Origin of the sequence: Streptomyces sp. NPDC001828, from assembly GCF_042892175.1 — a bacterium.
GTDB lineage: Bacteria > Actinomycetota > Actinomycetes > Streptomycetales > Streptomycetaceae > Streptomyces.
In genome coordinates this window covers 1-57,671 of sequence record NZ_JBIATV010000004.1, presented here as the reverse complement: position 1 = coordinate 57,671, position 57,671 = coordinate 1, and the positions used below count along the sequence as shown (strand labels likewise).

Sequence of the window (57,671 nt, the reverse complement as noted above, 5' to 3'; positions counted from 1 at the left end):
GGTGACCTGGCAAAGCGGGCAGCGGTCGGTTCGCGAGCCGGGCCGCGGGCGGGAAACCGGACCGTGGACCGCGAACGGCCCCTGGTGAGGCGTGCGGCAGAGAGGGCCATCCGGGTCCTGGAGAAGCTCGGGTTCGAGCGGGATCGCGTCTCCACGGAGGAGAACGGTGAAGTAGTCGGGCTCACCCGCTCGTTGCCGTGACGCGAGGGCAGGCCCTCAGGGCCGCGCGCCCCGCGATCGAGCGCTCTCCGGCGGCGGACGGGGTACGCCGAGACCGCACTAGGTGAGGGTGATCCTCAGCTCGTACCGTCGCCCCGTGCTGATCGCCTCCGCCTGCTCGTACAGATCCGCCGATGTGAACCCGAGCAGCGCGCGATCGGCGGCAGCCCGCAGGAGCGGCACGATCCGGCTCGGCGGCTCGCCCCGGTGGGTGGCGGCCAGGTCGGCGAAGGCCTGCTGATACGAGGTCCCATGGCCGGCCGAGCCGTCCGTGAGGAGCCGCGGCAGTGCCTTCGTGTCGATGCTGATGGTGCCCATGCCCACTCCCTCGCTCGATGGTCCCGGCCGGTCCGGTCCCAGGTATTCGACGCTAGACGGAGCCACTGACAATGCGGTCGCCCCCTGGTCGAGAACCGCTCGGTCCCCACTGAGCGGCGTCCCGCCTCACGGGCACGGATATTCAAATGTCCTCACCCCGAACTCCTGCGCACCTCCCCCACAGGCAATTCACAGAAGCGGACAGGAAAAACGGCGCGGCGCCTCCTGTCGCGATTTCGACAGAAGGCGCCGCGCCGTTTTTTATGACCTCTTTAGAGATGGCTCGGGAAATCTTTGCGCGAGCCCTGCGGCATTTCTAGCGGTGGCAGACCTTGCGTGCCTTGTGCCAGGTCTTGGTCCAGTACCCCGGGTGGACCTTGCCGTGCCGGTCGCGTGTGGGCTTGTGCCAGGTCTTCGTCCAGTAGCCCTTGACCACGTGGCACTTCTCCTTGCCGCCGTGAGCCGCTGCCGCGACCGTGTGCCGGGGGGCCGCCTCGGCGGCACCGACCGAGGAGAAAGCCACTCCCGCGGTGAGTGCGGCCGTAGCCGCACCGAGAGCGATCACACGCTTGACGCCTTGAATCATGACGCCGCCTTTCTGTTTTGTAACACCGTCCGACGAGCTGGACAACGACAGTTTTATCACCGATGCCCGGACGGAATACGAGTGTCACTCGGGCGCGCGGGAGCATTAAGCAGTTGCGAGTTAAACCATGCGCGCCCCCGCGCCCTCCGGAAAAGCGACTCACTCTTTCACGTTTACTTTGATGCCCTGTCCAATTCCGGAGCGACTACAGGGGCGGCGGCGTGAACCGCAGGCGCGACGCCGCCGCTCCCCCGCCCGGCAGCGCTCAGTGTCGGCGGCGCCCCGCCCACCCGCTGCCGATGCCGGCGACGTGCAGGGCCAGCAGGGCCAGCCCGATCAGCATGACGTTCGTGGACGTGAACACGTGGTTGGTCGATATGTCCGCTGCGTTGATCAGAAACGCGATGACGAACAGAACCGCGGCGCCTATGGCCAGCATGGCATCTCCCCTATCCGGTTGGTGCCCGCCGGGTACCCCTCCTCACCAGCGGGAACCCCTCCCCGTTCCAGGGGACTTGAGCTCGCCGCCGGTGAGCCGGAGCGCCGCCGCGGTCAGTCCGTGCAGACGGTGCCCGCGGCGGGCAGCGCCCGGGTGGTGAGGTAGCGGTTGGTGGCGTCCTCGACGCACCGGGACGAGAGGAACATGCTGTAGTCGTCGCCTTCGTGGGCGAGTACGACGCTGCCGGGCAGCTGGGCGGCCATGGCCGCACCCGCCTCGAACGGGGCCAGGGCCTGGTGCGTGGACTGCAGGACCAGCGCGGCCGGAGCCCCGGGCACTGCGGGCCCCGCCTTGACGGGCCGGGCCGGGACGGGCCAGCCGAGGCAGCCGGTGATGGCCTTGTAGGAGCGTACGGCGCCGCCGAGGTGTGGGGACACCTTGGCCAACTGCTGCTGGAGGGACGCGAGTTGGGTGAGGGATGTGATCGGACGCGGGTTGTCCAGGCAGGCCGGCACCTGCACCTGGACCGGGTCGAGCGTGTCGTCGGGCTCGTGGAGGAAGCCGGACGCGTCGCCGCCCTGGGCCTTCACCATGGCCTGCGCCAGCTCACGCCAGTTGAGGGTCAGGGTGAGGAAGTCCTGGGTGGCCTCGCGGATGTCCTCACCGGTCAGCGGCTGGTGTCCCACGCCCTTCGTCGGGAGCGGAGCCCGGTCCGCCCCGGCGACGAGGGCGTCGTACGCGGCCCCCGCGTCCTGGCCGTGCAGGGCGCAGTCCGAGGTGGTGGCACACCAGGCGGTGAAGCGGTTGAAGGCCGTCTCGGCGGCGGCAGCCTCCTGGGTGACCCGGGCGAGGGGTGAACCGGTGTCGTCCAGGGCGGTGTCGAGGACCATGGTGCGCAGGCGGCCCGGGTACAGCTGGGCGTAGGTGCGTCCGAGCAGCGTGCTGTAGTGGATGCCGTACCAGTTCAGCTGCTGGTCGCCGAGTCCCTTGCGGACCGCCTCGAAGTCCCGGGCGGCGCTGGTCAGATCGAGGTGGCCGGTAAGCGCGCCGTTGCGGCGCGCACAGTCCTCGGCGAAGACCCGGTTGTGGGCGGCGAGCGCGTCGAACGCGGCCCGGTCCTTCGGGAAGTGGGTGATTCCGGCGGGCTTGGCCGGCTCGCCGCACACGATCGGGGTGCTGTGACCGACACCGCGCGGGTCCACCGCGAGGAGGTCGAACTTCTGGGTCATGTCACCGGCGAACTTCGGCATGCTGATGTGCATCGCCAGGCGCAGCTGCTCGATCGAGGAGCCGCCCGCGCCGTCGTTGAGCATCACGGTGCCCTGGCGGTGCGCCTGGTCGTCGGCGGGGCGCCGGACCATGGCGAGGCTCAGGCTGCCGGAGCCCGGGTGGGACCAGTCCACCGGTACGTCGATGGATCCGCACTGCATGCCCTTGAAGTCCGCGTCGGCGCAGGCGTGCCAGTCGATGCCGCGGGCGGCCGCCGGTCGGCCCCCGTCCTGGGTCTGCGCGAGCGCCGGTACGGCGAGAGCGGCCACGAAGGTGGCGAGGGAGGCGGCGACGAGGCCGGCGTACTTGCGGTTTCTTGTCATGTCGACGTTCCTTGGTCGGGCGCCCCGGCCGGCGTGCGGACCGGAGGCGTGGTTCGAGGGGGTGAGCTTCAAGTGGGTTTCAAGCAGGTGGACTTGACGGCACGTCAGATGCGACTGCTGTCCAGTGCGCTGTCGGGGATCCAGGACCCGTGGATCCCGGCGGGCACCCGCCGGGGCAGGTGGACGGTGGCGACCCGGTCGAGCCCCGAGGCGTCGAGGACGAGCAGCTGCGAGGCGTCCTGCTTGAGGTCGGAGACGACCGTCAGGAGATAGCCCTCGTCCTCCCCGGTGGCCCCGGCGGCGGGGACGAAGACCGCTTCGCCGGGCAGCCGGGCGTCGCCGACCTGGTGGATGCGGCGGGCTCCGGTGGTGCGGTCGTACTTGACGATCCCGTAGCCGCCGAAGCCCTTCTCGTCGGGGAAGGAGATGGCGTACTGGTAGCGGTTCTCGGCGCCCAGGTACTCCTCGTTGAGCGTCGGGAACTCCACCGGCAGGTCGTCGATGATCTGCTCGTCGACACTGCCGTCCACCAGGTCGATCACCCAACGGCGGGTGTAGGAGCGGGCGTTGGGCTCGCTGCCGCGTCCGGGGGCGCCGACCCACCAGTTCCAGGAGAGCTCGAATCCCTCGCGGTCCACGGTGGGGCCCTCCAGGACGATGCGGCCCTGCCCGTCCTCGTAGGCGTTGGAGACGTGCAGCATGTTGCCCGGCTCGATGGAGAACCAGCGCACGCACCGGGCGCCTTCGGTGCCGCGCGGCATGACCCCGATGCGGGCGGGCTGCCGGTCGCTCCAGGAGTAGGGGATCCCGGAGTGCTCGGCCGGGTCGAAGGTGACGTTGCCCTCGATGAAGACCACGTGGCGACGGGTGAGGGCGAAGTCGTGCTTGAGCGAGGCGGTGGCCCCGGGCACCTCGGTGCTGTGCGCGATCGCTCCCTTGGCGTCGGCGACGTAGTACATGAGGTACGGCGGGAACGGCGAGGAGCCGAAGAAGTGGAGCTCACCCGTCAGCGGGTCCTCCTTGGGGTGGGCGGTCATAGCGCCGCGCAGCTTGCCGTCGAAGTCGTGGGCGCCGACGGTGTCGAGCTCCGGGGTCAGTTCGAAGGGAAGGTTCGCCTCGCACAGGGCCAGCAGGCGTCCGGCGTGCTCGATGACGTGCGTACCGGCGGTGCTGGCGGTCAGGTCGGGGCCCCGGTCGGTCATGAAGGGGGCGCCTTCGAGGGCGGGGGTGTGCACCCAGCGGTTGCGGTACCACTCGGCACGGCCCTCGCGCAGCCGGATGCCGTGCACCATGCCGCTGCCCTTGAACCAGTGGGTGGGGGTGACGCCGGGCTTGGGGTTGTGTCCGTTGCGCAGCAGCCGGCCGGTCAGCTCGGAGGGCAGGGTGCCCTCGACGGTGAGACCGGTGGCGGTGACCTCGTCGGCGACGGGGGTGTAGTGGCCGGTCAGGTAGGGCTTGCTGGTCATGTCGGGTCCTTTGTGTCGTGTCGGACGTCCATGTCGTGTCGGACGTCTATGTCGTGTCGGACGTCTATGTCGTGTCGGGTCGTGTCGTGCGGCGTGGGAGTCGTGGGGCGTACGGGGAAGGCGCGTGGTGTCGTACGTCGTGCGCCACGTCGCGGTAGGCCGTCGTGCGAGGTGTGCGCGACGCGTGTACGGGGTGGGGGTGCGCGATGTGCCCGGCGCGGGGCTGCCGGGCCGGCTCGTCAGGTGGCGGGCGCGTGGTCGGTTGTGCGGTCCTGCCGGGGCGCGGCTGCGCCCGGCTCGGCACGTCGGGTCCGGCGGGTGAGGGGGAGGGCGAGGAGCGCGGTGGCGGCGAGGATCGCGGCCGAGACCGTGAAGGCCGTGCGGTAGCCGGAGGTGAGGGCCTCCAGGGGAGGCTGGTGTGTGTGGGTCGTGACCGACCCGGCCAGGGTCGCCAGGGCGGCGAGCCCGATCGCGCCGCCGACCTGGCGGGTGGTGTTGACCAGGCCCCCGGCAAGACCCGCGTCCCGCTGCGGTACGCCGTCCACGGCGAGCGCGGTCAGCTGGACGAAGGCGACGCTGAGCCCCAGGCCGACCAGGATGCTCGGGCCGAGGATGTCGGCGACGTAACTTCCGTCGACGCTGATCCTTGCCAGCCACAGCAGCCCGGCGGCTTCCACGAGCAGGGCCCCGGTCACGGTCGCCGGGACGCCGAGGCGCCGGGAGATGCGCGGGGCCAGTGACGCGCCGAGCATATTGGCTGCGGCCAGCGGGAGTTGGCCGGCGCCCGTGGCCAACGGGCCGGATCCGAGCACCTGTTGCTGATAGAGCGGCAGGAAGAAGAACAGCGCGATCCAGACGGAACCGAGGAGAGCCATCAGCAGATCGCCCGCGGCCACCCTGCCGGTTGTCAGCAGCCCCGGCGGGATCAGTGCGTAGGGCCGTCGGCGCTCGATTGCGGCGAAGGCCACGAGCAGCAGGGCGGCGGCGCCGAGGGCGCCCAGGACCCGCGCGTCGGCCCAGCCGGCACCGCGTGCGCCGGTCAGCCCCCACACCAGACAGGTCAGGGCGAGGGTGACCGTCGCGGTGCCCAGCAGGTCGAAGCGTCCGGGCTCGGGGCGGCCCGCGTCGGGCACGAGGGCGGCCACGGCTGCCAGGACGAGGACCGCCCCGAGTGCGACCGAGTAGAAGATCCACGGCCAGCCGCCGGCCTGTGTGAGCAGTCCGCCCAGCAGGACACCGCCCGCTCCCCCGGCCCCCGACACCGCACCCCACACCCCAAGTGCCCTGCCGCGCCCGGCCCTTGTGGGGAACTGGGCCAGCGCGAGGGCGAGCGCCGCCGGGGCGATGGCCGCGGCGGCGAGGCCCTGGCCGACGCGGGCCGCGATGAGCAGGACCGGGCCGGAGGCCAGCCCCGCCGACAGCGAGGCAGCCGCGAACAGGCCGAGCCCGGCGACGAGTACGGGGCGGCGGCCGAGGAGGTCGGCCGCCCGGCCGCCGGCCAGGAGCAGCGCCCCGAACGCCAGGCCGTAGGCGTTGACCACCCAGGTGGTCCCGGTGTCCGACAGGCCCACCCCGGCGCGGATCTGCGGCAGAGCCACATTCACGATCGAGGTGGCGAGCATGACGGTGAACTGCGCGGCGGCCAGTGCCGCGAGCGCCGCTCCGGGCCGCGGCACTCGGGGCGCTTCCGGCTCCGGCTGTGTGCGTGCTTCCTTCATGACGCACACACTCGCGCCGGGCGCTGTCCACTTTCCAGGGCGGACAGGTACGGACACTGTCCACTCCTGTCCGCACCTGTCCACCCGACCGCTCGGAGCCGGGACTCCCCCGGCCCACACGGGCTACGTCAATACACCCATGCAGTACGTCAGTTACTGCCAGGGTCTCCGCAACTACTGCCGGGGGCCCCGCAACTCGCGTTCCCACAGCGCTTCGCTGAGCAGGTCGAGGCCCTGGCGCAAGTGGCGGCGGTAGGTGCCGTACGGGAGGTTCAGGCGGCGGGCGGCGGCCTCCTGGGTGGGCGCGCCGGAGAAGTAGCCGGCGGTCAGGGCGTCGCGGGCGCGCACCCCCCGGGGATCGCGGGCCAGGTCGTCGACGGCGGCGCGCAGCAGGGTGCGCAACTCCTCGACGGGTTCGGTGAAGTCCGCGGCCAGGCGGGTGCGCAGCAGGGCGCAGGCGGCGAACGCCCCGGCGTCGCGCCAGTGCGGCAGGGCTTCCCGTACGGCCTGGTCGAACGCGGTGCGCGAGAAGCCCGAGGGCCCGGACGGGCCCGGCACCTTGGTCGAGGTGATGAGGTGGCGCATCCAGGCCTCGACCGGCACCTGCCGCCAGTCGTTGCAGAACAGCCCGTAGGTGTGCTCGCCGACCCTGGGCCGGGCACCGGTGTCGTGCATGATGCCCTTGAGGCGGTCCGCCCAGGCGTCGGCGTCCTGGTAGATGACCATTCCGTGGGCCCGGCCCCGCGCGCGTGCGGCCTCCCCCTGGGCGCGGGAGTTGCTCAGGTCGATGACGCGCGACGGTATCTGGTAGCGCTCGGGGTAGATCGAGAACCGGGTCATGGCGATGTGCTGGCCGGGGTGCACCGGTGCGGTGGCGGCGGTGTACTCCCAGGCGGCCGCGACGACGGGGTCGGTGGCGAGATCCTGGGGGTCGGGCGGGGCCGGCAGGACGAGGCGGCCCGTGAAGGCGACGGTCTCGCCCGTGCTGACCGAACGGAAGACGCCGAATCCCTGGGGCTGGCGCTCCAGCCAGTAGCGCACCAGGTCCACGGAGGCGCGGCCCTCGGTCTCCTCGGCCATGCGCAGCACGACCTCGATGTCGTCCGGCTGCAGAGGGCGTTCGTGCACCTCCTCCTCCGGGGTCCAGATGCCGCGCCGTGCGGGGGTCCCCACCTCGCGGAAGAGGTAGAAGAGTTCGTCGGGGATGACGCTGATCCGCTCCTCGGTCCCCTCGCGCAGGATGCGCAGGTACTCTTCCGCCAGTCGTCGGCGCACCTCGGTGAAGGCGTTGGGGGCGCGCCAGCGCAGATCGCCGGCCAGGGTCTCGCGGGCGGCGTCGTGCGGATAGAGGCCCCGGGGGGTGGACTCCATGAAGGGCAGCTCCCGCAGCCAGCCGAACAGGAGCGGGGTGTCCTCGTCGGGCAGGATCGCGCCGAGGAGTTCCTCCGATGTGGAGTGTGCCTGGGCCACCACTTCGAGGGCGCGCCGATGAGCCGCCGTCGGAACGTCTCCGATCAGCCCCGCGAGCAGGGTGCGCAGGATGTCGGCGGAGGGGGCCCATGCCTCCTCCCCGCTCCGGCCGGACGAGCCCACGGCCGCCGCGAGGGACAGAGCCAGCGGGTTGCCTCCGGCGAACTGGAGCATGCGCTCGCGCAGTTCGGGCCGGATCCGCGCGGCTTCCAACAGGCTGCGGGCCTGCTCCTCGGAGAACGGCCCGATCTCACGGGCGCGCAGGAGGCCGGCCCAGGCGGGGTCGGCGGTCCACTGGGCTTGCGGTGCCTGCCGGCCGGCGAGCACCACCAGGGTGTCCTCCGCGGCACGGGGCAGGAACCGCTGCCACAGCCAGCTCTCCAGCCACTGGCAGTGCTCGAAGGAGTCCACGAACAGCACCGTGCCCGGAACGTCGAGGAACGGACCCGCCGCACGCTCGAAGTCGGCCGGATCCCGACTGACGAAGCGCCCGTCCAGTTCGAGCAGCAGCCGGCCCGCAGCGCGCGCCTGATCCGCCAGGCAGCGTACGAGCGTCGACTTGCCTATGCCGCCCGGCCCGTGCGCGTAGAACGCGAACGGCGCCTCCGGGTCTCCCTCCAACGCCCTCGCGAAGCAGGCGAGTTCCTCCTCCCGCCCGATGAAGGCCCGCTCACGCGCCCTGCTCAGTCTCTCTCCTACGGACGCCACACGGCCTCCCCTCCCCCGGGGCACGGCGCCGGACGCCACCGCGTCCCGGGAATCCTTCGAGCGGTACGGCGCCCAAGGCGTGCGGGACACGGATGGCGGGGGATCCGACGCGATACGCCCCAAGTCACAGCAAATGGCGGCCATTTCTGGCCACAGGTCAGGGTGATCTTAAGCACGGCACGGCCGGGGTTCCACGACGGCGGGTCATTGGGCGCTTGCCGCCGGACGGACGACGATCTCGTTGACATCGACCTGGGGCGGCTGGGCCAGGGCGTAGGCGATGGCGTCCGCGATGGCGGAGGCCGGCAGGGCCACGGCGCGGTAGGTCTTCATGGCCGCACGGGCGGCCGGATCGGTGATGTGGTCGGCGAGTTCGGATTCGGTGACGCCCGGGGAGACGAGGGTGACCCGGATGTTCCCGGTGGACTCCTGGCGCAGGCCCTCGGAGATCGCGCGGACGGCGAACTTGGTGGCGCAGTAGACGGCGGCGGTGGGAGAGACCTCGTACGCGCCGACGGAGGCGACGTTCACGAAGTGCCCGCCGCCCCGGGTCCGCATCAGGGGCAGGGCGGCGGCGATGCCGTGCAGGACCCCGCGCACGTTGACGTCGATCATGCGGTCCCACTCCTCGGTCCTGAGCTCGTGCAGGGGCGAGAGCGGCATCACTCCGGCGTTGTTGACCAGCGCGTCCAGCGTGCCGAAGCGCTCTTCGGCGGCGTGGACGAAGGCGTGCACGTCGGCGGCGTCCGTGACGTCGAGCCGCTGGAACTCCGCGGTGCCGCCCGCCGCGGTCAGCTCCTCGGCCAGCGAGGCGAGACGGTCGGTACGGCGTGCGCCGAGGAGCAGACGGTGGCCGTCGGCCGCGAGCCGGCGGGCGGTCGCCTCGCCGATCCCGCTGCTGGCTCCGGTGATGGCCACGGCCTTGGTGGGCTCGGTCATGCGGAATCTCCCTCTCGGTGCAGGACGAGGTGCTCGTGTTACAGCACGCCGTCGCGGATGTCGCCCGTCGCCGTGAACCCGGAGTCGTCGACGTAGTCGATGTGACTGCCCGTCAGCGTGTAGCTGCCCGTGTAGGCGCCGCGCCGGTTGCCACGGGCCTCGTCGTACCGGCCGTCGGCCCGCAGTTCCTGGCGGATGTGACCGTCCGCGGTCACCCACATACCGACCACGTCCACGTGGTCTTCCTGCGCTTTCCCTGTCATGGGGCTCCCCTGGATCCTGAAGACGGGTACGGGTTTGCTTGCCCGACCGAGTCTCGTCAGGTGCGGGGCGGCCCACCAGGACGAGTCCCGCCTGGGTGCGCCACACCCGGGGAGCACCCTCCCCGGGGACCACCTCCTACGCTGAGCCGATGCGCCACGCCCCGGAGCCGTACTGGAACACGAACGTCGCCCGGCACCCCGGCATCCTCCGGGCGGTCCCCGAAGGGTGCGCCAGCGCGTTGGACGTGGGCTGCGGGGACGGGCTGCTCGCCCGCAAGCTCGCCGAGCGGGCGGCCGCCGTCACCGGAATCGACAAGTCGCCCGAGATGATCGCCCGCGCCCGCCGACTGGCCACCGGCCACCGCGATCTCACGTTCGTCGAGGCGGACTTCCTCAGCGCCGAACTCCCCTCTACGGGCTACGACTTCATCTGCTCGGTCACCACGATCCACCACATGGACTTCGAGCCCGCACTCCTGCGCATGCGTGAACTGCTGCGCCCCGGCGGCACGTTGATGGTGGTCGGCCTGGCCCGCGAGGCGAGCGCGACGGAATGGGCGACCATGATCGCTACGGCCCCGCTGGTACGCGTCACGAAGCTGGTGCGGCACGCGCGGAGCCCGGAGGGCATGCCGGTCGCGGCCCCGGAGATGAGCTACGGCCAGCGAGAGGCGGCACAGCGGCTGCTGCCGGGCTTGCGGTACCGCCGGCACGTGCTTCGGCGATACTCGCTGACCTGGTGGAAACCCGGTAACTCTGATCGGAGCGCATGGTGAAGGCAGTACGTTTCAGTCGGTTCGGCGGCCCCGAGGTGCTCGAACTCGTGGATCTTCCCGACCCGCAGCCGGGCCCCGGCGAGGTGAGGATCCGGGTGCGCGCCGCCGGGGTCAACGCGAGCGACTGGAAGAAGCGCCAGGGGCTGCTGGACGAGGGGCTTCCGCAGACCCTGGGGTACGAGGCGGCCGGTGTCGTCGACGCACTGGGCGAAGGCGTCGCGGACGTGGCCGTGGGTGACCGCGTGTTCGGGTTCTCCGGCGAGGGGGCGGCCCAGGCCGAGCTGGCGGTGCTGTCCTGCTACGCGCCGATCCCCCGGTCGCTCGACTTCGCCGGCGCCGCCGCGCTGCCCGCCGCGATCGAGACGGCCACCCGTGCGCTCGACCAGCTCGGCGTCGCGAGTGGCGCCACCCTGCTCGTCAACGGCGCTTCCGGCGCCATCGGCAGCGCCGCGGTTCAGTTCGCCGTCGCGCGGGGCGCACGCGTGATCGGCATTGCCAGTGCGGCGAACCACGAGTACCTGCGCTCGCTGGGCGCCGAGCCGGTGGCCTACGGCGAGGGCCTCGTCGAACGGGTTCGGGCGCTGTCGCCGGACGGCGTGGACCTCGCCCTCGACGTGGCCGGGAGCGGCGTCCTGCCCGAGCTCATCGAGCTCTCGGGGCGGCCGGACCACGTCGTGACCATCTCCGACTTCGCCGGGGCGCAGAAGTACGGCGTCACCTTCAGCAGGGGCGACTCCGGCCGCGCTCTCCATGTGCTCGGCGAGATCGGCGAGCTGATCGAGGCCGGGCGCTTCTCCCTGCCCGTGGCGCGGACCTTCCCGCTCGCCGAGGTCGCCGAGGCTCAGCGCGCCGGCGAGGGCGGGCACGTACGCGGCAAGATAGTGCTGGTGGCCGACGCCGGCGTGTGACCCCCGTGCGGGCCCGGCGAAGGCGCCGGGTCCAGCCGCACGACGGCCGTGCCGCATCCCCACAAGGAAGGGGACGCGGCACGGCCGAGGTGGGGCGGGAAGCGCGATCACACAGCGGATCCGCACTCAGACAAGCTCCGGCTGCGGTCCGGGCTGCCGTTCCAACTGCCGTACGGGGGCGGCCTGCGGCTCCCACAGCTTCGTGGTCCGCATGAAGTAGTGGATCACCGAGAGCGTGGCCAGCATGAGAAGGGGACCGAAGATCCACGGGTGTTCGGCCATCGTCATCGACAGATAGCGATAGGAGAGCAACAGGGCGGTGAAGACAACCGCGCCGTACGCGACCAGCCGCGTTCCCGATCGGTCCCAGCCACGGGCGAGCGAGCGAAGGGCCGCCTCGATCGTGAGCGCGAAGACGACTCCGGCGATGATGTCCGTGCCGTAGTGGTAGCCGAATCCCAGCGTGGCACCGAGCGTCGCGATCAGCCAGAAGGCGCCCGCGATCCGCAGGGCCTTCGGACCCTTGCGGGAATGGATGAAGATCGTGGTTGCCCACGCCGTGTGCAGGCTCGGCATGCAATTGCGGGGGGTTGTCTCATTGAACGGCATATGGTGCGGCACGCTGATGGAAGCCGAATTGGGCCATACATTGGCCACCGCCCAGTGCCCGCCGTCCGCCCCGTAGGCGAAGATGGGCCCGACCACCGGGTAGATCATGTAGAAGGCCGGTCCGAGCAGGCCGATGACCAGGAAGGTTCGCACCAGATGATGCGCCGGGAAGCGGCGCTCGGTCGATACGTTGCGCAGCTGATAAAGGGCGACGACAACCGCGGCCACCGCGAGCTGGATGTATACGTAATCGAGGATGTGGGCGCCGATCGGCCCGGTCGATCTGACGAACCTGCCTATCAGCCAGGAAGGGTTGCCCAGGGCGTGATCGGCGGTCGCCACATACTGGTCGAGCACCGTCGGGCGGGTCTTCGACGTGATGAGCAGCCAGGTGTCGCCCGTCTTACGGCCGGCCACGAGGAGCAGTCCGAGTCCGACGCCCTTCAGGAGCAGGACACGTTCCTGACCGGTGCGGCGCGTGAGCGCGATGACCACACAGGCCAGAATCACCCACAATGCGCCGTTGCCGAACATCATCTTGGCGTCGAAGGCCCAGCGCACCAGGAAAAAGGCGATGTCGATGCCGACAGCGGCCGCCACGGCGACGGCCCGTTCCCGCCAGGTGAGCACCACCATCATCAAGGCCATGCTGGCGTACAGCAGCGGCCCGGATTTGGGGGCGAATATGACCTCTTTCGCCTGGTTTGTTATCGGCCCCGGCTGGCCGTAATGACGCGCCGCGATCTCCAGCACGATGAGGAACCCGAGGGCCACCACGACCACCGCAGCCCAGATCATCGCCCTCGGTTGACGCCAATTGGACGGAATTCTGTAATTTATTCGGGAAAACACCCGCGATGATATCGTTGTCAATTGTTTGGCCGATTTGTTAGATGTTGGTTAACAGGTCACTCTTCGTACTGGCTACGTTCTTCATCGTGATGTAGAGGCGCTGAGGACGGTGTCATCAGCGCCGATCATGTTATCCGAGTGATGTGGGTGGTTTTCGCTGGTCTTGGGGGACCTGGGCGCCCGTCAACGCGGGGTGGGGCCGCCCGTACTTACGACGCGTCCTCGATACGCCGCCGCAGGTGGTCATATGCCCAGGCCGCGAGGGTGGTCGGGGTCGTGCTGTGGATCGTGCGGGGCTGTTCGGGGACGAAGTCTCCGCGCAGTCCGGTGGACATGCCGAGGACGGCCTCGACCATTTTGTCGGGCATCCCGGCCCGGCCGAGCTGGGTGCGCATGGCGTCGTCGGAGACGCGCTCGACGCCGATCCGCCGCCCGGTGGCCGAGGTGAGGATCTCCGCGACCTCGCTCCAGGTGAGGTCGGCGGGTCCGTGTACCGCCTGCACACAGCGCCCGGACCACTCGGCCGACAGGAGGCGCGTGACGGCCACCTCCGCGATGTCGCGGGGTGCCACCCAGGCCATGGGCTGGTCGAGGGGCAGGACCACCTGGAGGTGTCCGGCCCGTACGGCGTCGAGTTGCAGCTCCAGGTTGGTGAAGAAGTAGCCGCAGCGAAGGTGGGTGACATCGACGCCGGTGTCGTCGAGGGCGGTTTCGGTGAGGGCCAGCCCGTCGATCTCCCCCGCGCCGCCGCGCTTCTCGGCTCCCACACTGCTCTGGAAGACGACCCGGCCGATCCCGTTCTCGGTGACGGCCCGGACCACGGCGGAGGTCGCGCGGGCGTAGTCGGCGAGGGGGTCCGGGCTCGCGGTGCTCGGGTCGACCCAGAACAGGGCGTCCACATCGCGGGTGGCGGCGGCCACCGTGTCCGCGTCGTACTGGTCGACCCGCACCGCGTCCACCTCGTCCCGGACCGCCGGGTCCAGTCGGGCGGGGTCACGGAGCAGGACACGCGGCCGGACGCCGGTCCGGACCATCGTGGCGACGACATGGCGACCGACGTTGCCGGTCGGCGTGGTGACTGCGATCTGCATGGCTTCCTCCCATTCGACGGCTCTCGATGCCTCGGCCCCAGGCTAGGAGCCGAGGCGGCCAGTACCCGTCCTACTTCGGTCGGCGGCCGTCACCGCGTCGCGGGCAGCAGCCGCATCTCGGCCTCGGGAAGCCTGGCCCACCAGTGGTGATGGCGGCTGTACGGCGTCGCCTCGCGACCGGCGAGAAGTGCGCCCAGCGACTCGGCCTCCTCGGCGAGCCCGTCCCAGACGGCCCGCGTCAGGGGGTGGAAGGCCGTCGCCTCGACGCCCCGCGCCGTCGGCCGCCACACCCCGGCGACGTACCCGTCCACCAGCAGGGTGGGAAGGACATCGCCGTTGTTCCGGATCACCAGGGGCCGGTACGCGGCCGGGATCACCCGGTCCCGGTCGGCGTAGGCCAGCAGGACGCTGTCCCACATCGCCATGAGCCGGGGCGGGGCCGGGGTGTCCGCGGGCGGACGGGGAGCGTCGGGCAGGTCGAACAGGACGAGGCCGTCCGGGCCCTGGACTTGCTCCACGGCACCCTCCAGACCGCGCAGGGCCTCGCGGACGGTTGCGCGCCGCATCATCACGAACTGGGCGGCATCCGCCACCGAAGCGGGCCCGAAACCGGCCAAGTAGCGCAGGATCAGGGCCCGTAGCGCCTGCAGGTCCGGCTCTCGGCCGGTGAACGCGGGCCGGGGCGCGGCCGCCACGAAGGAGGGCCGGTAACCGAACGACCAGGGGTCCTTCGCCGGGGCGTGGTGCAGGGGCGCGTACGCCCTCAGCCCCCACCAGCCGCCGTCACCGCGCTCGGCTCCGAGCCGCTCCTCGACCCACGCCCGCATCTCGGCCATGGTCCGCGGCCGCTCGGCGAAGGCCAGCAGCTCCGGCACCAGCTCCTCCGCGTCCGCCGGCGTCAGCCCCGCCGCGGCGAAGCGGTAACCGAGGCGGGACGCGTACAGCGTCGGCTGCATCGCCGCGCGGAAGACCGGATAGTCCTCGGCGAGTACGGCGTGCAGCGTGATCCGCATCAGGGTCGCCTTGACCACCGTCCGCCGCGCGAAGGCCTCGTCCAGCTCGGCCGGGTCGAAACCCGAGAGCCGGTTCCAGAGCGCGATGTAGGGGGACGCCGGGTGCTGCGCCTGCAGGGCGACCACCTGCCTCAATCCGTCCAGAGGAGTCAACTCCGCCCGCCGCAGGAGAAGTTGACGGCTCAGGGTGGCCCGGTTGAGTGCACGCTCGGTGACCTTCATGGCCCGGATTCTGCCGCAGCCGGACCCTGCACTCCCGTACCGCTCCACCGGCGCTGCATGCCGGAGCGATAGGGATGCCTACGGCTTCCGGGCGTGGGACGCAAGGCAATGGCAAGGTCAAGCGCTTCCCATCCAGGTCAAGTTTCGCGGAGATACGGAATTCATAAGGGCCCGCCGGAATAGTCGCCTGGGGAAACGGGTTCAAGCCACACGTACCCCGCCCAGGGGCCGCCGCCGACCTCTCCCTGCCTCCGGAGGCTCCGTAATGCCCCAGCCGACGACCGACCAGCAGGCCGCACCACGCGGCATACGCGGTGTCGTCCCCGTACTCGCCTTCGCCGGTATCACGGTCGCGGTGATGCAGACCCTGCTCGTGCCGGTCATCAAGGACCTGCCGGAGCTGCTCAGCACCTCGCCCTCCAACGCCACCTGGGTCATGACCTCGACGCTGCTCGCCGGCGCCGTGGCGACCCCGATCATGGGGCGGCTCGGCGATCTCAACGGCAAGCGCCGCATGCTCCTGTTCAGCCTCGCCATCATGGTGATCGGCTCGTTGATCGCCGGCTTCACCAGCGATCTCGTCGTGATGATCGTCGGCCGCGCCCTCCAGGGCTTCGCGATGGGCGCCATCCCGCTCGGCATCGGCCTGATGCGTGACGAGCTGCCCCGCGAGAAGCTCGGCTCGGCGATGGCCCTGATGAGCTCCTCCATAGGCGTGGGCGGCGGACTCGCCCTGCCGGCCGCCGCCCTGATCGCCCAGCACGCCGACTGGCACGCCCTGTTCTTCAGCTCGGCGGGCCTGGGCGTGGTGGCCATCGTGCTCACCCTCCTCTTCGTGCCGGAGAGCAGGGTCAAGGCGGAGGGCACCTTCGACGTGCTCGGTGCGCTCGGCCTCTCCACGGGCCTGGTCCTGCTGCTGCTTCCGATCACCAAGGGCAGCGACTGGGGCTGGGGCTCGACCACCACGCTCGGCCTGCTCGGCGCGGCCGTCCTGGTCCTCGTCCTGTGGGGCGTGATGGAACTGCGCGTCAAGGCGCCACTGGTGAACCTGCGCACCACCGCCCGGCGCGAGGTACTGCTCACCAACCTCGCCTCCACGATGGTGGGCGTGGCCTTCTACGCCATCTCCCTCGTACTCCCCCAGCTGCTCCAGCTGCCCTCCGCCACCGGTTACGGTCTCGGTCAGTCGATGGTCGTAGCCGGTCTGTGCGTGGCGCCGCTCGGCCTGACGATGATGCTGACGGCCCCGGTCTACGCCCGCCTCTCGGCCAAGTACGGCCCGAAGACCACCCTCATCCTCGGCATGCTGATCATCGCGATCGGCTACGGGGCCGGGCTCGGCCTGATGAGCGCGGCCTGGCAGACCATCATCATCTCGGTCGTCGTCGGCGCGGGCATCGGCCTCGCCTACTCCTCGCTCCCGGCGCTGATCATCGGTGCGGTCGACCCGTCCGAGACGGGCGCGGCGAACGGCCTCAACACCCTGATGCGCTCGATCGGTACGTCGGTGTCGAGCGCCGTCATCGGCATGGTGCTCGCCAACACCTCGCAGAAGTTCGGTCCGGTCGCGGTGCCGACCATGCACGGCTTCCGCGTCTCGTTCCTGATCGCCACGGCAGCGGTGGCCGGCGGCCTCGCGCTCGCCGTCTTCCTGCCCAAGGGCCGTCCCGCCGCCAAGCCGCAGCTGCGGGCCAGCAGCGAGGAGGACGCGGTGCTCGAGCGGGTCACCGAGGCGCTCGCGGCCTTCCACGGCCAGGTCGTCGGCGCGTCCGGCGCGCCCGTCGCGCACGCCAAGGTCACGCTGATCGACCGCCACGGCCGCCAGGCGGGCTCCGCGCACACCGACGAGAGCGGCCGCTACGCGGTGCCGGTGCCGCAGGGCGGCGCCTATGTGCTGGCCGCGACGGCCGCGGGCCACGCCCCGCTGGCGTCCTCGGCCACCCACCACGGGGGCGAGGGCCCGGTCACGGTCGACCTGGCGCTGCCGGTGCCCGCGCTGTAGTCACCGGAATCGCACGGCGGACCGTCGGGCCCTCGGCGATCCGTGTGCGCTCCCGAACCGGGAGCGGGGCCCTCGGCCGGGCGGGAACCTCCCGCCCGGCCGAGGGCCTCACGCCTTTTCGCGTACCGGCCGTCGCAGCAGGTAGGCGGCCGCGAAGCAGGCCAGCACCGCCATGCAGCCGATGAACACCAGCCCCGCCCCCTCCAGGCCGAGCGGACCCACCAGGACACCCACCCCGATCACCGGCACCGAGATGCCCGTGTACGCCACTACGAACAGGGTGGAGATCACCGCCGCGCGATGGTGCTCGGGGGATGCCTGGGCCACCGCGGACAGCGCGGCACGGAACGTCAGGCCCTGCCCGAAGCCGCCGACGAGCGCGCTCAGCACGATCAGCCACAGCAGGTCCCAGCGGAGCGCGCCGGCCAGGAGGGCGAGCCCGGCCAGGAGCGCGACGCAGCCCGCGGGCAGGGACCGTCGCAGCCCCAACCGGCCGACGGCCAACTGCCCGCCGGTCGAGGCGAAGAAGGCGAGCGCGACGACAAGTCCGCTCGCGGCGTGGTTGTGGACGTTCAGGGACTCGGCCAGGAAGGCGGGGCTCACCGATGTGAACACCCCGAACAGCGCGAACCCCACGAACGACGCGATGGCCGCGGGCACGAACACCGGACGCACCCGCGCGGGCAGCCCCGGCCGCTGCGGCCGCGCGCTGCTCAGGGACTGTCGCTCGCGTACGGTCTCCGGCAGCCACAGCAGTACCGCGACCGAAGCGGCCACCAGGGCCAGGTGCACGATGAACGGCAGGCTCAGCGGGTGGCCCGCGTACTGCGCGAGCAGTCCGGCGAGCAGCGGGCCGCAGCCGAGGCCGCCCATATTGGCGGCCGTCGCCACGAACGTGGCGCGCGCGGCGCCGTCACGCGGCGCCAGGTCCATCACGTACGCGGTGGCGGCCCCGGTGAACAGTCCCGCCGAAAGCCCCGAGAACAGCCGCCCCGCGTACAGCCAGCCGAGGCCGTTCGCCCAGAGGAAGCAGGCCGCGCTCGCGGCCGCGAATCCCAGGCCGCACAGCAGCACCGGCCGTCTGCCCACGGTGTCCGACACGTTGCCCGCGAGCAGGAGCACGCCGATGACCCCGAAGGCGTACACGGCGTACACGATCGTGACCGTCAGCTCGGAGAAGCCGAACTTGTCCTGGTAGAGCCCGTAGAGGGGGGTGGGAAGCGTGGTGCCGGCCATGCACACGGCGAACACCGCCCCGCCGAGCAGACATTGACGCCATCCTCGAAGATCACCGTCCATGGCACCGACGGTAACTCCGCGGGCGGCCCCGCTCCGGCCCGGGATGGCGGGCGCGCCGATACGGAGTCCCGAGCTGCCGTACGGCACCCCGGCGGGTCTGGCACACCAGGTGCTGGCGGCCCCTCCGGTGCGGGCGTGGAGGGACCGGCCCGTGGGCAACTCCCCCGGCGCCGGCGGGCGTAGGCCGCCTGGACTTCGCCGGGGCCGGGGCGGAGGCGGATCAGTCGGGCCGGCCCTTCCGGTCGTCCGCCTTGCCCTTTCGCTCGGAGCGGTGCGGCAGGTGGGGCAGATGGCCCTGGCGCAGCTGCAGCCAGACGTCACGGGCCCGGCGGCCCGCGTGGGTGCGGCTCTGGGCGACCAGCTCGCGGGCCTCCTCCTCGGACTCGACCATGGCCGACGAGCCGCGCAGCGGCTTGCCTGCGGTCTCCCGCAGGAACAGTGCCGAGATCACCCCGATCACACCGGCCACCATCAGGTAGTAGGCGGGCACGAGTTCATTGCCCGTGGCGTTGACCAGTGCGGAGGCCACCAGCGGGGTCGTGCCGCCGAACAGGGACACGGAGAGGTTGAACGCGAGGGACAGGCCGCCGTAGCGCAGGTGGGTCGGGAACAGGGCGGGCAGCGTGGCGGCGCTCGTCCCCGCGAAGCAGACCAGGAGCAGGCCGAGGACGACGCAGCCGATGGCGGGCAGGACGATGCCGCCCTGCCGGATGAGCTGGAAGACGGGCACCGCGAGAACGACCATCGCGATGCCGCCCCACAGGAACAGCGGCCGTCTGCCGTAGCGGTCCGAGGAACGGCCGACCGCGGTGATGGTGAGGACGACGAGCACCATCGTGCCGAGCACCAGGAGCTGCGAGGTGAGCTCGGACTGGCCGAGGGTGGTGCTCATGTAGGTCGGCAGGTAGGACGTCACCATGTAGTTGGTGACGTTGTAGAGCAGCACGAGCCCGATGCACACGAGCATGGCCTGCCAGTGGTGGGTGAAGACCTCCTTGAGACGGCCCCGCCCCGACATGCGCGCCTGCTCCAGACGCTCCTCCTCCTCGGGCGTCGCGCCGCCCCGCGCCGCCGCCTGCCGTCCGCGTTCCTCGGCCTCCTGGAACGCGGGCGTCTCGTCTAGCTTGAGCCGCATGTAGAGGCCGATGAGGCCGAGGGGCCCGGCGATGTAGAACGGGATCCGCCAGCCCCAGTCGAGCATCTGGTCCTCCGACAGGACACCGGTCAGCACGGTGACCAGGCCGGAGCCGAGCGAGTACCCGACGAACGTGCCGAAGTCGAGCCAGCTGCCGAGGAAGCCCCGCATCCGGTCGGGCGAGTACTCGGCGATGTACGTGGTGGCCCCGGCGTACTCACCACCGGTGGAGAAGCCCTGTACGAGTCGGCAGACGAGCAGCAGGATGGGTGCGGCGAGCCCGATCGACTTGTATCCCGGCAGGAATCCCACCGCGAAGGTGCTGATCGCCATCATGATCATGGTGACGGCGAGGACCTTCTGGCGTCCCACACGGTCGCCGAGCGGCCCGAACACGAGGCCGCCGATCGGCCGGACGACGAAGGCCGCGGCGAACGTCGCGAACGTCGAGATGACCTGGGCGCCCGGCGAACTCGACGGGAAGAAGACCTTGCCGAGGGTGGCGGCGACATAGGCGTAGACACCGAAGTCGAACCACTCCATGGTGTTGCCGAGCGCGGCCGCCGACACGGCCCTGCGCACGGCCGGCTTGTCGGCCACCTTGACGTCGTCCGCGCTCAGGCTCTTCTTGCGACGGCGCAGCAGCGTCCGCACCATGCGCTCGGTCTGCGGGCTCCCCGAGCCGAACCCGCGGCCTCGATGACCCGGGGGTGTGGGCCCCGGCCTGCTTGATTTCATGGGCACCTGTGCGTCGTCGTCGGTGGCTGTGGCGTTGTGGAGCATGTGTCGGGCGATGTACGCATACTGCCGAGCACCGGCCGAATGTCCGGTACGCGGCATACGTACCCCAACTTTCCACTGCTGGCGCGCTACGCGCACCGCAAGCGCCGACGCGGCGTGTCGGGCCGAGCCGCACCGACGGCCGCTTCACGCCGGTGAACGAGCCCGCCGACGAGCGGCCCGCCGGGGGTCGCCCGGAGCCTGGTTGCGCCGACGCCTGTTCCGGCGTCGCACGCCGGTCTGGCGCGACCGGGCGGGCAGGGGGCATCCCGGCCCAACACAGTGACCCCTGAACTACGCCGCCGACCATGCCAGTTGACGAACCATCAGGCCTTGGCGAAGCTCATCACGGCCAGCGGAGCCGACGTCGGGGCGGGTGAGCCGCCGGCGGGTTCGACGGTGATGCCCATGCCGGAGGCCTGGTCGACCGGGCCGGACAGCAGGACCGCTTCGGTGCTGTGCGCGGGGTTCATCAGCCCCGCCGGACGCATGGTGCCCGCGTCGTCGAACCACAGCTGGTAGACCTTGCCGGCCGGCGGGCGCGGCAGACCGGAGGCCACGAAGACGGCCTGGTTCTTGCTGTGGGCCACCACGAGCGTTCCGGTCGCGCCGTCCTTGAGGGTGCCGGTCGCGGCCTTCGCGTCGGGTGCCGCGAGGACCTCGGCGAGCTGCTGGGACTGACGCTGGGCCGTGTCCGCCTGCTGCTGGGCGTCGTCGGCCCGCTGGTGCTGCCAGACCGCGACCCCGCCGAGCCCGGCCGCCGCCGCGAGGCAGGCGGCCAGCGCGAAGCGCGACCAGCGCGCCCGGCGCAGCCTGCCGCCGGCGGACCCGGCCTGCGCGGGCGGATGCGGGGGGTCCTGGCGGACCAGGGCGATCTGCCGCAGTACCGCGGTCTTGAGTTCGACGGGCGGGGTGACCGTGACGGCGAGCCCGAGACGGCTCGCGGTGGCGGTGAGTTCCCGCACCTCCTGGGCGCAGGGCTCGCAGTCGGCGAGATGCCGCTCGAACTCCGTCCGTTCCTCCTCCGACAGTGCGTGCAGCGCGTACGCGCCGGTCAGTGTGTGCAGATCGGCAATGCTCATCCCGCCACCCCCAGGCAGTCGCGCAGCCGGATCAGTCCGTCGCGCAGTCGGGTCTTCACCGTGCCCAGCGGCACGGCGAGCAGCTCGGCCACCTCTCGGTAGGTCATGCCGCGGTAGTAGGCGAGCGTCACGGACTGTCGCTGGAGCTCGGTGAGCGTGCGCAGACAACGCCGCACCTGTTCCCGCTCCAGACGGCTCTCCACCTGCTCGGTCACGTCGTCGAACGCCGGAGTCTGCTCCAGGAGCGCGGCCTTGTGCTCGCGTTCGGTGGCCGCCTGGGCGGAGCGCACCCGGTCCACCGCCCTGCGGTGGGCCAGGGTCAGCACCCAGTTCATGACGCTGCCCCGGTCGCGCCGGTAGCGCGCGGCCGTGCGCCAGACGTCGACGAGCACCTCCTGGGCGACCTCCTCCGACTGGGCCGGGTCGCGCACCACCGTGCGCACGAGGCCGAGGACGGGTCCGCCCACCGCGTCGTACAGCGAGCTGAACGCATCCTGGTCACCCCGGGCCACGCGATCGAGCAGCTCGGGCAGGTCGGGCCCGGCGGAGCGGGCTCCGCTGATGTGCACCACTTCTTTCACGCGGTGATCCTCCTGGACATAGGTCGCTACAGGAGTCATTCGGAGCCGGTGCGCCCAAGGTTTGCTCCGCTCGGGAGGCAGTTTCCCGTCAGACGGCGTCGAAGCGGTTGCGGGCCGCCTCGATGTGGTCGAGATGGCGCTGGGTCCAGCCGCACATGCCGGAGACCGCCGCGCGCAGCGCCCGGCCCGGCTCGGTGAGGGTGTACTCGACCCGGGGCGGCACGGTGGGGTGCACCCTGCGCTCGACCAGGCCGTTGCGCTCCAGCATGCGCAGGTTCTGGGTGAGCATCTTGTGGCTGATGCCCTCGATCTCGTTCCGCAGCGCGCCGAAGCGCAGGGTGCCCGCGCCGAGGGCCTCGATGATCAGGAACGCCCACTTGTTGGCTATGTCGGTGAAGATCTCCCGGGCCAGCGAGTCCGCGCGGCTCAGGTCCGCGTCCTCGGCCGTGCCGCTGAACTGCTTGGTCACCATCGGGTTCCCCAGTCACTGAAAAGTGCGTTCTTCCATGTCAGCGGCCACTCTCCTACGGTTCCCGAGTAACTACAAGAGACCGAGGGCGAGTTGGGCCCCGTTGCTGCGGACCCTCCTGACCCCGCACGAGGAAGCAGGCGACATGAGCATCACCCTGGTGAACCCCGAAGGACTGCCCGAGGTCGACGTCTACCGTCAGGTGGCGGTCGCGAGCGGCTCGAAGCTCGTCTTCCTCGCCGGACAGGTGTCCGTCGACGCCGACGGGGTCACGCTCGGCGAGGGGGACCTCGCCGCGCAGACCGAGCGCTGCTACCTCAACATCGCCACCGCCCTGGCCGGCGTCGGCGCGAGCTTCGACAACGTGGCGAAGCTGACCCTCTACGTCGTCGACTGGGCTCCCGAGAAGATGCCCCTGCTCCTCGACGGGATCGCCCGCGCGGCAGCCCGGCTGGGCACCACGATCGTCCCGCCGGGCACGCTCCTGGGCGTCGCCGCCCTCGCCTCCCCCGCCCACCTGGTCGAGGTGGAGGCCGTCGCGGCCCTCGACTGAGCGCGGGCCCACCGGCCGGGCGGGCTCCGCGACCCGCGCCCCGCGACCCGGCTCACTCGGGCGGTGCGGGCGGATCCACCGGGCCGAGGGCCAGGGCGAGGGTCGTGCGGGTGTCGGAGGCCCCGCGTTGCCGTGCCACCCGGTAGGCGTGGTCGCCGATCGCGGTACGGGCCCGCAGATCGGTCCGTTCGCGCACCGCGGCCAGTTCCGGAGTACCGCGTTGCGGGTGCCCGACGCTGCGCCAGTACGTCTGCCCGGTGCCGGAGAGCCGGGCGGCCTGCTCGCCCTCGCCCTGCTCGGCGGCGGCCGCCGCCAGCAGATCGACGCCCAGGGCGATGCCGAACCGGTCGCCGAGGCGCCGCTTGCCCCGCAGCATCGCCCGCGCGTGCTCCGCCGCCTCGGCGGGCCGGTCCTGGAACAGGGCGATCAAGGACAGCTGGTACTCCACATAGGAGCGCGTCCAGACCTCGTCGCGCCGCTCGCAGGCGCCGAGCAGCCGCCGTGCGAGTACCTCCGCCTCGTCGTAGACACCGAGGGCGGTCCGGGTGAACACCGTGATCAGGCGGCACCGCAGGCGCGAGGGGGAGGCGAAGTCGTCATCGGCGGCCGAGGAGAGAGCGCTCTCTGCCAGGCTCTGGGCGACCAGGGGCCGGCCGGTCATCAGGTAGGTGAGGCTCAGCAGGTAGGCGGCGCCCAGCCCCGCCTCGGGGTCCTCGTCCTCCTCCGCCGCCCGTGCGCAGTGCGCGGCCAGCTGCGCGGCCGGCTCCGGCTCACCCTGCAGCAGACGTACGATGCCCAGCGCCCACAGCGCCCGGGTCAACACCGGCCCCGGCTCACGGTGTTCGACCAGCGCGCGCTCCAAATAGTGCCGGGCCTCGTGCAGATGGCCGCAGCAGCTCCAGAAGAAGGCGACCCGCCCGGCCAGGTCGAGGGCGTCGCGGCCGGGGCCGGTGAGCAGATGGTCGAGGGCGGCGCAGAGATCGGGGTGCGCCTGAGCGATCCGCTGGTACTCGCCGGCCTGCTCCGGCCCCAGCCAGCGCTCGTCGGCCCGGCGCACGACCTCGTGGAAGTACGCGGCGTGCCGGTCCGCCAGCCGCTCCCGCTCACCGAGCTCCGCGAGCCACATGCGACCGTACTCGTTGAGGGAGTCGAGCATGCGGTGGCGATCGCCGTCCCGCTGGACGACACACTTGGCCACCAGACCCGACAGCGCCTCGGCCACCCCGGCCTCGCTCAACGGGCCCCCGGAACACACCAGTTGGGCCGAGCGCGTCTCGAAGGGGCCGCGCAGCACGGAGAGCCGCGCCCACAGCAGCCGTTCGGCCGGAGTGCACAGTTCATGGCTCCAGCCGATGGTGGTGCGCAGGCTCGCGTGCCAGGGCGGCCGGGCGCTCGGCTCGCCACTCAGCATCGTGAGCGGCGAGCCGAGCGCCTCGACGAGATCCGTCAGGCGCCGGTGCCGCAGCTGCCCGCTCGCCAGCTCAAGGGCCAGCGGGATGCCTTCGAGGCGGCGGCAGATCGCCTCGGCGGCCGCCCGTTCGCGCGGGGAGTCCACGTCCACATCGGGTGCCGCTTCGGCGGCCCGGGAGAGGAGCAGCCGCACCGCGTCACCGGGCGCCCCCGCCCCGCCCGTACCGTCGACCGGAAGCGGACCGATGGCGAGGACGTGCTCCCCCTCCACCTCCAGGGGCTGTCTGCTGGTGGCCAGGACCGTCAACCCCGGTGCGGACCGCAGGAGTTCACCGAGCAGCCGACGGCAGTCCGCCGCGAGGTGCTCGCACGAGTCGAGGACCAGGAGTGCCTCGCGCTCGGCCAGCCAGGAGCACAGCACGTCGGCGGCCACCCGTGGGGTGTGGTCGGCGAGACCGGCGGCCTGGCCGACCGTGGCGGTCAGGAGGTCGCTGCCCATGAGGGGCCACAGCTCGGCCCAGATGACGCCGTCGCGGTACCCGGGGCCGCCGCGCGCGGTGGCCCGCAGGGCGACCCGGGTCTTGCCGACGCCGCCGGTTCCGGTCAACGTCACCAGCCGGTGAGCGGAAAGGGCCCGCTCGACGCGGAGCAGCTCCTCCCGGCGTCCCACGAAGCTGCTCGTCTCCTCAGGAATCTTGCCCGCCATGGCGCACAGTGTGGCCCACGAGCGCGCCCCGGGGGCGCCGTTCGGCCTCGGACCACCCCACGGGTGACCCACGGACCGCCACGGGACGACTCCGCGTGGGCGCGGACGCGTGAGCAGCGTCTTCGAGGGGACCCGAGGGACATGACGGAGACCTCGCACAACCCCACCTCCTCCCGGCCGGAGGAGGAGCCCAGTGACCCCACCGACCTTCCGGCCCGCTCATGGCTCGCGGTGCTTCGCCGTACCGGCCGGGAGTTCCTCGACGACGACCTGCCCGACAAGGCGGCCGCCCTCACCTACTACGGGGTCCTGTCACTCTTCCCCGCGCTGCTCGTGCTGGTCTCGACGCTCGGTGTGATGGGCGAGACCGCGACGCGCGGGATCCTGGACAACCTGGGTCACCTCACCCCGGGCCCGGTCCACGATCTGCTCGACAGCGCGGTGCGCCAGTTGCAGGACAACGGCGGCACGAGCGGTGTCGTCGCGGTGGTGAGCCTGGTCGCGGCGCTCTGGTCGGCGTCCAGCTATGTCGCCGCGTTCATCCGCGCCGCGAACGCCGTCTACGACCTGCCGGAGGGCCGGCCGGTGTGGAAGCTGACGCCGCTGCGGCTCGCGCTGACGGTGACGCTGATGGTGGTGCTCGCGGTCAGTGCGGTGATCGTGGTCTTCACGGGTCCGCTGGCGCAGCGCGCGGGGGACGCGATAGGGGCGGGCGACGCGGCGGTCGCGACCTGGAACATCGCGAAGTGGCCCGTGCTTCTCCTCCTGATGGTCTTCATGGTGGCGCTGCTCTTCTGGCGCGCCCCCAACGTCCGTGGACCGGGCCTGCGTTGGCTGAGCCCGGGCAGTCTGCTCGCGGTACTGCTGTGGCTGGCGGCATCGGCCGGGTTCGCGCTGTACGTGGCGAACTTCGGCTCGTACAACAAGACGTACGGCACGCTGGCCGGGCTCATCATCTTCCTGATCTGGGTGTGGCTGTCGAACCTGGCGATCCTGCTCGGCCTGGAGCTGGACGCCGAGCTGGCACGCCAGCGCGCCATCAGCGGCGGCCACCCCGAGGGCGAGGAGCCGTATGTGGAGCCCCGCGACACCCGCAAGTGGCCCGCGCGGCTGCGCCTCCGGGCGCGTCGGCGCAAGCAAGCGGCGGCGGCGGTGAAGTGAAGTCCCCTCGCCCGTACGGCAGTTGAGTCGCACGTCGAGCGGAGACGGCTGCCGCGCCACCCGCGCGGCAGCCCGTCCCCGGTCGCTCAGATGGCCATGGCCTCCTGGATCCAGCGGTTCACCCGGTACGGCATCCACCAGGCCAGCTCCCCCACCTCCAGGACGAGGCGCTCGCCGAGGAAGTCGGCCAGTACGGCGGCGGGCACCGATGCCGACGGGGCTCCGTAGGCCAGGGCCCCGATGGTCTGCCGGTACTCCGGCTCCTCGGCGGTGAAGCGGCGCAGATCGCCCCAGCGGCGGTCGCGGATCTGCACGAAGCCCGGACCCTGGCGCCACAGGCACTTGCAGAGGTAGTGGCCGTCACGCCACGCGCGCAGGTCACCGGCCGCGTCCGCGGGCCCGTCCAGGCGCTGCGGCGGCTGGAGGTGGCTGAGGGTGCGCCAGGTGTCGTCGGGCGCCGCCGGGTCCAGCCGAAGCTTCCATTCGACCAGGACGGCCCGGGCCGTCAGGTCGCGGACCAGGCTCAGGGCGCTCACGGCGCGCTCGGCCGCCCCCGGGGCATCGAGACCGGCGAGGTCGATGGTCCCGGGCAGCCGGACGCGGCGGGCACCCAGCTCCCACAGCCGGTCGCTCTCCTCGGCCGGCGGGCCGGTCAGTTCCACCTCGCCGAGGTACATCCCGGGCAGGGTGCAGGCCTCGGGGTCGTAGTCGCGCCAGGCGGCGACCGCGAGGACATCGGTCGCGGTGGTGAGGGCGGTGGTCATCGGTCTTCTCCTCCTGTTCCTGTGTCGGTCACGCGGGCTCAGACGCTCACGGGCTCGGGCCGGGCGGGCTCTTCGTCGGCGTCGAGCGCGGCCTGCGCATGGCGCATGAAGTCGAGGCGCAGCAGGTCCTCGTTGACGGCCGAGGGCGCGATGTGGACGTACTGGCCGCCGTCGGTGAAGACCAGCCCCAACGCGAGCCAGGAGTCGAGGAGTTGCTGCACCTCGCCCTCCGTGCGTTCGGCCCCCTTGGCGCGGGCGGCCGCCTTGCGGGTGAGCGCGGTGACCGCGTGCGGCTGGTCGAGGAGGCGGAAGACGGCCAGCTCGAACGGGTCGGTCAGCTCCATCGCGCGCCAGGCGAAGGTGCGCCGCCTGCTCACCAGGACGATGCGGTCGCCGAGGTCGGTGTGGGTGAGCCGGGCGTCGGCGTGGTGCTTCTTCCAGGCGTCGAGCGCGTCGTTGAGCGCGGTGACGGTGGGCTCGGTGATGCCGCGCTGGGGGGCCTCGAAGACGTACGCGAGGTCGTACAGCTCGGACTCGGGCAGGTCGTAGGTGAAGCGGTAGTGCTCCTCGGGGCGCAGGCCGTCGAAGCCGAGTTCGGGGCGGTTGAAGTACGGGCTGAAGCGTTCGATGGCGATCCGCGCCGAGAGGTCGACCGGCGGGTTGAGGTGTTCGAGGGCGGGGATCTGCGCGATGACGGGGTCGTAGTCCTCGGCGGTCTCGCCCGGGAAGCCGTGCAGATAGTTCCAGGCGACGGAGAGGCCGGTCTCGGCGCCGTCGCGGAGCATGCGCACGTTCTGGCAGCCGCTGACGCCCTTGTCCATCAGGTCGAGCACCCGGTTGTTGAGGCTCTCGATGCCGGGCTGTACGTAGATGAGTCCGGCCTCGGCGAGCGTACGCAGCTGGCTGCGCCGCATGTTGGCCTTGATCTCGATGTGCATCCGCAGGTCGTAGCCGCTCTCCATGATGCGGGGCAGCACCGTGGTGAGGTAGCCCATGTCGAGGATGTTGTCGACGAGGTACATGTCGAGCACCCGGTGGCGGCGGGCGAGTTCCATGATCTCTTCGAAGAACGTGTCCGGGCTCTTGGAGCGGAACTGCATGAACGAACCGTTGAGGCCGCAGAAGGTGCAGTGGTGCTTCTCGCCCCACCAGCAGCCGCGCGCACCCTCGACGACGAGCTTGGGCTCGACCCAGTTGCGGGCCACGGAGGTGGCGAGGCGCTCGAAGTAGCCGCTGTAGTCGGGGGCCAGGATGGTGGCCGGCGGCAGCGGGCTCGTGGCCATCGGGTTGACGACGCTCCTGCCCTCGGGGCCGCGGTAGCACAGGCCCGGCACCTTGGAGAGGGCCTCGTCGCCCGCGCCCTCGGCGATCGCGGTCAGCAGCTGCGGGAAGGCGGACTCGCCCTCACCCCGGATGACGTGGTCCACGAACGGGAAGTTGCGGTGGACGGCCTCGCCCTGCTCGCCGTCGCAGTTGGCGCCGCCCATGACGGTCACGATGTGCGGGGCGAGCCGCTTGAGGTGCTTGGCGGCCGCGAGGGCGGCGGTGTTCTGCTGGAAGGTCGAGGTGAAGCCGACGACGTCGGGCGCGTACTCGACGATCCGCCGGGCGATCATCTCCACGAACTCCGGTACCTGCCGGTGGAGTTCCTGGGACATGCGCAGACGCGCCTTGCGGAGTTTGCCCTTCATCGCGGCCGCGAACTCCTCGTCCCGCCACGTGGGGTCGTCGTACAGCGCGGAGGAGAACACCCAGTCGCCGCAGCCCATGAAATAGGAGGAGAGCGCGTAGTACTCGTAGTCGTCGGCGGTGAATTCGGTGCGCTCGGTGATCCAGTCGGTGAATTCCAGATTGGCGTGCAGGACCTCGGCACTGGCGCCGGGCACGCGCTCGTCCACGCTGCGCTTGAGGATTCCCAGAGCCAGCGAGGGAAGGTCGATGGGCGACCAGGGCATATTGACCAGCAGGACACGCATGTCGGCTCCTCGGGATGTGCGGAGACGTGGAGTAAATGAGGCCCGGGGGGCCGGAGTTGAGGGACTTGCCCGGTCGGTCCCGTGGCGAGCCGCCACGGGACCGACCGGCGAGGATCAGTCCTCTTCGCCGTCCTCGGCGTTACGGAACGGAACCTTGATGGTCACGCCGACGCTCGGCTTGCGGTTTTCCTCGTCACCCGCGAGCGGGTCATTGTGGATGATGTCCTTCTGCATGGCCGGAACTCCTCTCTGTGTGGGTACCGCCTGTTCCGGCGGGCGCTGGAGAGCGCTTCCGTCCGGAATCCCCGCTCCGGTCGGAGCGGGGCGTCTTGGGGGTGGTGCGGGGTCGCCCCTGCCGCAGTTCGCGGTCGAGGAAGACCACGGCGCGGCGCAGCACGGCCACGTGGTCGTCGGCCTCGTAGCCGTCGTGGCCGGTGTCGAGCCACATCGACTCGTGGCGCACGCCCGCGCCTTGGAGGGCGGTGAGGTAGTCGCGCACCTGGCCGGGCGGGCACTTGGCGTCCCGGGTCGCGGCGGCGACCAGCAGGGGGGCCCGGACGGCGGCGGCGTAGTGGCGGGGCGAGCTGCGTTCGTACCGCTCGGGCACCTCGTCGGGGGTGCCGCCGAAAAGCCGCTCGTCCAGGGCGCGCAGGGCCGGGGTCGTGGTGCGGTAGGCGGCCGCGCAGTCCGCGACGGGTTTGACGGCGACGCCCGCCTGCCAGAGCCCGGGGTGCGTGCCGAGGGCGAGGAGCACCAGATAGCCGCCCCAGGAGGTGCCCCACAGTCCGGCCGCGTCCGCGCGGACGACGCCGCGCGCCACGAGGTCGGCGCGCACCGCGACGAGGTCGGCGACCTGGGTGAGCCCGACGCCCTCGCCGAACGCGCGCCGCCAGCGGGGCCCGTAGCCGGTGGAGCCGCGGTAGTTGACGCGTACGACGGCGAAGCCGGAGGCGACGAGCGAGTGCACCACGCCGTCGTAGGCGTCGCGGTCGTGGTCGGCGGGGCCGCCGTGCACGAGGAACACCGCGGGGACCGCGCCCGTGCGTCCCTCGGGCAGGCTGAGCAGGGAGTGCACGGGCCCGTCCGGGCCCGGCGTCCACAGGTCGCGGTGTTCGCCGGGCACCCGCTCGGGGATGCCGTGCGTCGGGGGCAGTCCGGTGCCCGCGGTGGAGACCATGCGGGGCGGTGTCGCCGTGTCGGTCCAGAGGAACTGCACATCGGATCCGGTGCGCGGCGCCGCGTCCAGGAGCGTTCCGCGCGGTGTCGGTACGGGCTCGACGGTGTGCTCCGCGAGGTGGACGCGGTGCAGGGTGCTCCGGCCGTGCCGGTCCTGGCGGACCAGGAGCGAGCGTCCTTCGGGGTGCCAGCGGGCGGTGATCTCGGTGTCGAAGGCGCACCAGGAGTGGGTGACGACTCCCGTGTCGGGGGTCCAACTCGCCAGCAGATAGCGGTCGTTGGACTCCCGCACGAGTAACAGTTCGGCGCGGCCGGCGGTGGGCGCGAAGCCCAGCGACCAGAGCCGCCCGCCGGGCCCGTCCCCGGCGAGCACCGCGCGCGGGGTGCCGTCGTCGGCGAGTACGGTCACGGCCCGTGCCGAGCCGGCCGCGCCGCTGAGGGCGAGGAGGCGGCCGTCGGGGGTGATCCCGGACAGGGTGGCGTGGCCGTCGACGCGCGTCACTTCGCGGGCCGCGCCGCCGCGCGGGCCGAGGTGCACGGCGGTCGAGCGGGCATCACCGATGCCCATGGCCACGCTCGCGCCGTCGCTCACGGCGAGGCCGCGCGGCTCGCCCTCGGGGACCCCGAGCAGACCGGGCAGGTCGGGGCCGCCCTCGAACGGCTGGAACCGCCAGCGTCCGGCGCCGTGGTCGTCCTCGTCGAACCACCACACATGGGCGTCCCGGTCGATCGCGCCGTGCAGGGTGCCGTGCGGCCGTTCGGTGACCTGACGGGCCCGGCAGGTCGCGGCGTCCCAGGTGAACACCTCGCAGCGGCCGTCGGCGTCGGCGGTGAAGACCATCTTGGCGGGCTGCGCGGCACACACCTCGGGCAGGGCCGCGCGGTAGACCTGATAGCTCCGGGTCATGCGGTCGCCTCCGTCAGCCGGGACCGGACGACGGTGGTCCGCCAGGCAAGGGCGGTGAGCAGCCCGGCGCAGACGAGGGCGGGCGCGGCCGTTCCCAAGCGGGTCACGAACACCCCGGCCAGGACCGGCGCGAGGGCGGCCGACCCGCCGACGGCACTCGCGAGGACCGCTCCGGTGCGGGCCTGGAGCGAGGGCGGCGTCTCCCGCAGGGCACGGGACTGGAGCACCACCGCGACCAGCGGCATCAGCAGGCAGAACACCCCGAACAGCGCGCCGTACGTCCAGGGGCCGTCGGCCGTGGCGAGGCCGGCCGCGAGCGGGACGAGCAGCCAGGACACCGTCACGAGCAGCCGCGCGGCACCGATCCGGCCCACGACGCGCGGCGCGGCCAGCGACCCGATGAGCCCCGCGGCCCCGGACAGCGCCAGGACGAGCCCCATGGGCGCGCCGCCGTGGCCGCCCTTCTGCAGGGTGAACACCGCGCCGTAGTAGAGGGCGACGATCACTCCGTTGACGGTGGCGGTCCAGGTCAGGACGAGCCGGAGGAAGGGCGAGGTGCGCACGAGGGCGAGCCCCGCGCCGAGTTCGTCCCGCATCCGGCGCAAGGGTCCCGGCCGGGGGGCGGGGTTGATGGCCGGAGCCGCGACCGCGGCATCGGCGGTCGCTTCGACCGCCTCCGCCGGGCCGCCCGCCACGGACCCCGCGTCCGGGCGCCGCTCGGGCCGCAGGTCCGAACTCAGCGCTCGTACGCATCCGGCGGCGACGGCGTACGAGACCGCGTCCGCGAGGAAGGGCAGGGCGCGGGTCACCTGGTAGAGCGCGCCGCCGAGCGCCGGGCCCAGGATCAGCGCGCCCTGGTCGCCCGCCGAAAGACCGGCCACCACACGGGGGCAGTCGGCCGGCGGGGCGATCAGGGCCACGGTGCCGGCGGCGGCGGCTTCGTACACCGCGGTGGAGAACCGCTCCACCAGGACCGCGCCGAGCACCAGGGCGAGCGGTGGCTCCCCCGTGGCCACCGCCGCCGTCACTCCGGTCATGGCGAGCGCCGAGACCGTGGCGGACCAGAACATCACGGGTTTGCGCGCGCCCCGGTCGGCCGGGACGGCAGCCAGCGGGGCGAGCAGCAGGCCGGCCGCGGTGGACACCCCCGCGACCAGGCCGACGGTCGCGGCCGAGTGGCCGAGTCCGAGGAGCAGCAGCGGCAGTACGACACCGGAGGCCTGGGTGCCGAGGGCGTCGGAGGCGCTCGCCCACCAGAACAGCCGGACGTCACGGGACAGTGGCCGACGGGCCGCCCGTCTGTCGGCAGCCGTGGTGCCGGGGGCCATCAGTGCTCGGCCCCTGGAGAGGTCCCTGGAAGGCCCAGGAACTCCGGTTGACGCACAGCCACCCCACAGTTGGTCAAGTTGCGAAGAATATGTGCAGGATTCGAAACGAGCGGGAGCCTAACCAGGCGCCCGCTCGGCTCACAAGAGTTGCGCCGCCGAGGCCGGAATCGAACTGCGTAAGGGCCAGGCAAAGTAACCGATTACTTGATCCGCGCCCCGGCCCACTCACAGGTCCGCCCCCAAAGGGACGAAAGGGAAGGAGTGCGGCCGGGCATCGGACGCCCGAATGCCCGAGCGACTCCCCCGCGCCCGCTTCGCGGCGGCGAACGACCAGGCCCGCACGGCGAGTTCGCGCACTCCGCCCGGCGTATGCACCTTCCCGGCGGCGAAGCGGTGCCCCCGCCCCGGCCCAGGCCGGGTCACGGCCGGCGGGGGTCCGCTCCCGCCTCCCCCGGACAGCCGCCACCTCCCCGCGCACCCCCTGAGGACGCTCGCGCGGAACGGTTCCGTCCGGCTGGCTCATTGGCCGGAAACGAGCGCGCCGGGCGACGGACGCCCGGCGTTCATGGAACCTCGAAAGGGGCCACTCACTGATCAACTAAGCGCTCTGAACGATCAGTTGGCGATCAGGCGGCGTCGCGGCACCCGGCCAGAGCCTGGCTGCGGATGCGGGAGCAGGTGCGGCTGAGCAGACGCGAGACGTGCATCTGCGAGATGCCGAGCTCGGTGGCGATCTGATGCTGCGTCATGTCCTGGAAGAACCGCATGTGCAGGATCCGGCACTCGCGCTCCGGCAGCGCCCTGAGGGCGGGCTTGACCGCCTCGCGGTCGACGACGGTGTCGAAGGCGGGCTCGGCGGCGCCGAGCCGGTCCGCCAGGGCGAGGCCGTCCCCCTCGTCGTTGCGGGACTCCACGTCCAGCGACAGGCTGCGGTAGGACTCGAGCGCCTCCAGGCCTTCGCGCACGTCCTGTTCGTCGATCCCGCACCGGTCGGCGAGTTCACCGATCGTGGGCTCGCCGGGCCTGACGTCCTGGAGGTCGCGGCGCGCGATGCGCACCTTGTTGCGCAACTCCTGTACGCGGCGCGGGACATGGACCGCCCACAGGTGGTCCCGGAAGTGCCGCTTCAGCTCGCCGTCGATGGTCGGGATCGCATACGACTCGAAGGCGCCGCGCGCCACCTCGTACCGGTCGACGGCCTTCACCAGACCCATCGCGGCGACCTGGTAGAGGTCCTCGGTCTCCGCGCCGCGGTTGCGGTACTTGCCCGCGAGGCGCCGGGCCATCGGAAGCCACCGCGCCACCAGGTCGTCCCTCAGGGCGTCGTGCGCCGGCCCGGGTTCGAGCGTCCCCAGCCGTGCGAAGGCGTCCAAGGTGTCGGGCGCGTCGTCGTGGTTCCTCGTACGGTTGCGCACGGTCGTGGGCATGGCGGAACTCCCTGGACGTCGGGTCGGCTCTCACGGCCCCGCAGGACTCCGCCAAGGTCGCGCCCGGACACAGCACGCCCCGGGCCAGTAAGGACTCCGCGGGCGTGCCTCCGGTCCGAAGCACACACCGCGCCTGCCCGCCACTCGGCCACGCAAACGGCCCGTCGCCCCAACGATCGCGCCCCGGCGCCGGGTTGGCCGAAACGTCCGGTACCGCACTGCCGCGCCCCCTCACCCGTGGGGGCGAGGGGGCGCGGGAAGGGCTTTGGGGAGCAGGGTCACTGCGGGGACGGGCTGCTGCTCGCCATGGCGTGGCACTTGCCGCCCTCCACCATCTTCAGGTGCGCGGCGACGATCGGACGGGCCTCCTTGGCGGCCGCCTGGATCTGGCTGTCCGTGCCGGACTTCAGTTCCTTGTCGATCAGCGCGAGCGCCTGCTGGTGGCCGCTGCTCTGGACCTTGAGCCAGGCGGTGTCGTAGGCCGCCGTGCCGTTCATCGGCTTCAGCGCGGACAGCGACTTCTGCTGGGCGGAGGTGGGCTCCTTCGGCAAGGAGATGTTCTTGGTCTTGGCCAGGGCCGCACCCTTGGCGTCCAGCTTGGTGTGGTCGCGCACGATGACGGCCGAGACCTGTTTCACACAGCTGCTGCTCGCGTGCGTGCCGGCGTCCTTGCCCGCGGCGATCTCGGCCAGGTTCGACTGGTGGATGGCCTGCAGGAACACCGCGTCCGCGGTGGCGGAGGGGCTGGCCGCACCGAAGGCGGCGGTGGTTCCGGTGAGGGTCAGCGCCGCGGCGGCGGCCGTCGCGGCGATGTGGGTGATGCGCATGGGGTACCTCCACGTGTCCGTGGATCGGGTAGGGGCCGCTTCGGCATCCGGACCGCGTTCGACGCCAGTCCGGGCAGGGCCCGACGTTCGTCATCCTAGGTCCGCTCCTCACCGTCCGCCTCTCCAGATCACTCCCTGTCACCACGGTCCCGAGTCCTCGCGCGGTCACCCCATGCGCGCGATGGGCGGGGTGGGCCGCACCGTGGGGGGCCACCATTCGATGAGGAGCATGGTGGCGTCGTCGCGCAGGTCGCTGTCCTCGCTGTCGAGGATCGCGTGGATGAGGCGGCGCAGTGACTCGGCGGGCAGCTCGCCCGCGGCGGTGGCCAGGATGATGGAGTCCGTGAAGCGGTCCATGCCGTACTCGCCGCCGCCCTCGGTGCGCGCCTCGGTGACCCCGTCGGTGTGGAGCAGCACGCGGTCGCCGGGCTCCAGGGTCACCTCGTGGAGGTCCCGGGGGCCCTTGCTGAACCTGGCCGGCAGGCCCATGGGCGGCTGGGGGGTGCGTTCGAGGGCGCCGTCCACGACGCGGCCGTCCCGGATGAGGACGGGCGGCGGGTGACCGCAGTTGGTCCAGCTGAACACCCCTGAGGCCAGGTCGAGTTGGGTCAGGATGCCGGTGCAGTACTTGTCCGGCAGCCACTGGGCGAGCGCCTGGTCGATGGTGTCGACGAGGTCGAGCAGCCCGAGGCCGGCCCGGCGGGCACTGCGGCAGCCGGCCAGGGCGACCGAGGTCGTCAGGCCCGAGGCGAGGTCGTGGCCCATGGCGTCGAGGATCGCGGCGTGCAGGGTGGACTGGGTGAGTGAATGGTCGAAGGCGTCGCCGCCGATCTCGTACGCCGGCTCGAGGACGGCGGTGGACACGACGTGGTCGTTGCCGATGGTGCGCGGGGGCAGGAAGGCGCGGAGCATCTCGGCGGGCAGCTGCATCCGTTCGGCGCGGGCGCGACGGGCGAAGCTGTCGCTGTAGGCGCGCTTCGACGTGATGGCCATCGCCAGGACCCCGGCCAGCATCCGGCAGCGGCGCAGCCGCACCGCGTCCACGGAGCGCGCGCGTACGCCGAGCACGCCGAGCCGCTCGGCTCCGTCCACCATGGGCAGCCAGACGCACAGGACACCGCCTTCGGCGTCCTCCATGCGCAGGGACACCGTCCGGTAGCACCAGCCGGCGACGGACGCGTCGATGTCCAGCGTGGGGTGTCCCTCGGTGAGGGAGACCAGGCTGCGCTGCTGGATGTCCGTCAGATAGATGACGACCTCCCCGAGGCCGAACGCCTCGGCACAGCGGTTGACCAGAAGGGGGAGGTCCATCGGTGTGGCGCTGTGCGCCTGGGCGAGCAGCTCCTCCAGCAATCGCTCGCCGCCGCCCGGCTCTTCGGTGTGCTGCGTGCTCATGGCCGACCACCTCCTGTCTTGTGAGGCAGTCTCACATCCCGTTCCGGGTCCCGCCCGCCGACGCCGGGCCGCTCCTCACAGGCCGCCGTGTACGCGGTCGGGCGTGAGTGGGAGTTCCCTGAAGCGGACGCCGGTGGCGTGGTGGACGGCGTTGCCGATGGCCGCGGCCGTGCCGACGATGCCGATCTCCCCGATGCCCTTGCTGCCCATCGGGTTGAGGTGGTCGTCCCGCTCGTCGATCCAGTGCGCCTCGATGGCGGGCACGTCGGCGTGCGCGGGCACGTGATAGCCCGCGAGGTCGCTGCCGATGAACGCGCCGGAGGCGGGGTCCACACTGCCGCGCTCGGTGAGGGCCATGCCGAGCCCCATCACCATGCCGCCGATGAACTGCGACGTGGCGGTCCGCGCGTTGAGGATGCGCCCGGCCGCGTACACGCCGAGCAGCCGGCGCACCCGCACCTCGCCGGTGTCGGTGTCGACCGCCACCTCCGCGAAGTGGGCGCCGAAGGCGTGCCGTGCGTACGGGGACTCCTGGTCCGCGGAGCCCTTGGTGTCGGCTGCCGCGGTGAGCCCGTCGGGGGGCAACGGGCCGGAGTGGCCCCGGAGTTGACGGGCCAGGGCGCTCGACGCCTCGTGCACGGCCCAGCCCCACGAGGCGGTGCCGGACGAGCCGCCGGCGAGCGGCGCCCGGGGAAGGCCGGTGGCGCCGATCTCGGTGCGGACCGCGTCCACGCCGACGCCGAGCGCCTCCGCCGCGACCTGCGCCAGGACGGTACGAGCCCCGGTGCCGATGTCGGTGGCGTTCACCCGCACCACGTGGAGCCCGTCGGGGTGGGCGGTGACGGTCGCGCGACTGGGCGAGACGAGGACCGGGTAGGTGGCCGAGGCCACTCCGGTGCCGGTGAGCCACGGCCCCGAGCGCCGGATTCCGGGGCGGGGGTCGCGGTCGGCCCAGCCGAAGCGCCGCGCACCCTCGCGCAGGCACTCGACGAGGTGGCGGCTGCTGAACGGGAGCCCGCTGTCCGGCTCCTGGCGGGGTTCGTTGCGCGCCCGCAGTTCGATGGGGTCCACGCCGAGGGCGCAGGCGAGTTCGTCGACGGCGGACTCCAGGGCGTACATGCCGGGCGCCTCGCCCGGTGCGCGCATCCAGGACGGGGTGGGCACGTCGAGGGCGGCGACCTTGTGGTCGGTGAGGCTGGTGCCACTGGCGTACATGACGCGGGCGGGCACGGCCGCCTGCTCGACGAACTCCTTGACCCGTGAGGTGTGCGTGGTGACCTCGTGGATCACTGAGGCGAGGCTGCCGTCGGGCTCGGCGCCGAGCCGCAGCCGGTGGTCGGTCGGGGCGCGGTGGCCGACCAGTTCCGTCAACTGCCGCCTGGTCAGGGTGAGTTTGACGGGCCGGCCGGTGTGCAGGGACGCCATCGCGGCGAGCACGACATGCGGCCGGGGCGTGCCCTTGGAGCCGAACCCGCCGCCGACGTGTTCGCTGATGACCGTCACTTGCTCTTCGGGGAGGTCGAATAGGCCGGCCAGGACGGCCCGTACCGTGTCGGAGCCCTGGCTGGTGTCGTACACGGTGAGGCGGCCGTCGTGCCAGTTCACGGTCGCGCCGTGCGGCTCCATCGGGTGGTTGTGCAGCGGCGGCACCCGGTAGCGCACGTCGACGCGTACCGGTGCGGCGGCGAACGCGCCCTCGGCGTCGCCGCGCCCGCGCCGCGCGGGATGGCCGCCGTTGGCCTCTTCGGGGCGGTAGACGTCGGCGGGGTCGTCACCGAGGACCGACTCGTGCGGCTCGGTGTCGTACGTGACGCGCACGGCCTCGGCGGCGGCGCGGGCCGCCTCGATGGTCTCGGCGATCGCGACGGCCACCGGCCAGCCGTGGTGCGGCACCTTCGCGTCCTGGAGCACCGCGAGCGTCGCGTCGTCCGGCTCGGCGAGCCGGGGCGCCGATTCGGGGGTGAGGACATCGACCACATCGGGCAGGGCGAGGGCGGCCGTGATGTCGAAGGAGGCGACCCGGCCCCGTGCGACGGTGGCGGTGACCGGCCACGCGTACAGACAACCCGGCGGCGTGTACTCGGTGGCGTACAGTGCGTCGCCGGTCACCTTCGCGCGACCCTCGCGGCGTTCTATGGGCGCGCCGAGCGCGTTCGCGTGCGAAGCCATGACGGTTCTCCTCACAAGCGGATCAGGGGGCGGCGGTCCTCCGGGGAGGCGTCAGGCCGTTGCGGAAAGCGAGCCGAGCACTTGCGTGGCGAGATCGCGGGCGAGCGACACCTTGTACGCGTTGTCCCGCAGCGGGACGGCCTCGGCCAGCTCGGCCTCCACCGCCCGGGCGAGGGATTCGGGGTCCGGCCGGGTGCCGACCAGGGCGGCCTCCGTCCGCCGGGCGCGCCAGGGCCGGTGGGCGAGCCCGCCGAAGGCGATGCCGGCGTGCCGGATCTCGCCGCCCTCCAGCTGGAGCACGGCGGCCACCGAGGCGAGCGCGAAGGCGTACGACGCCCGCTCCCGCACCTTGCGGTAGTGGGAGACCGCTCCCGGGGGAAGCGCCGGCAGCACCACGCCGGTGATCAGTTCGCCGGGCCGGATCACGGTGTCGAGCTCGGGGCGGTCGCCGGGCAGGCGGTGGAACTCCGTTACGGGGACGGCCCGTTGGCCACCGGGGCCGGCCAGTTCCACGACGGCGTCCACGGCGGCGAGCGCCACGCACAGGTCGGACGGGTTCGTCGCGACGCAGTGCGGCGAGTGGCCGAGGACGGCGTGGTCGTGGTTGACGCCCTCGATCGCCGCACAACCGCTGCCCGGAACGCGCTTGTTGCAGGCCTTCGCCAGGTCCTGGAAGTAGGCGCAGCGCGTGCGCTGGAGGAGGTTGCCCCCGGTGGTCGCCATGTTGCGCAGCTGGCCCGACGCACCGCTCAGCACGGCCTGCGAGATCACGGGAAAGCGCTCCCGGATCAGGGGGTGCGCGGCGAGGTCGCTGTTGCGCACGGTCGCGCCGACGCGTACCGAACCATCGGGCTGTTCCCGCACGCCGTCGAGCGGGAGGCGGGTGATGTCGACCAGGACCTCGGGGCGTTCCACGCCGAGCTTCATGAGGTCGACGAGGTTGGTGCCGCCGCCGAGATAGCGGGCTTCGGTCCGGCCGCCGTGTGCGGAGGCCGCCTCTTCCACGCTGCCCGCGCGCAGATAGGACACGGGTTTCACGAGACCACGTCCTGGACCGCCTCGACGATGTGCGGGTAGGCCCCGCACCGGCATAGGTTGCCGCTCATCCGCTCGCGGATCTCCTCGTCGGTCAGCGGCACCGGGCCGCCCGGGGGCAGCTCGGGGTCGGTGACCACGGAGGGCTCACCGGAGTCGGCCTCGGCCAGCATGCCCACCGCCGAGCACAGCTGGCCCGGGGTGCAGTAGCCGCACTGGAAGGCGTCGCGTTCCAGGAAGGCGCGCTGGAGCGGGTGGAGGTCGCCGTCGGCGTCCTCCGCCTTGGCCAGCCCCTCCACGGTGACCACGTCACTGCCGTCGAGCGAGACGGCGAGGACCAGGCAGCTGTTGACCCGGCGTCCGTCCACCAGGACCGTGCACGCTCCGCACTGGCCGTGGTCGCAGCCCTTCTTGGAGCCCGTCAGGGCGAGCCGCTCGCGCAGCAGGTCGAGCAGTGTCGTGCGGTGGTCGACCTCGACCGCGTGGGGGGCGCCGTTCACGCGCAGGGTCATCGGTGATCCGGTCGCTCCGGGCGGTGAGTCCGCGGGCCGGGGCCAGGGTGCGTACCGAATCGTCGTCCCGGGGCCGCCGTGGGGCCCCTTGTTGCTTTCCATCGTTCCTCTGTCCCTCGATCCGGACGGCCGGCCGCCGCCCGCATCACCAGCCTGGTACAGCTCGCCCGGTCCGGCATCCCGGCGGCCGCCGACAGCACGGAGCGGGGCGGCCCCGTGGGACCGCCCCGCCCGGTACGCGCGTGGCGTCAGCTGTTCTCTGCCTGGAACATCCAGGCGTGCTTCTCCAGATCGGCGGTCAGGGCGATGAGGAGGTCCTGGCTCACCGGGTCGGGCTCGTCGGTGGCCGCGATGCGCTCCCGCATCCGCTCGGTGATCCGGCCGAGCGCGACGACCATGACCTCCACCGCCTCGGAGTCCTTGATCCAGCCCTCCGGGATCGTGCCGATCGCGCTGCTGCCGGCGACGGTCGCGGCACGCCCGTCCGGGTTCACCCCGAGCGCCGAGGCGCGCTCCGCGACGGTGTCGGAGTGCTGGCGCGCCGTGGTCACGACGTCGTCGAGCTGGAGGTGGACGGAGCGGAAGCGCGGACCCACCACGTTCCAGTGCACCTGCTTGGCCGCGAGCGACAGGTCGACCAGGTCGACGAGGGCGCCCTGCAGGGCCGAGCCGACGACCTTCAGATCCGCGTCGGACAGCGAACTCTTCACGACAGACACTGCTTCACTCCATTTCGCCTTGCTGCTATCCGCTGGACCGTCAACCGGTCCGATATGTCGCCTTCCTCGAAAACGCGGCCCCAAACGGGGGCAGTACGAAAAAAGAGCGTTCCCGCCCGGGCGTGAAAAGGCCGGTGGCCCGCCGGATGTCCGGCGGGCCACCAACCAAGCGGTGTCACAAGGGAGTTCACATGAGGGGACCGCCGTAATAGCGGCCGACGAGGTCCCGGTAGGTGGGATCGTCGAGGTGCGTGGCGGGCTCGAACTCCGGGGAATGCTTGACCTGGTCCCGGGTGAGCGCGACATGGATCTTCTTGTCGTCCGGGTCGAGCCTGGTGACCGTGCCGGCCGGCAGCAGCACGCGCTTGCCGAAGATCCACGGGCCGGTGTCCACCACGAGGTGCGCGGAGCCGACCTCGTCGGAGTGGTTGTCCACCTTGCCGATGTCGCCGTCGGCCGCCTCGACCTTCCAGCCGCGCAGATCCGCGCCGGCGAGATGGCCGCTGGTGTCCTTGAAGCCCCACAGGTCCTCGTGCATCGAAGGTGCCCCTTTCCGTGTCGATGTCATGTCCGGGCGGCCGGATCAGCGATGGAAGGCGTCGTTGGCCTTCTGCTTTTCCTCACGGGTTTCGCCCTTGACCTGGTCGATACGCCCTTCGGCGGTGAGCCGGTCGTTTCCCGTCATGCGGCCGAGCATTTCCTTGACCTTGCCCTTGGCCTGCTCGGCCTTCGCACCGGTCTTGTCGTCGGCAGACATCGTGTCGCCTCCAAATGAATTCTTTGTAGGTACGAACTACGCCTGGCCGGTTCGGCGGACTTCAAACGGGCCGAAATGCCTTTCCCGGTGCGGGAGGAGATCTCAGCCCGCGGCCAGGACCTGGGTGAGGAACGCGTCCACGTCCACCGTCTCCTCGCCCGCGGGGACGATCTCGTACGTCCGGTCCAGGAAGCCGCGCAGGGCGGGCTCCCACGCGGAGAACACCGCGCGGCCCCATTCGCCGTCGAGGCCGCAGCCGGCGAGTTCGATGCGCGCCTCGCGCCGGCCCTCGACGGTGCGCGGGGAGACGCGTACGTCTCCGTCGCCGACCTCCCGTGCGAGGCCCTGGGCCAGCAGGTCGCGCTCGATCGTCCAGGTGACGGCCATGTCCTCCCGCAACTCGAAGCGGACGCGGACCGCGAACGGGTCGTCGGCCTCGTACACGAGCCGGGTCACCAGGGGGATGCGCTCGGTCGCGTCGATCTCCAGGTTCATGAACACGGTCTCGGACAGGGTATGCACGGATCTCCTCCAGCCTCGGGCAGCGGGCACCCGCCCGTGGGGAAATCCATCAGCGGCGACGGGGGCGCCGGCCCGTCTCGGGCCCCCGTCGCGGCACCGCCCGTCAGGCGTGTGCGGGCTGGTCCTCGGTCATTCCGGCGCGGAGCTTGGTCAGGATGCGCGAGAGCAGGCGCGAGACCTGCATCTGCGAGACACCCAGCTCGGTGCCGATCTCGGCCTGGGTCATCTCGAGGCCGAACCGCATGCTCACGATGCGGCGTTCGCGCTCGGTCAGCTCTCCCATCAGGGGGGCCAGGGACTGGAGGTTCTCCACCTTCTCCATGCCCGGGTCCTCCTCGCCGATGAAGTCGACGAGCGTACGGCTGCGGCCTCCGGCCGTACCGCCCGACTCCTCCGCGTCGGCGGACATGTCGAGGGAGCCGGCGGTGTAGCCGTTGGCGGCGACGAGACCCTCGACGACCTCTTCCTCGTCCCGGTCCAGAAGCGTCGCGAGTTCGCGCACCGTGGGGTCGCGGTCCAGATCGCGGGCCAGGGTCTCCTTGGCCTTCGCGATCTCCACCCGCAGCTCCTGGAGGCGGCGCGGCACGTGCACGGCCCACGTCGTGTCACGGAAGAAGCGCTTGATCTCCCCCACGATGTACGGCACGGCGAAGGAGGTGAACTCCACTTCGCGCGACAGCTCGAACCGGTCGATCGCCTTTATCAGGCCGATCGTGCCGACCTGGATCACGTCCTCCATCTCGCCACTGCCCCGGTTGCGGAAGCGGCCGGCCGCGAAGCGCACCAACGACAGGTTCATCTCGATGAGCGTGTTCCGCGCGTACTGGTAGTCGGCGGTGCCTTCTTCCAGTACTTGGAGCCGCTCGAAGAAGACCTTCGAGAGCTCGCGCGCGTCCTTCGGCGCGACCTTCCCCGCATCCTCCACCCAGGGCAACTCCCCCACCCCGGGGTCCATGGTCGTGGCTGCCGTCCGGTCCGTCCGCTCCGGCCCCGTCACCTGCGCCGCTGCCATGAGGACAACCTCCCTAGTCACCGTGCTTCATCCGTCGAAGCCCTCGGGTGCCCCTTTCGATCCGGATCATGCACGGAGTCCCCCAAGTGGCCGAAGGGCGTTGCGGGGGAAGGGTTCCGGCCCTGGTCAGCGGGCTAACGCGGCAGCGCGACGCAGATGCTCTTGCCGCCCTCGGCGCACGGTGTGACGGCGACGCTGCGGGCCAGCCTGCGGACCAGGACCCAGCCGAACCCGCCTTCGTACCCGCGCAGGTCGGGCGTGCGTTCGCGCGGCGGTTCGGGGCTCGAGTCCCACACGCTGATGTGCAGCAGGCTGCGGTCTGCGGCGAACCGCAGCGCCGTGGCGCCGCCGGCGTGCCGCAGCGCGTTGGTGACGAGCTCGGAGACGACGAGCAGTACGTTCTCGGCGCTCTCCCGGGACGGCCGGGGCACCAGCGCGGAGAGGAAGGAATGGGCCTCGTCACGGGCCTGGGCCGGGGTGGCCGGCCCCGTGCCGAGGTGAAGGGCGCTCGGCGAAGCGCCGGTGCTGGCAGGCGGGCGCGCCATGATCGAAACCCCCAGAAAACTTGCCCTGGACTGTGGATGTACTGAGGCTTCTGCCCCGGTTCCCCATGGCCGAACGTCCGCCCGCCCCACCATAAGTCCGGCTTGCTCCGACCAATGCCCCGGCCCCTCAGGCCTCCGGGCCGGGCACCTGCGACGATCGCCCCGTCTCGACCTCGGCGGCCTTCGCCATGTTGCGGGCCATCCCGCCGAAGACGATCGCGTGGAAGGGCGAGACGCTCCACCAGTAGGCGTGGCCGAGCAGCCCGCGCGGGTGGAAGACCGCCCGCTGCCGGTACCGGCTGCGGCCCGGACCCCGCTCTTCGATGCTCATTTCCAGCCAGGCCAGACCGGGCAGCCGCATCTCCGCGCGCAGCCTCAGCAGCCGGCCGCGCTCGATCTCCTCGACCCGCCAGAAGTCCAGCGAGTCCCCGGCGATCAGCCGGTGTGCGTCGCGGCGGCCGCGCCGCAGGCCGACCCCGCCCACCAGCCGGTCGAACCAGCCGCGCAGGGCCCAGGCCGCCGGGAGGGAGTACCAGCCGTTCTCGCCCCCGATCCCCTCGACCACCCGCCACAGCGCGTCCGCCGGGGCGTCGACATCGAGCCGCCGGACGTCGGTGTAGAGGCTGCCGCCCGCCCAGTCGGGGTCGGTGGGCAGCGGGTCGCTGGGGGCGCCGGGTACGGAGGCGTTGGACCAGCGGGTGACGACCTGGGCGTCGCGGATCCGCCGCAGGGCCAGGGCCAGGGCGTCGTCGAAGCCGAGCGGGGCTCCGGGCCCGTCGGGTACGTACCGCGCGATGTCGTGCTCGCCGCAGACCACCTCGTGGCGCAGGGACTCCGCGAGCGGGCGGGCGATGGCGGGCGGCACCGGGGTGATCAGACCGATCCAGTGGCTGGAGAGCCGCGGGCTGAGCATGGGCACCGGCAGGATCAGCCGGTGCGGCAGGCCCGCGACCTTCGCGTAGCGCTCCATCATGTCGCGGTACGACATGATGTCGGGCCCCGCGATGTCGAAGGTCCGGTTCACCTCGTCGGGCATCCGGGCCCCGCCGACCAGGTAGCGCAGCACGTCCCGGATGGCGATCGGCTGGATACGGGTGCCGACCCAGCTCGGGGTGACCATGACCGGAAGCCGCTCGGTCAGATAGCGCAGCATCTCGAACGAGGCCGAGCCCGAGCCGATGACGACGGCCGCCCGCAGCACGGTGGCCGGAACAGAGGAGTCCAGGAAGATCCGGCCCACCTCGGCACGCGAGCGCAGGTGCGGCGACAGTTTGCGCACCGGTACGCCGGACGGGGTGAGGCCGCCGAGGTAGACGATCCGTCGCACACCGGCGTCGGCGGCCGCGTCGGCGAAGAGGTGGGCGGCCTCGCGGTCGGTCTCCTCGAAGCCGGCTCCGGTGCCGAGCGCGTGCACCAGGTAGTACGCGACGTCGATGCCGCGCAGCGCCTCGGCCACGGACGCCGGGTCGGTGACGTCGCCCCGCAGCACCTCGACCCGCCCGGCCCACGGCTGGTCGCGCAGCTTCTCGGGCGAACGCGCGAGACAGCGCACCTGGTGGCCGGCTTCGAGCAGCTCGGGCACGAGCCGCCCGCCGATGTAACCGGTGGCGCCGGTCACCAGGCAGCGGAGCGGCGCCCGGTCGTGCTGTGTCTCGTCTCCTGCGACCACCGGGCGCTCGCTCTCTGTACGGGTGCCCCCGTCCGATGATGCGGGGCCGGGCGGCTCAGCGCACGACGGCGCGTTCCACCAGCAGGCGTACCGCGGCCGCGATCGACTCGGCGTCGATGCCCGCCAGGTGCAGCTGTTCCTCGGGGCTCGCGGAGGTCGGCATGTGCTGCACGCCGAGCCGCACCAGACGCGGCACCGGGCGGCCGTCGGAGAAGGCCTCGGCGACCGCGTCCCCGATGCCGCCCTCGATGCGGTGGTCCTCGACGGTGACGAGGCAGCCCGTCGCCTCGGCGGCCGCCCGCAGGGTGTCCGCGTCGACCGGCTTGACCGAGTACAGGTCGATGATCCGCACGCCGATGCCCTCGCGGTCCAGGAGTTCGCCCGCGCGCAGCGCCTCGTGGACCGTGATGCCCGCCGCGACGAGCGTCACCCGGTCCTGTTCGCCGGAGCGGAGCACCTTCGAGCCGCCGGGCCGGAACTCCTCGTCGGGGCCGTAGATGACCGGGGTGTCGCCCCGGCTGGTGCGCAGATAGCGCACCCCGGTCAACTCGGCCATGGTGGCGACCAGTTGGGCCGTCTGGTTGGCGTCGCAGGGGTACAGGACGGTGCTGCCGTGCACGGTCCGGAACATCGCCAGGTCTTCCAGGCCCATCTGTGAGGGGCCGTCCTGGCCGATGGCGACTCCGGCGTGCGAGCCGACGAGGTTGATGTCGGCGCGGCTGATCGCGGCCATCCGCACGAAGTCGTGGGCGCGCGTCAAGAACGCCGCGAACGTCCCGGCGAAGGGGACGTATCCCCGGGCCTGGAAGCCCACGGCGGCGGCGACGAGCTGCTGCTCGGCGATGTAGCACTCGAAGTACCGCTCGGGGTGGGCCTTGGCGAACAGCTCGGTGCGGGTGGAGTCGCCGACCTCGCCGTCGAGGGCGACGACGTCCTCGCGGGCCGAGCCGAGCGCGGCGAGCGCCTGGCCGTAGGCGTCACGGGTGGCCACCTCGTCCCCCACGTCGAAGCGCGGCAGTTCCAGGTGCCCGGTGCCGGGCTCGCGGCGCGGCGGCGCTGCGGGCGGCGCGGCGACGTCGACGCGGATGAACCTCGGGCCGCCGAGCTCCTCGACGGCGGCGTCCGCGTCCGGCAGCGGCTTGCCGTGCTGCCCCTCCTGGTCCTCCACCGCCGCGACGCCCCGGCCCTTGTGGGTGCGGGCGATGATCGCGGTCGGCTGCGAGGTCGTGGCGGCCGCCTCGGCGAACGCGCGGTCCACCGCCTCGATGTCGTGTCCGTCGATCTCGATGGTGTGCCAGCCGAAGGCCGCCAGACGCCGGGCGTACGCGTCGAGGTCCCAGCCGTGCCGGGTCGGCCCGCGCTGGCCGAGCCGGTTCACGTCGATGATCAGCGTCAGGTTGTCCAGGTGCTCGTACGCCGCGTGCTCGGCGGCCTCCCACACCGACCCCTCGGCCATCTCGCTGTCGCCGGACAGCACCCACACCCGGTACGGCGCGTGTTCCAGGCGCTTGCCCGCGAGCGCCATGCCGACGCCGACCGGCAGCCCCTGCCCGAGCGAGCCCGTCGCCACGTCCACCCAGGGCAGACGCGGCGTGGGGTGGCCCTCCAGGAGGCTGTCGCGGCGCCGGAACGTCAGCAGCTGCTCGTCGTCGATGACGCCGGCCGCGCGGTACATCGCGTAGAGGAGCGGAGAGGCGTGGCCCTTGGAGAAGATGAGCCGGTCGTTCCCGGGGTGGTCCGGGTGGTCGAAGTCGTAGCGCAGATGGCGGGCGAGCAGGACCGCCCCCAGATCGGCGGCGGACATCGACGACGTGGGGTGGCCCGAGTTCGCCGCGGCCGCTGCGCGCACCGCGTCCACCCTCAACTGCTGTCCCAGGTCGGCGAGTTCGAGTGCGGCGTCGCGTTGCATGTCACTCCTTGCGTTCGACGGTCCGGCGGGCGGGCCGGCTGGTGAGGACGATGGGGCGGGCGCGGCGGCGCCGGGACCTCGGCGCGCCCTCGGGGGCCGCCTGGGCCGGCGGGCCCCTCCTCGCGTCGGGTATCCCCGGGGTCCGAGCCCAAACGGTCAAATACCGTCCTCACCGGAACTCCTTCCCCGAGCTCGGACCAACCCTTCGCCACGCCCGCCGCGAATCACCTGTGTGGTGGTCGGCGTCCAGGAGGATCGGACCAGCCGGTACCCGGCCGTTCCGATGCCGGCACCGTCCGCCCGCAGTCCATGACGTACGCCCCGAGGAGTCGACCCAGTGACCGTGTCCGTGGTTCTGTTCACATCCGATCTACGGCTGCACGACAACCCCGTGCTCTCCGCCGCCGTACGCGGCTCGGACCAGGTGGTCCCGCTGTTCGTGGACGACGACGGGGTGCGCGCGGCCGGGTTCGACGCCCCCAACCGGCGGGCCTTCCTCGCCGACTGCCTGGCCGATCTCGACGACGGCCTGCGGTCGCGCGGCGGACACCTGGTGGTCCGCCGGGGCGACGTGGTGGCGGAGGTCTGCGCCGTCGTGACGTCGACGGGGGCCGGCCAGGTGCATGTCGCGAGCGGGGTGAGCGGGTACGCCGGGCGCCGCGAGGAGCGTCTGAGGACGGCTCTCGAGCGGATCGGCTGCACCCTGTCGGTGCACGACGCGGTGGTGACCGCCCTCGCGCCGGGGGCCGTCGTCCCGGCGGACCGGGACCACTACACCGTGTTCACGCCGTACTTCAGGCGCTGGTCCGAAGCGGGCCTGCGCGATGTCGCGGCGACCCCGAGGAAGATCTCGGTGCCGCGGGTGGCGGCGGGCACCCTGCCCCGGCGCGCCAGCGTGAAGGGGGTGTCGCCCGCGCTCGCGGAGGGCGGCGAGACGGCGGGCCGCAAGCGGCTGCGGCAGTGGCTCGCCGGACCGGTCGCCGGGTACGAGGACGGCCACGACGATCTGGCGGGCGACGCCACGTCCCGCCTCTCGCCCTACATCCACTTCGGCGCGCTCTCCGCCGTCGAACTCGTCCGCCTCGCCCGGCGCGAGGACTCCCCCGGCGCCCATGCCTTCGTACGCCAGCTGGCCTGGCGGGACTTCCACCACCAGGTACTCGCGGCCCGGCCCGCGTCGTCGCACCGCGACTACCGGCCGCGCGGGGACCGGTGGCGCGACGACGAGCGGGAGATCGCCGCCTGGCGCGCGGGACGCACCGGCTATCCGCTGGTGGACGCGGCGATGCGGCAGCTCGCCCACGAGGGGTGGATGCACAACCGGGGCCGGATGCTGGTGGCGAGCTTCCTCACCAAGACCCTGTACGCCGACTGGCGGACCGGCGCCCGGCACTTCCTGGACCTGCTGGTCGACGGCGACGTCGCCAACAACCAGCTCAACTGGCAGTGGGTGGCCGGGACCGGCACCGACACCCGCCCCAACCGGGTCCTCAACCCGGTGGTCCAGGGCAAGCGCTTCGACCCGGACGGCCGCTACGTGAAGCGCTGGGTACCCGAACTCGCGGACCTGGAGCGGAAGTTCGTACATGAGCCGTGGAAGCTGAAGGAAGCGGACCGGGCCGTGCTCGACTACCCCGAGCCCATCGTCGACCTCGCCGAGGGCCGTGCCCGCTTCGAGCGGGCGCGCGGGGCGTAACGCCGCGCCGAAGCTCCCTCTCGCGGGCGTGGCGTACGTCACACGCATGACCCGGCGGGACGGGGGCACTCGATTTTCAAGCCCCCCTCAGGGCCAGGCGTCCCCCCGACCTGGCCCGGGCTTGCGGCCCCGCCATCCACTCCCCCCCCCCGGATGCGCGGGGCCGCTCCTTGGGCAACGCCCCTTTCCGGGTCAGCCAGTTGGAGAGCGTGTCGGGCCGCGGGCGTGGACACGCCGTCCGCTAGCCGACGGTGACTCCGATGAGACAGGTGTCGTCGTCGGTGTCCGCGTTCGTGTACCGCAGCAGATGGTCGAGCTGGTCCTCCAGCTGGCCCGCACGTCCCAACTGGCGCGGTTTCCGCGCCACTTGGAGCAGGCTCTCCATCGAGTCCTGCACCGACCGGTCGCGCCGCTCGATGAGTCCGTCCGTGTACATCAGCAGGGTGTCACCGGTCTCCAGCTGGGTGCGGCCCTCCTCGTACGTGGCCTGGCCGATGGCTCCGAGCAGGATGCCGCCGAGCTTGGGCAGCGCGGCCGCCTTGCCGTCGCGCAGGAGCACGGGCGGCAGATGACCGGCCCTGGCCCAGCGCAGCTGCCGGGAGCCGGGGTCGTACAGACCGCAGACCGCGGTCGCCGTGACGTTGTCGGTGAGGTGGTGGGTCACGGTGTTGAGCCACCCCAGGAGCTGGGCGGGCCCGGCACCGGTGGTGGCCAGGCCGCGCAGCGCGTTGCGCAGCGCGACCATGCCGGTGGCGGCCTCGATGCCGTGCCCCGCCACATCGCCCACGCACAGGAGCACCTGGCCCGACGGCAGCGCCACGGCGTCGTACCAGTCGCCGCCGACGAGGTGGTCCTTCTCGGCGGGCCGGTAGCGGACGGCCACGCTCAGGTTGTGCAGCTCCACCGGTCCGTGGCTGGGCGGCATGATGGCGTGCTGCAACCGGAGCGCGAGCCGGTTGCGTTCGGCCGTCTCCTGCTGGCTCTGGGCGAGCTGGTCGCGGGTGGCCGCGAGCGCGACCTCGGTCCAGTGCTGGGCCGAGACGTCCTGGTAGGCGCCGCGCACCGAGGTGACCCGGGCGTTCTCGTCGAGCACCGGCTCGGCGACCACCCGGATGTGCCGGGCCACGCTGTCGGCGCGTTGCAGCCGGAAGGCGGTCGACGCGGGGCGGTGGTGGTGCAGGAGCGAGCGCAGGAACCGGCCGATGGAGTGGGCGTCGTCGGGGTGGACGTGCGCGGCCAGTTGGTCGAGGGGGACCGGTTCGGCGGTGGGCGGCAGGCCGTGCAGGTCGAAGAGCGTGTCGTTCCACGCGATGTCGCCGGTGATCAGGTTCTCCTCGAACCCGCCGATGCGGCCCAGGCGTTGGGCGTGCTGCAACAGGCTGGCGACCTTCGGCGTCCCGTCGTCCAGGCGCCACACCACCACGACGTGGGCGCCCTGGCGGCTGATGCTGACCTGGGCCTGCGTGGTCAGGGAAACGGTGTCGACGACCGCCGCGAGCCGCATGCGCTCGGCGCGGAAGGGCTCGCCGGTGGCGAGGACGTGCTCCACCTTCTCGAACAGGCCGCCGGGCTCGGCCGCCAGCGGATAGGCGTCCAGGAGCAGGGCGCCGGCGATCATGTTCCTGGGCCGGCCGGCGAAGTCGACGAAGCTCGTGTTGACGTGCCGGATCAGGAAGTCGGCGGGGGTGTCGCCCGTGTCGAGGAGGGGCTGAAGGACCAGGCAGGGGTCGTTCAGGCCGTCGGTGAGGTCGAGCAGTTCGGTCAGCCGCGGGTCGGCGGGCTGCTTCGACCGGGGGTCCTGCTCGCTGAGGGGGTGGCTCTCCAGGGCGATCGCGCACAGCTCGGCGAGGACCTGCACCTGCCGCTCGATCGACTGGGACTGTACGGGCAGCGGCTCGGCCCAGCAGATCTCGAGCACGCCGATGATGCGTCCACCGGTCCCGGCCGGGACCGCGATGCGGCCCCCGCTCAGCTCCCGCAGCCCGATGGACGGCAGCGCGGCCCCGGCGAGCGTGCCGTAACTCGTGGTGGCGCGGTTGTCGAGGGCGTGCCGGGCCGGGGTGGGAACGCCGGGCGGCACATGGCGCCAGCGTGCCGGTTCCTCGTCGGTGAAGCCCGCGCTGCCGGCCAGGGACAGGGACTGGTCGGCGTGGGCGGCCCAGATGGCGACGGCGACCGCGCCGAGCGGGGCCAGGGCGTGCTGGAGGATCGACTGGGCCACGGCCTGCGCGTCGCCGGCCGCGAGGGCGCCCGCCTCGGCGCTGCGCAGGCGCAGGCCGACGGACGCCCTGGCCGGCTGGCCGGCTTCGGTGACGAAGTCGCGGGCGAGATCGGCGATTTCGTCCCGGGTCGCCTGGTTGACCAGGTCGGCGGCCAGTTCGAGCGTGGAGAGGCCGGCCTGTGCGGCGAGGCTGTCCAGCTGTGCCGCGGCCTCGACGGGGGTGCACCCGAGGCGCTCGACGAGGATGCCGCTGGCCAGGTCGACCAGGGCGCGTCCCTCGGACTCGGCCTGGGCGCGCTGGAGTTGCTCCCGCAGCCGGTGCACGGTGCCGGCGAGCCTGCCCACGGCGCCCTCGTCCCGGGCGACCGCCTTAGCCGTGGCGGGCGCGTCCTCGGGCGCCGGGCCGGTGGCCACCGGCTGCGCGGGCAACGGGAGTACCGGATCGAGACGGCTGTCGCCGCCGTGCTCGTCCCCGGCTTCGTGGGGCTTGGACACCAGCTCGCTCCTTGGGAGTTGGACGGTCGATGAGGTGGCCGGACGGCGTCAGGCGTTCAGCTGCCGCTTGATCCGTACGACCAGCTCGTGCGCGTCCACCGGCTTGGTGACGTAGTCGCTCGCTCCGGAGGCCAGGCTCTTCTCCCGGTCGCCGATCATCGCCTTCGCGGTCACCGCGATGATCGGCAGAGCGGCGTACGCGGGCATGGCGCGGATGGCCGAGGTGGCCGTGTATCCGTCCATCTCCGGCATCATCACGTCCATCAGGATGAGGTCGATGCCGGGGTGCGCGGTCAGGGTGTCGATGGCGACCCTGCCGTTCTCGGCCTGCAGGACGGCCATGCCGTGCAGTTCGAGGATGCCGGTGATGGCGTACAGGTTGCGGTCGTCGTCGTCGACGACCAGCACCGTGCGCCCGGTGAGCGAGCTGTCGACCTGGTGGCTGACGGCGACCGGCTCGTCGGCCCGTACCAGCGGCAGGACGTCTCCGGGCTGGTCGGCGCTCAGGTGCAGGGCGATGCGCTCGCGCAGCTCGTCGAGGCTGGAGATCAGCTCCAACGGCTGGGAGGCGGCGCGCTCCTGGAGGATCTGCTCCTGCTCGGTGCCGAGCCGTCGGTTGTTGTGGGCGAGGACCGGCACCCCGCGCAGCGCGGCGTCGCGCGCCATGTCCTCCAGGAAGCGCAGCGCGGCGTCGCCCGGCAGGTCGAGTTCGAGGACCACGCAGTGGCAGGGCGTCGCGGCGAGCGCGGCCGCCGCCTCGTTGACGCCGACGGCCGCGGTGATCTCCACGGGGCCGCGCGGGTCGCCCAGGTCGGGGTGGGCGGCCAGATCGCCGACGGCACTCTCGGCGACGAGGGACAGCAGACCGCGCGAGCGCTCCTCCACGACGAGCAGCCGCTTGGGCTGCACGGCGTCCGGGGCGGGCGTGGCCGGGCGGTGCGGCTCGGGCTCGGCGGTGGTTTCCTGCGGCGGCACGGCGGCCGGCAGGGCGGGGCGGCCGATCTGCGCGTTGAGTTCGGCGTAGTCGGGCCGGGCGACCGGCAGATAGAAGGTGAACGTACTGCCCTGGCCGAGAGCGCTCTCGGCAGTGATGGCGCCGCCGAGCAGGAAGGCGATCTCGCGGCTGATCGACAGGCCGAGGCCGGTGCCGCCGTACTTGCGGCTGGTCGTGCCGTCGGCCTGCTGGAAGGCGCCGAAGACGGTTTCCAGGTGCTGCGGCGCGATGCCGATGCCGGTGTCCACGACGTGGAAGGCGATCACCGGGCCGCCGCGCCGGGCTGCCTCGGGGGCGAGCTGCTCGGCGAGCAGCTCGATCCGCAGCTCGACGCCGCCCTTCTCGGTGAACTTGACGGCGTTGGAGAGCAGATTGCGCAGCACCTGGCGCAGGCGGTAGTCGTCGGTGAGCAGCTCGGCGGGCAGTGTGTCGGCGGTCGCCACCGTGAACGTCAGGCTCTTCTGGCTGGTCACCGGCCGGAAGGTGGCCTCGATGTAGTCGAGGAGCTTGCGCAGCGAGATCCGCTCGGGGCTGACGTCCATCTTGCCGGCCTCGACCTTGGACAGGTCGAGGATGTCGTTGATGAGCTGGAGCAGGTCGGAGCCGGCGGAGTGGATGATGCCGGCGTACTCGACCTGCTTGGGGGTGAGGTTGCGGCTCGGGTTCTGGGCCAGCAACTGGGCAAGGATCAGAAGGCTGTTGAGCGGGGTGCGCAGCTCGTGGCTCATGTTGGCCAGGAACTCGGACTTGTACTTGGAGGCGAGCGAGAGCTGGTGCGCCCGGTCCTCCAGCTCCTGGCGGGCCTGCTCGATCTCCAGGTTCTTCGTCTCGATGTCGCGGTTCTGCGCGACGAGCAGCTCGGCCTTCTCCTCCAACTCGGCGTTGGAGGACTGGAGTTCCTCCTGCCGGGCCTGCAACTCCTGTGAGCGGGTCTGGAGTTCGGCGGTGAGCCGCTGGGATTCGCCGAGCAGCTCGTCGGTGCGGGCGTTGGCGGTGATGGTGTTGACGTTGACGCCGATGGCTTCCATCAGCTGTTCAAGGAAGTCCCGGTGGATCGCCGTGAACGCGTGCACGGTGGCGAGTTCGATGACGCCGAGCACCTGCTCCTCGACCACGATGGGCAGCACCATCAGGCAGACGGGCTCGGTGCTGCCGAGGCCCGAGGAGACGGACACGTAGTCGGCCGGCAGGTCGTCGACGGCGATGGTGCGCCGGCTGCGGGCGGCCTGGCCGACGAAGGACTGGCCGAGCTTGAAGCGGGCTCCCAGGGTGGCGTCCGGCCGCGCGTACGAGCCGATCAGGTTGAGGTAGGTCCCGTCGGTCGCCTCGTCGGCGAGGTAGAAGGCGCCGTACTGGGCGGAGACGAGAGGGGTGAGCTCGTCCATGATGAGTTCGGCCACGACGGCGAGGTCACGGCGTCCCTGCATCAGGCCCGAGATCCGGGCCAGGTTGGACTTGAGCCAGTCCTGTTCCTCGTTGGCCCGGGTGGTCTCGCGCAGCGACTCCACCATGAAGTTGATGTTGTCCTTGAGGTCGGCGACCTCGCCGGAGGCGTCGACGGTGATGGACCGGGTCAGGTCTCCCTCGGCGACGGCGCCGGTGACCTCGGCGATCGCGCGGACCTGCCGGGTGAGGTTGCCGGCGAGTTCGTTGACGTTCTCGGTGAGCCGCTTCCAGGTGCCGGAGACGCCCTCGACCTCGGCCTGGCCGCCGAGCCGGCCCTCGCTGCCGACCTCGCGGGCGACACGGGTGACTTCGGCGGCGAAGGAGGAGAGCTGGTCGACCATCGTGTTGATGGTGGTCTTGAGTTCCAGGATCTCGCCGCGCGCGTCCACGTCGATCTTGCGGGTCAGATCGCCCTGTGCGACGGCCGTGGTGACCTGGGCGATGTTGCGGACCTGACTGGTCAGGTTGTGCGCCATGAAGTTGACGTTGTCGGTGAGGTCCTTCCAGGTCCCGGCGACGTTCGGCACCCGGGCCTGGCCGCCTAGCGTGCCTTCGGTGCCCACCTCGCGGGCCACCCGGGTCACCTCGTCGGCGAACGCGGACAGGGTGTCGACCATCGTGTTGATGACCCCGGCGAGAGCGGCGACCTCGCCCTTGGCCTCGACGTTGATCTTCTGGGAGAGGTCGCCCTTGGCCACGGCGGTGGCGACCTGGGCGATCGAGCGGACCTGCCCGGTGAGGTTGGAGGCCATCACGTTGACGTTGTCGGTGAGGTCCTTCCAGGTGCCGGAGACGCCCCGCACGGTGGCCTGGCCGCCGAGGTTGCCCTCGGTGCCGACCTCGCGGGCCACCCGGGTCACCTCGTCGGCGAACGCGCCGAGCTGGTCGACCATCGTGTTGATGGTCTCCTTGAGTTCGAGGATCTCGCCGCGGGCGTCCACCCGGATCTTCTGCGAGAGGTCGCCCTTGGCGACCGCCGTCGTCACCTCGGCGATGGAACGGACCTGCGCGGTGAGGTTGTCGGCCATGACGTTGACCGACTCCGTCAGGTCCCGCCAGGTGCCCGAGACGTCACGGACGTCCGCCTGTCCGCCGAGGCGCCCCTCGGTGCCGACCTCGCGGGCCACCCGGGTGACCTCGCCGGCGAAGGAGGAGAGCTGGTCGACCATCGTGTTGATGGTGTCCTTCAGCTCCAGGACCTCGCCACGGGCGGTGACCGTGATCTTCTGCGACAGGTCGCCCTTGGCCACGGCGGTGGCGACCTGCGCGATGGAACGGACCTGCGCGGTGAGGTTGCCCGCCATGCCGTTGACCGAGTCGGTCAGGTCCCGCCAGGTGCCCGAGACGCCCTTGACGTCGGCCTGGCCGCCGAGGATGCCCTCGGTGCCGACCTCGCGCGCCATGCGCGTCACCTCGTCGGCGAACGCGGAGAGCTGGTCGACCATCGTGTTGACGGTGCTCTTCAGCTCCAGGATCTCGCCCCGGGCGTCGACGGTGATCTTCTGCGAGAGGTCGCCGCGGGCCACCGCCGTGGTCACCTGGGCGATGTTGCGGACCTGGTCGGTGAGGTTGCCCGCCATGAAGTTGACGGAGTCGGTCAGGTCCCGCCAGGTCCCGCCGACGCCGGGCACCTGCGCCTGTCCGCCGAGGCGCCCCTCGCTGCCCACCTCGCGGGCGACCCGGGTGACTTCGTCGGCGAAGGCGGAGAGCTGGTCGACCATCGTGTTGACGGTGTTCTTGAGTTCGAGGATCTCGCCCCGGGCCGCCACGTCGATCTTCTGCGAGAGGTCGCCCTGGGCCACGGCGGTGGCCACCTGGGCGATGTCGCGGACCTGGCTGGTGAGGTTGCCTGCCATCGCGTTGACGGAGTCGGTGAGGTCCTTCCACGTGCCGGAGACGCCCGGCACCTCGGCCTGGCCGCCGAGCCGGCCGTCGGTGCCGACCTCGCGGGCCACCCGGGTCACCTCGGAGGTGAAGAGGGAGAGCTGGTCGACCATCCCGTTGAAGACGGTGGCGATCTCGCCGAGCAGCCCGTCCGTCTCGCCGGGCAGCCGGGTCCCGAAGTCGCCGTCCCGTACCGCTGTCAGGCCCGCGAGCAGCTGTCGCAGCTCCGACTCCCCGACCTGGGCGGGGACGGGGGCGCCCGGTGTGCGCTGCTGAGCAACGCCGGGTTTCGTCGAGCCAGCCATCGAACTTCGCCTCCGTCTTACGCCAGGCCAACGGCCCACCATGGTCGCCCCATTGATACGTGGCCGACACACGGACCTCACGGGATCCACACTGGTCGCACACGTGCCGCCGAGGAGGTTATCCCACCGCTCGCGCCGACCGGCTCGGGCCGCCGGAACTGTCGTGACCAGGCGGACTCTGGGCGCTCGCGGACCGGGCCAGCTAGGCTCAGCACCGTTCATTGCCCGGGTCGGCGCCGATAAGGGAGGCGATATGTCCACATCCGATGGCCGCGCCCTGCCGGCCGCCAACGGTGAACACTCCCTCTTGGCCCGCGACGACACCGGGCGCGCGGCCGCCGTGGTGCGTGCCGTGCGGCACCCGGCCGCGCCGCCCGATGCTCCACAACCCGCCGTACTCACCGCGCGGGGTGGCGCGGCTGCTCCCGGAGGCGTGTGGCGCCCTGGAGGTGCCCGCGTGACGGAGACCGTCACCCCCTGTCCGGACACGGAGACGTTCGTCCACCCCGCGCTCTTCTACCGGGACCTGGACGAGTACGTGCGCGAGACGGGCAGCTTCGTGCGGGGTGCCCTGGCGGCGGACGAGCCGGTCCTCGTCGCCGTCCCCGGACCCCACCTCGACGCCCTGCGCGAGGACCTCGGTCCGGAAGCCGCCGCCGTCGACTTCGCCGACATGACCGAGCTCGGCCGCAACCCCGGCCGCATCCTCGCCGCCCTCCACGGCTTCGCCGACCAGCACCCGGGCCGGGCCGCCCGGATCATAGGCGAGCCGATCTGGGCGGGCCGTTCACCGGCCGAGATCCGGGAGGCGACCCGTCACGAGGCCTTGGTCAACGCCGCTTTCACCGACCGCAGGGCCACCATTCTGTGCCCCTACGACACCGCCACCCTGCCCGCGGCGGTGCTCGACGACGCCCGGCGCACCCACCCCACGGTCATCGAGGACCGTCACGTTCGCTCCAGCCCGGCCTACGTCCGCGCCGACGTCGTCTGCGCCGACTGCGACCTGCCCCTGCCCGAACCGGCCGCCGCCGACGTGGAGTTGGAGTACACCGGCGGCCGTCTCGGCGAGGTCCGCGAGCGGGCCGACGCCTGGGTACGGGGTACGAGGCTGAGCCCGCTGCGGCGCGGCGACTTCGTCATCGCCGTCAACGAGGCCGCCGCCAACTCCGTCGCCCACGGCGGCGGAAGCGGTCTGCTGCGCCTGTGGACCTCCGACCTCGGTACCGCGGTGGCGGAGATCCGTGACGGTGGCCGCCTCGCCAACCCGCTGGCGGGCCGCCGCCGGCCCTCGCTGGCGTCGAGCAACGGCGGCCGCGGCCTGTGGATGATCCACCAGCTCTGCGACCTCGTCGAGGTCCGCGCCCAGGACACCGGCCTCACGCTGCGGCTGCACATCTCCCCCACGCCCGCCTGAGTCCCGCCCCCTCGCCCGTCCGAATCCTGCCGGGCGGGTCACGCGACCGGCCCGCACGCGGCCTCACCTCCCTCGTCCGCCCCCTGGGAACCTCTCGTCCGTCCCGCATCAACCCGGTTTCCCGGGGCACGCTGTCCGCCACGGTGTACGCACCGTGACGACTCGAATGGACGTCGGGTGGAAAGCGAGGAATGTTG

Annotated in this window: 45 protein-coding genes and 1 pseudogene; 8 read left to right on the top strand and 38 right to left on the bottom strand. The window is 72.0% G+C overall.

Annotation, left to right across the window (positions count from 1 at the left end):
* Positions 1-105: 105 nt before the first annotated feature.
* Positions 106-201, top strand: a pseudogene (locus tag ACFYZA_RS14420) (GNAT family N-acetyltransferase); the annotation flags it as partial.
* Positions 202-279: 78 nt separating this feature from the next.
* Here the strand turns inward: ACFYZA_RS14420 and ACFYZA_RS14415 are convergent.
* The 9 genes from ACFYZA_RS14415 to ACFYZA_RS14375 all read right to left on the bottom strand — a co-directional run bounded on the left by ACFYZA_RS14415 (position 280) and on the right by ACFYZA_RS14375 (position 9,718).
* The gene (locus ACFYZA_RS14415; RefSeq protein ID WP_382595172.1) at positions 280-537 is read right to left on the bottom strand and encodes a hypothetical protein; all 258 of its coding nucleotides are present in this window, start codon (positions 535-537) and stop codon (positions 280-282) included.
* A gap of 316 nt (positions 538-853) precedes the next feature.
* A complete protein-coding gene (locus ACFYZA_RS14410; RefSeq protein ID WP_382595169.1) occupies positions 854-1,102 on the bottom strand; it encodes a hypothetical protein in 249 nt (82 codons plus the stop codon).
* Positions 1,103-1,388: 286 nt separating this feature from the next.
* Positions 1,389-1,562: a hypothetical protein gene (locus ACFYZA_RS14405; protein WP_382595166.1), complete on the bottom strand. Its 174-nt coding sequence runs from the start codon at positions 1,560-1,562 to the stop codon at positions 1,389-1,391.
* 113 nt (positions 1,563-1,675) lie between these two features.
* A complete protein-coding gene (locus tag ACFYZA_RS14400; RefSeq protein ID WP_388490394.1) occupies positions 1,676-3,154 on the bottom strand; it encodes an alpha/beta fold hydrolase in 1,479 nt (492 codons plus the stop codon).
* Positions 3,155-3,258: 104 nt separating this feature from the next.
* Complete coding sequence (locus ACFYZA_RS14395; RefSeq protein WP_388490392.1) at positions 3,259-4,620, bottom strand: carotenoid oxygenase family protein; 1,362 nt, start codon at positions 4,618-4,620, stop codon at positions 3,259-3,261.
* A 239-nt stretch (positions 4,621-4,859) separates the two neighbouring features.
* Positions 4,860-6,338, bottom strand: coding sequence for an MFS transporter (locus ACFYZA_RS14390; RefSeq protein WP_388490389.1), 1,479 nt, complete (start codon positions 6,336-6,338; stop codon positions 4,860-4,862).
* Between the two features lie 174 nt (positions 6,339-6,512).
* On the bottom strand, positions 6,513-8,516 hold the full coding sequence (locus ACFYZA_RS14385) for an ATP-binding protein (RefSeq protein ID WP_388490386.1): 2,004 nt from the start codon (positions 8,514-8,516) through the stop codon (positions 6,513-6,515).
* A gap of 204 nt (positions 8,517-8,720) precedes the next feature.
* A complete protein-coding gene (locus tag ACFYZA_RS14380; RefSeq protein WP_388490383.1) occupies positions 8,721-9,455 on the bottom strand; it encodes an SDR family oxidoreductase in 735 nt (244 codons plus the stop codon).
* A gap of 38 nt (positions 9,456-9,493) precedes the next feature.
* On the bottom strand, positions 9,494-9,718 hold the full coding sequence (locus ACFYZA_RS14375) for an Atu4866 domain-containing protein (RefSeq protein WP_388490380.1): 225 nt from the start codon (positions 9,716-9,718) through the stop codon (positions 9,494-9,496).
* A 149-nt stretch (positions 9,719-9,867) separates the two neighbouring features.
* Between ACFYZA_RS14375 and ACFYZA_RS14370 the strand changes: the two genes are divergently transcribed.
* Together ACFYZA_RS14370 and ACFYZA_RS14365 are read left to right on the top strand one after the other, a co-directional pair.
* The gene (locus ACFYZA_RS14370; RefSeq protein WP_388490379.1) at positions 9,868-10,494 is read left to right on the top strand and encodes a class I SAM-dependent methyltransferase; all 627 of its coding nucleotides are present in this window, start codon (positions 9,868-9,870) and stop codon (positions 10,492-10,494) included.
* On the top strand, positions 10,491-11,402 hold the full coding sequence (locus ACFYZA_RS14365; RefSeq protein WP_388491003.1) for an NADP-dependent oxidoreductase: 912 nt from the start codon (positions 10,491-10,493) through the stop codon (positions 11,400-11,402). Before ACFYZA_RS14370 ends, ACFYZA_RS14365 begins: the two co-directional genes overlap by 4 nt.
* Positions 11,403-11,528: 126 nt before the next feature.
* Here ACFYZA_RS14365 and ACFYZA_RS14360 read toward each other — a convergent pair whose 3' ends face one another.
* The 3 genes from ACFYZA_RS14360 to ACFYZA_RS14350 form a co-directional block, all read right to left on the bottom strand.
* A complete protein-coding gene (locus ACFYZA_RS14360) occupies positions 11,529-12,809 on the bottom strand; it encodes a phosphatase PAP2 family protein (RefSeq protein WP_382595143.1) in 1,281 nt (426 codons plus the stop codon).
* 263 nt (positions 12,810-13,072) lie between these two features.
* Positions 13,073-13,954 carry an NAD(P)H-binding protein gene (locus ACFYZA_RS14355; RefSeq protein ID WP_388490376.1) on the bottom strand — a complete coding sequence of 294 codons (882 nt, stop codon included), beginning with the start codon at positions 13,952-13,954 and terminating at the stop codon, positions 13,073-13,075.
* Positions 13,955-14,043: 89 nt separating this feature from the next.
* The gene (locus ACFYZA_RS14350; protein WP_388490374.1) at positions 14,044-15,189 is read right to left on the bottom strand and encodes a winged helix DNA-binding domain-containing protein; all 1,146 of its coding nucleotides are present in this window, start codon (positions 15,187-15,189) and stop codon (positions 14,044-14,046) included.
* 265 nt (positions 15,190-15,454) lie between these two features.
* Between ACFYZA_RS14350 and ACFYZA_RS14345 the strand changes: the two genes are divergently transcribed.
* Positions 15,455-17,191: an MFS transporter gene (locus ACFYZA_RS14345; RefSeq protein WP_382595134.1), complete on the top strand. Its 1,737-nt coding sequence runs from the start codon at positions 15,455-15,457 to the stop codon at positions 17,189-17,191.
* Between the two features lie 108 nt (positions 17,192-17,299).
* On the opposite strand, the gene ACFYZA_RS14340 is transcribed toward ACFYZA_RS14345, so the two are convergent.
* The 5 genes from ACFYZA_RS14340 to ACFYZA_RS14320 all read right to left on the bottom strand — a co-directional run bounded on the left by ACFYZA_RS14340 (position 17,300) and on the right by ACFYZA_RS14320 (position 22,540).
* Positions 17,300-18,490 carry an MFS transporter gene (locus ACFYZA_RS14340; protein ID WP_382598874.1) on the bottom strand — a complete coding sequence of 397 codons (1,191 nt, stop codon included), beginning with the start codon at positions 18,488-18,490 and terminating at the stop codon, positions 17,300-17,302.
* Positions 18,491-18,710: 220 nt separating this feature from the next.
* Entirely contained in the window at positions 18,711-20,282 is a 1,572-nt protein-coding gene (proP, locus tag ACFYZA_RS14335) for a glycine betaine/L-proline transporter ProP (protein WP_382598876.1), read from the bottom strand.
* A gap of 449 nt (positions 20,283-20,731) precedes the next feature.
* Positions 20,732-21,487 (bottom strand): anti-sigma factor domain-containing protein, encoded by a 756-nt coding sequence (locus ACFYZA_RS14330; RefSeq protein ID WP_382598878.1) that lies wholly within the window; start codon positions 21,485-21,487, stop codon positions 20,732-20,734.
* A complete protein-coding gene (locus ACFYZA_RS14325; RefSeq protein WP_100576248.1) occupies positions 21,484-22,068 on the bottom strand; it encodes a sigma-70 family RNA polymerase sigma factor in 585 nt (194 codons plus the stop codon). The genes ACFYZA_RS14330 and ACFYZA_RS14325 overlap by 4 nt, the downstream gene beginning before the upstream one ends.
* A gap of 88 nt (positions 22,069-22,156) precedes the next feature.
* Positions 22,157-22,540 carry a winged helix-turn-helix transcriptional regulator gene (locus ACFYZA_RS14320; RefSeq protein ID WP_388490368.1) on the bottom strand — a complete coding sequence of 128 codons (384 nt, stop codon included), beginning with the start codon at positions 22,538-22,540 and terminating at the stop codon, positions 22,157-22,159.
* A gap of 142 nt (positions 22,541-22,682) precedes the next feature.
* Here ACFYZA_RS14320 and ACFYZA_RS14315 point away from each other — a divergent pair, with 142 nt between their 5' ends.
* The gene (locus ACFYZA_RS14315; RefSeq protein WP_382598883.1) at positions 22,683-23,090 is read left to right on the top strand and encodes a RidA family protein; all 408 of its coding nucleotides are present in this window, start codon (positions 22,683-22,685) and stop codon (positions 23,088-23,090) included.
* A 52-nt stretch (positions 23,091-23,142) separates the two neighbouring features.
* Here ACFYZA_RS14315 and ACFYZA_RS14310 read toward each other — a convergent pair whose 3' ends face one another.
* The gene (locus ACFYZA_RS14310; protein ID WP_388490365.1) at positions 23,143-25,206 is read right to left on the bottom strand and encodes an ATP-binding protein; all 2,064 of its coding nucleotides are present in this window, start codon (positions 25,204-25,206) and stop codon (positions 23,143-23,145) included.
* A 141-nt stretch (positions 25,207-25,347) separates the two neighbouring features.
* On the opposite strand from ACFYZA_RS14310, the gene ACFYZA_RS14305 reads away from it, so the two are divergent.
* Positions 25,348-26,367: a YihY/virulence factor BrkB family protein gene (locus ACFYZA_RS14305; protein ID WP_388490362.1), complete on the top strand. Its 1,020-nt coding sequence runs from the start codon at positions 25,348-25,350 to the stop codon at positions 26,365-26,367.
* Positions 26,368-26,453: 86 nt separating this feature from the next.
* Here ACFYZA_RS14305 and ACFYZA_RS14300 read toward each other — a convergent pair whose 3' ends face one another.
* The 18 genes from ACFYZA_RS14300 to ACFYZA_RS14215 all read right to left on the bottom strand — a co-directional run bounded on the left by ACFYZA_RS14300 (position 26,454) and on the right by ACFYZA_RS14215 (position 47,016).
* A complete protein-coding gene (locus tag ACFYZA_RS14300; protein WP_388490359.1) occupies positions 26,454-27,131 on the bottom strand; it encodes a DUF5825 family protein in 678 nt (225 codons plus the stop codon).
* Between the two features lie 38 nt (positions 27,132-27,169).
* Positions 27,170-29,107, bottom strand: a complete 1,938-nt coding sequence (locus tag ACFYZA_RS14295; protein WP_388490357.1) for a RiPP maturation radical SAM C-methyltransferase — start codon at positions 29,105-29,107, stop codon at positions 27,170-27,172.
* A gap of 208 nt (positions 29,108-29,315) precedes the next feature.
* Positions 29,316-31,190, bottom strand: a complete 1,875-nt coding sequence (locus tag ACFYZA_RS14290; RefSeq protein ID WP_388490354.1) for an alpha/beta fold hydrolase — start codon at positions 31,188-31,190, stop codon at positions 29,316-29,318.
* On the bottom strand, positions 31,187-32,518 hold the full coding sequence (locus ACFYZA_RS14285) for an MFS transporter (protein ID WP_388490351.1): 1,332 nt from the start codon (positions 32,516-32,518) through the stop codon (positions 31,187-31,189). Before ACFYZA_RS14285 ends, ACFYZA_RS14290 begins: the two co-directional genes overlap by 4 nt.
* Positions 32,519-33,144: 626 nt before the next feature.
* On the bottom strand, positions 33,145-33,945 hold the full coding sequence (locus ACFYZA_RS14280) for a SigB/SigF/SigG family RNA polymerase sigma factor (protein WP_388490348.1): 801 nt from the start codon (positions 33,943-33,945) through the stop codon (positions 33,145-33,147).
* A gap of 278 nt (positions 33,946-34,223) precedes the next feature.
* On the bottom strand, positions 34,224-34,772 hold the full coding sequence (locus ACFYZA_RS14275) for a DUF4142 domain-containing protein (RefSeq protein ID WP_382598900.1): 549 nt from the start codon (positions 34,770-34,772) through the stop codon (positions 34,224-34,226).
* Positions 34,773-34,937: 165 nt separating this feature from the next.
* A complete protein-coding gene (locus ACFYZA_RS14270; RefSeq protein WP_382598902.1) occupies positions 34,938-36,167 on the bottom strand; it encodes a PP2C family protein-serine/threonine phosphatase in 1,230 nt (409 codons plus the stop codon).
* Positions 36,168-36,242: 75 nt separating this feature from the next.
* Positions 36,243-38,336: a xanthine dehydrogenase family protein molybdopterin-binding subunit gene (locus tag ACFYZA_RS14265; RefSeq protein WP_388490345.1), complete on the bottom strand. Its 2,094-nt coding sequence runs from the start codon at positions 38,334-38,336 to the stop codon at positions 36,243-36,245.
* Positions 38,337-38,387: 51 nt separating this feature from the next.
* Complete coding sequence (locus ACFYZA_RS14260; protein WP_388490343.1) at positions 38,388-39,374, bottom strand: FAD binding domain-containing protein; 987 nt, start codon at positions 39,372-39,374, stop codon at positions 38,388-38,390.
* Positions 39,371-39,883, bottom strand: a complete 513-nt coding sequence (locus tag ACFYZA_RS14255) for a (2Fe-2S)-binding protein (protein WP_388490341.1) — start codon at positions 39,881-39,883, stop codon at positions 39,371-39,373. The genes ACFYZA_RS14260 and ACFYZA_RS14255 overlap by 4 nt, the downstream gene beginning before the upstream one ends.
* Positions 39,884-40,131: 248 nt before the next feature.
* The gene (locus ACFYZA_RS14250; RefSeq protein WP_382598909.1) at positions 40,132-40,602 is read right to left on the bottom strand and encodes a Dps family protein; all 471 of its coding nucleotides are present in this window, start codon (positions 40,600-40,602) and stop codon (positions 40,132-40,134) included.
* Between the two features lie 187 nt (positions 40,603-40,789).
* On the bottom strand, positions 40,790-41,140 hold the full coding sequence (locus tag ACFYZA_RS14245; RefSeq protein WP_382598911.1) for a PRC-barrel domain-containing protein: 351 nt from the start codon (positions 41,138-41,140) through the stop codon (positions 40,790-40,792).
* Positions 41,141-41,185: 45 nt separating this feature from the next.
* Positions 41,186-41,359: a CsbD family protein gene (locus ACFYZA_RS14240; RefSeq protein WP_388490339.1), complete on the bottom strand. Its 174-nt coding sequence runs from the start codon at positions 41,357-41,359 to the stop codon at positions 41,186-41,188.
* 102 nt (positions 41,360-41,461) lie between these two features.
* On the bottom strand, positions 41,462-41,881 hold the full coding sequence (locus ACFYZA_RS14235) for an SsgA family sporulation/cell division regulator (RefSeq protein ID WP_382598915.1): 420 nt from the start codon (positions 41,879-41,881) through the stop codon (positions 41,462-41,464).
* A gap of 103 nt (positions 41,882-41,984) precedes the next feature.
* Positions 41,985-42,893, bottom strand: a complete 909-nt coding sequence (locus ACFYZA_RS14230; RefSeq protein ID WP_382598917.1) for an RNA polymerase sigma factor SigF — start codon at positions 42,891-42,893, stop codon at positions 41,985-41,987.
* A gap of 134 nt (positions 42,894-43,027) precedes the next feature.
* Complete coding sequence (locus tag ACFYZA_RS14225) at positions 43,028-43,438, bottom strand: ATP-binding protein (RefSeq protein WP_388490336.1); 411 nt, start codon at positions 43,436-43,438, stop codon at positions 43,028-43,030.
* Between the two features lie 127 nt (positions 43,439-43,565).
* On the bottom strand, positions 43,566-45,107 hold the full coding sequence (locus ACFYZA_RS14220) for an SDR family oxidoreductase (protein ID WP_388490333.1): 1,542 nt from the start codon (positions 45,105-45,107) through the stop codon (positions 43,566-43,568).
* A gap of 55 nt (positions 45,108-45,162) precedes the next feature.
* Complete coding sequence (locus ACFYZA_RS14215) at positions 45,163-47,016, bottom strand: transketolase (protein WP_388490330.1); 1,854 nt, start codon at positions 47,014-47,016, stop codon at positions 45,163-45,165.
* 337 nt (positions 47,017-47,353) lie between these two features.
* Between ACFYZA_RS14215 and ACFYZA_RS14210 the strand changes: the two genes are divergently transcribed.
* Positions 47,354-48,712, top strand: a complete 1,359-nt coding sequence (locus ACFYZA_RS14210) for a cryptochrome/photolyase family protein (RefSeq protein WP_388490327.1) — start codon at positions 47,354-47,356, stop codon at positions 48,710-48,712.
* Positions 48,713-48,953: 241 nt separating this feature from the next.
* Here the strand turns inward: ACFYZA_RS14210 and ACFYZA_RS14205 are convergent, their stop codons facing one another.
* Positions 48,954-51,428, bottom strand: a complete 2,475-nt coding sequence (locus ACFYZA_RS14205) for a SpoIIE family protein phosphatase (protein ID WP_388490324.1) — start codon at positions 51,426-51,428, stop codon at positions 48,954-48,956.
* Positions 51,429-51,476: 48 nt separating this feature from the next.
* The gene (locus tag ACFYZA_RS14200; RefSeq protein WP_388490321.1) at positions 51,477-56,057 is read right to left on the bottom strand and encodes a HAMP domain-containing protein; all 4,581 of its coding nucleotides are present in this window, start codon (positions 56,055-56,057) and stop codon (positions 51,477-51,479) included.
* 253 nt (positions 56,058-56,310) lie between these two features.
* On the opposite strand from ACFYZA_RS14200, the gene ACFYZA_RS14195 reads away from it, so the two are divergent.
* The gene (locus tag ACFYZA_RS14195) at positions 56,311-57,474 is read left to right on the top strand and encodes an anti-sigma factor RsbA family regulatory protein (RefSeq protein WP_388490318.1); all 1,164 of its coding nucleotides are present in this window, start codon (positions 56,311-56,313) and stop codon (positions 57,472-57,474) included.
* Positions 57,475-57,671: the final 197 nt, after the last annotated feature.

Bases quoted from the DNA above. Each gene is read 5' to 3' on its own strand.
- ACFYZA_RS14370 (WP_388490379.1), top strand. From the start codon at position 9,868: ATGCGCCACGCCCCGGAGCCGTACTGGAACACGAACGTCGCCCGGCAC.
- ACFYZA_RS14400 (WP_388490394.1), bottom strand. From the start codon at position 3,154: ATGACAAGAAACCGCAAGTACGCCGGCCTCGTCGCCGCCTCCCTCGCC.
- ACFYZA_RS14350 (WP_388490374.1), bottom strand. From the start codon at position 15,189: ATGAAGGTCACCGAGCGTGCACTCAACCGGGCCACCCTGAGCCGTCAA.
- ACFYZA_RS14215 (WP_388490330.1), bottom strand. From the start codon at position 47,016: ATGCAACGCGACGCCGCACTCGAACTCGCCGACCTGGGACAGCAGTTG.
- ACFYZA_RS14315 (WP_382598883.1), top strand. From the start codon at position 22,683: ATGAGCATCACCCTGGTGAACCCCGAAGGACTGCCCGAGGTCGACGTC.
- ACFYZA_RS14310 (WP_388490365.1), bottom strand. From the start codon at position 25,206: ATGGCGGGCAAGATTCCTGAGGAGACGAGCAGCTTCGTGGGACGCCGG.
- ACFYZA_RS14225 (WP_388490336.1), bottom strand. From the start codon at position 43,438: ATGGCGCGCCCGCCTGCCAGCACCGGCGCTTCGCCGAGCGCCCTTCAC.
- ACFYZA_RS14265 (WP_388490345.1), bottom strand. From the start codon at position 38,336: ATGGCTTCGCACGCGAACGCGCTCGGCGCGCCCATAGAACGCCGCGAG.
- ACFYZA_RS14415 (WP_382595172.1), bottom strand. From the start codon at position 537: ATGGGCACCATCAGCATCGACACGAAGGCACTGCCGCGGCTCCTCACG.
- ACFYZA_RS14240 (WP_388490339.1), bottom strand. From the start codon at position 41,359: ATGTCTGCCGACGACAAGACCGGTGCGAAGGCCGAGCAGGCCAAGGGC.
- ACFYZA_RS14375 (WP_388490380.1), bottom strand. From the start codon at position 9,718: ATGACAGGGAAAGCGCAGGAAGACCACGTGGACGTGGTCGGTATGTGG.
- ACFYZA_RS14295 (WP_388490357.1), bottom strand. From the start codon at position 29,107: ATGCGTGTCCTGCTGGTCAATATGCCCTGGTCGCCCATCGACCTTCCC.
- ACFYZA_RS14280 (WP_388490348.1), bottom strand. From the start codon at position 33,945: ATGCCCACGACCGTGCGCAACCGTACGAGGAACCACGACGACGCGCCC.
- ACFYZA_RS14200 (WP_388490321.1), bottom strand. From the start codon at position 56,057: ATGGCTGGCTCGACGAAACCCGGCGTTGCTCAGCAGCGCACACCGGGC.
- ACFYZA_RS14340 (WP_382598874.1), bottom strand. From the start codon at position 18,490: ATGGACGGTGATCTTCGAGGATGGCGTCAATGTCTGCTCGGCGGGGCG.
- ACFYZA_RS14395 (WP_388490392.1), bottom strand. From the start codon at position 4,620: ATGACCAGCAAGCCCTACCTGACCGGCCACTACACCCCCGTCGCCGAC.
- ACFYZA_RS14380 (WP_388490383.1), bottom strand. From the start codon at position 9,455: ATGACCGAGCCCACCAAGGCCGTGGCCATCACCGGAGCCAGCAGCGGG.
- ACFYZA_RS14320 (WP_388490368.1), bottom strand. From the start codon at position 22,540: ATGGTGACCAAGCAGTTCAGCGGCACGGCCGAGGACGCGGACCTGAGC.
- ACFYZA_RS14230 (WP_382598917.1), bottom strand. From the start codon at position 42,893: ATGGCAGCGGCGCAGGTGACGGGGCCGGAGCGGACGGACCGGACGGCA.
- ACFYZA_RS14245 (WP_382598911.1), bottom strand. From the start codon at position 41,140: ATGCACGAGGACCTGTGGGGCTTCAAGGACACCAGCGGCCATCTCGCC.
- ACFYZA_RS14360 (WP_382595143.1), bottom strand. From the start codon at position 12,809: ATGATCTGGGCTGCGGTGGTCGTGGTGGCCCTCGGGTTCCTCATCGTG.
- ACFYZA_RS14275 (WP_382598900.1), bottom strand. From the start codon at position 34,772: ATGCGCATCACCCACATCGCCGCGACGGCCGCCGCCGCGGCGCTGACC.
- ACFYZA_RS14285 (WP_388490351.1), bottom strand. From the start codon at position 32,518: ATGGCCCCCGGCACCACGGCTGCCGACAGACGGGCGGCCCGTCGGCCA.
- ACFYZA_RS14355 (WP_388490376.1), bottom strand. From the start codon at position 13,954: ATGCAGATCGCAGTCACCACGCCGACCGGCAACGTCGGTCGCCATGTC.
- ACFYZA_RS14345 (WP_382595134.1), top strand. From the start codon at position 15,455: ATGCCCCAGCCGACGACCGACCAGCAGGCCGCACCACGCGGCATACGC.
- ACFYZA_RS14330 (WP_382598878.1), bottom strand. From the start codon at position 21,487: ATGAGCATTGCCGATCTGCACACACTGACCGGCGCGTACGCGCTGCAC.
- ACFYZA_RS14270 (WP_382598902.1), bottom strand. From the start codon at position 36,167: ATGAGCACGCAGCACACCGAAGAGCCGGGCGGCGGCGAGCGATTGCTG.
- ACFYZA_RS14195 (WP_388490318.1), top strand. From the start codon at position 56,311: ATGTCCACATCCGATGGCCGCGCCCTGCCGGCCGCCAACGGTGAACAC.
- ACFYZA_RS14305 (WP_388490362.1), top strand. From the start codon at position 25,348: ATGACGGAGACCTCGCACAACCCCACCTCCTCCCGGCCGGAGGAGGAG.
- ACFYZA_RS14300 (WP_388490359.1), bottom strand. From the start codon at position 27,131: ATGACCACCGCCCTCACCACCGCGACCGATGTCCTCGCGGTCGCCGCC.
- ACFYZA_RS14255 (WP_388490341.1), bottom strand. From the start codon at position 39,883: ATGACCCTGCGCGTGAACGGCGCCCCCCACGCGGTCGAGGTCGACCAC.
- proP (WP_382598876.1), bottom strand. From the start codon at position 20,282: ATGGTGCGGACGCTGCTGCGCCGTCGCAAGAAGAGCCTGAGCGCGGAC.
- ACFYZA_RS14405 (WP_382595166.1), bottom strand. From the start codon at position 1,562: ATGCTGGCCATAGGCGCCGCGGTTCTGTTCGTCATCGCGTTTCTGATC.
- ACFYZA_RS14290 (WP_388490354.1), bottom strand. From the start codon at position 31,190: ATGACCCGGAGCTATCAGGTCTACCGCGCGGCCCTGCCCGAGGTGTGT.
- ACFYZA_RS14390 (WP_388490389.1), bottom strand. From the start codon at position 6,338: ATGAAGGAAGCACGCACACAGCCGGAGCCGGAAGCGCCCCGAGTGCCG.